The 55,669-nt window shown below is 64.2% G+C and carries 51 protein-coding genes, 1 tRNA gene and 1 pseudogene (1 of these 53 cut by a window edge); 23 read left to right on the forward strand and 30 right to left on the reverse strand.

Features of this window, described 5'->3' with window-relative positions; genetic code table 11:
- Positions 1–181: 181 nt before the first annotated feature.
- Positions 182–925 (reverse strand): IclR family transcriptional regulator, encoded by a 744-nt coding sequence (locus GGR17_RS16620; protein WP_037208426.1) that lies wholly within the window; start codon positions 923–925, stop codon positions 182–184.
- A gap of 191 nt (positions 926–1,116) precedes the next feature.
- Between GGR17_RS16620 and GGR17_RS16625 the strand changes: the two genes are divergently transcribed.
- The 5 genes from GGR17_RS16625 (at position 1,117) to GGR17_RS16645 (ending at position 6,217) form a co-directional block, all read left to right on the forward strand.
- Positions 1,117–2,088 carry an ABC transporter substrate-binding protein gene (locus GGR17_RS16625; RefSeq protein ID WP_054539138.1) on the forward strand — a complete coding sequence of 324 codons (972 nt, stop codon included), beginning with the start codon at positions 1,117–1,119 and terminating at the stop codon, positions 2,086–2,088.
- A gap of 73 nt (positions 2,089–2,161) precedes the next feature.
- Positions 2,162–3,238 (forward strand): CobW family GTP-binding protein, encoded by a 1,077-nt coding sequence (locus GGR17_RS16630; RefSeq protein ID WP_082386603.1) that lies wholly within the window; start codon positions 2,162–2,164, stop codon positions 3,236–3,238.
- Complete coding sequence (locus tag GGR17_RS16635; protein WP_207722679.1) at positions 3,235–4,641, forward strand: dihydroorotase; 1,407 nt, start codon at positions 3,235–3,237, stop codon at positions 4,639–4,641. Before GGR17_RS16630 ends, GGR17_RS16635 begins: the two co-directional genes overlap by 4 nt.
- Before the next feature lie 5 nt (positions 4,642–4,646).
- A complete protein-coding gene (locus GGR17_RS16640) occupies positions 4,647–5,432 on the forward strand; it encodes an ABC transporter permease (RefSeq protein WP_162231822.1) in 786 nt (261 codons plus the stop codon).
- Complete coding sequence (locus GGR17_RS16645; RefSeq protein ID WP_054539136.1) at positions 5,429–6,217, forward strand: ABC transporter ATP-binding protein; 789 nt, start codon at positions 5,429–5,431, stop codon at positions 6,215–6,217. Before GGR17_RS16640 ends, GGR17_RS16645 begins: the two co-directional genes overlap by 4 nt.
- A 1,080-nt stretch (positions 6,218–7,297) precedes the next feature.
- Here GGR17_RS16645 and gltA read toward each other — a convergent pair.
- Positions 7,298–8,593 (reverse strand): citrate synthase, encoded by a 1,296-nt coding sequence (gene gltA, locus GGR17_RS16650; RefSeq protein WP_037208420.1) that lies wholly within the window; start codon positions 8,591–8,593, stop codon positions 7,298–7,300.
- Positions 8,594–8,671: 78 nt separating this feature from the next.
- Entirely contained in the window at positions 8,672–10,075 is a 1,404-nt protein-coding gene (gene gltX, locus GGR17_RS16655) for a glutamate--tRNA ligase (protein ID WP_054539135.1), read from the reverse strand.
- Between the two features lie 79 nt (positions 10,076–10,154).
- On the opposite strand from gltX, the gene GGR17_RS16660 reads away from it, so the two are divergent.
- Positions 10,155–12,194, forward strand: coding sequence for a ComEC/Rec2 family competence protein (locus GGR17_RS16660; RefSeq protein ID WP_054539134.1), 2,040 nt, complete (start codon positions 10,155–10,157; stop codon positions 12,192–12,194).
- A 4-nt stretch (positions 12,195–12,198) separates the two neighbouring features.
- Here GGR17_RS16660 and lexA read toward each other — a convergent pair whose 3' ends face one another.
- The 5 genes from lexA to GGR17_RS16685 all read right to left on the reverse strand — a co-directional run bounded on the left by lexA (position 12,199) and on the right by GGR17_RS16685 (position 15,964).
- Positions 12,199–12,888 (reverse strand): transcriptional repressor LexA, encoded by a 690-nt coding sequence (lexA, locus tag GGR17_RS16665; protein ID WP_054539133.1) that lies wholly within the window; start codon positions 12,886–12,888, stop codon positions 12,199–12,201.
- Positions 12,889–12,981: 93 nt separating this feature from the next.
- Positions 12,982–14,154, reverse strand: coding sequence for a molybdopterin molybdotransferase MoeA (locus GGR17_RS16670; protein ID WP_054539132.1), 1,173 nt, complete (start codon positions 14,152–14,154; stop codon positions 12,982–12,984).
- Complete coding sequence (moaC, locus tag GGR17_RS16675) at positions 14,154–14,630, reverse strand: cyclic pyranopterin monophosphate synthase MoaC (protein WP_054539131.1); 477 nt, start codon at positions 14,628–14,630, stop codon at positions 14,154–14,156. Before moaC ends, GGR17_RS16670 begins: the two co-directional genes overlap by 1 nt.
- Positions 14,630–15,442 (reverse strand): indole-3-glycerol phosphate synthase TrpC, encoded by an 813-nt coding sequence (trpC, locus tag GGR17_RS16680; protein ID WP_054539130.1) that lies wholly within the window; start codon positions 15,440–15,442, stop codon positions 14,630–14,632. The genes moaC and trpC overlap by 1 nt, the downstream gene beginning before the upstream one ends.
- Positions 15,443–15,499: 57 nt before the next feature.
- A complete protein-coding gene (locus GGR17_RS16685) occupies positions 15,500–15,964 on the reverse strand; it encodes a MarR family winged helix-turn-helix transcriptional regulator (protein ID WP_235974525.1) in 465 nt (154 codons plus the stop codon).
- Between the two features lie 48 nt (positions 15,965–16,012).
- Between GGR17_RS16685 and GGR17_RS16690 the strand changes: the two genes are divergently transcribed.
- Positions 16,013–16,366 carry an antibiotic biosynthesis monooxygenase family protein gene (locus GGR17_RS16690; protein WP_037211457.1) on the forward strand — a complete coding sequence of 118 codons (354 nt, stop codon included), beginning with the start codon at positions 16,013–16,015 and terminating at the stop codon, positions 16,364–16,366.
- 11 nt (positions 16,367–16,377) lie between these two features.
- Here GGR17_RS16690 and trpD read toward each other — a convergent pair whose 3' ends face one another.
- Together trpD and GGR17_RS16700 are read right to left on the reverse strand one after the other, a co-directional pair.
- Positions 16,378–17,397 carry an anthranilate phosphoribosyltransferase gene (gene trpD, locus GGR17_RS16695; RefSeq protein ID WP_054539129.1) on the reverse strand — a complete coding sequence of 340 codons (1,020 nt, stop codon included), beginning with the start codon at positions 17,395–17,397 and terminating at the stop codon, positions 16,378–16,380.
- Complete coding sequence (locus tag GGR17_RS16700; RefSeq protein ID WP_054539128.1) at positions 17,394–17,975, reverse strand: anthranilate synthase component II; 582 nt, start codon at positions 17,973–17,975, stop codon at positions 17,394–17,396. The genes trpD and GGR17_RS16700 overlap by 4 nt, the downstream gene beginning before the upstream one ends.
- Positions 17,976–18,113: 138 nt before the next feature.
- On the opposite strand from GGR17_RS16700, the gene GGR17_RS16705 reads away from it, so the two are divergent.
- Complete coding sequence (locus GGR17_RS16705) at positions 18,114–19,697, forward strand: divergent polysaccharide deacetylase family protein (protein WP_054539127.1); 1,584 nt, start codon at positions 18,114–18,116, stop codon at positions 19,695–19,697.
- A gap of 6 nt (positions 19,698–19,703) precedes the next feature.
- On the opposite strand, the gene GGR17_RS16710 is transcribed toward GGR17_RS16705, so the two are convergent.
- The 8 genes from GGR17_RS16710 to fabI form a co-directional block, all read right to left on the reverse strand.
- Positions 19,704–20,744 (reverse strand): hypothetical protein, encoded by a 1,041-nt coding sequence (locus GGR17_RS16710; RefSeq protein WP_157445570.1) that lies wholly within the window; start codon positions 20,742–20,744, stop codon positions 19,704–19,706.
- Positions 20,719–22,038 carry an MBOAT family O-acyltransferase gene (locus GGR17_RS16715; protein ID WP_054539125.1) on the reverse strand — a complete coding sequence of 440 codons (1,320 nt, stop codon included), beginning with the start codon at positions 22,036–22,038 and terminating at the stop codon, positions 20,719–20,721. Before GGR17_RS16715 ends, GGR17_RS16710 begins: the two co-directional genes overlap by 26 nt.
- Before the next feature lie 241 nt (positions 22,039–22,279).
- A complete protein-coding gene (gene trpE / locus GGR17_RS16720; RefSeq protein ID WP_054539124.1) occupies positions 22,280–23,794 on the reverse strand; it encodes an anthranilate synthase component I in 1,515 nt (504 codons plus the stop codon).
- Between the two features lie 7 nt (positions 23,795–23,801).
- Complete coding sequence (locus tag GGR17_RS16725; RefSeq protein WP_054539123.1) at positions 23,802–25,640, reverse strand: peptidyl-prolyl cis-trans isomerase; 1,839 nt, start codon at positions 25,638–25,640, stop codon at positions 23,802–23,804.
- A gap of 69 nt (positions 25,641–25,709) precedes the next feature.
- Positions 25,710–26,888 (reverse strand): aminotransferase, encoded by a 1,179-nt coding sequence (locus tag GGR17_RS16730; protein ID WP_054539122.1) that lies wholly within the window; start codon positions 26,886–26,888, stop codon positions 25,710–25,712.
- A 52-nt stretch (positions 26,889–26,940) separates the two neighbouring features.
- Positions 26,941–27,441, reverse strand: a complete 501-nt coding sequence (locus GGR17_RS16735; protein WP_054539121.1) for a DUF2127 domain-containing protein — start codon at positions 27,439–27,441, stop codon at positions 26,941–26,943.
- 10 nt (positions 27,442–27,451) lie between these two features.
- Positions 27,452–27,955: a xanthine phosphoribosyltransferase gene (gene gpt, locus GGR17_RS16740; protein WP_037209496.1), complete on the reverse strand. Its 504-nt coding sequence runs from the start codon at positions 27,953–27,955 to the stop codon at positions 27,452–27,454.
- Between the two features lie 3 nt (positions 27,956–27,958).
- On the reverse strand, positions 27,959–28,789 hold the full coding sequence (gene fabI, locus GGR17_RS16745) for an enoyl-ACP reductase FabI (RefSeq protein WP_054539120.1): 831 nt from the start codon (positions 28,787–28,789) through the stop codon (positions 27,959–27,961).
- Positions 28,790–28,931: 142 nt separating this feature from the next.
- On the opposite strand from fabI, the gene pdxH reads away from it, so the two are divergent.
- From pdxH to GGR17_RS16780, 7 genes are all read left to right on the forward strand, one after another.
- Complete coding sequence (gene pdxH, locus GGR17_RS16750) at positions 28,932–29,537, forward strand: pyridoxamine 5'-phosphate oxidase (protein WP_054540402.1); 606 nt, start codon at positions 28,932–28,934, stop codon at positions 29,535–29,537.
- A 127-nt stretch (positions 29,538–29,664) separates the two neighbouring features.
- On the forward strand, positions 29,665–30,213 hold the full coding sequence (locus tag GGR17_RS16755) for a cold-shock protein (RefSeq protein WP_082386747.1): 549 nt from the start codon (positions 29,665–29,667) through the stop codon (positions 30,211–30,213).
- Complete coding sequence (locus GGR17_RS16760) at positions 30,162–30,674, forward strand: DUF192 domain-containing protein (RefSeq protein ID WP_054539118.1); 513 nt, start codon at positions 30,162–30,164, stop codon at positions 30,672–30,674. The genes GGR17_RS16755 and GGR17_RS16760 overlap by 52 nt, the downstream gene beginning before the upstream one ends.
- Positions 30,675–30,716: 42 nt before the next feature.
- Positions 30,717–30,793, forward strand: a tRNA-Pro gene (locus tag GGR17_RS16765).
- Positions 30,794–31,268: 475 nt separating this feature from the next.
- Complete coding sequence (locus GGR17_RS16770) at positions 31,269–34,943, forward strand: vitamin B12-dependent ribonucleotide reductase (protein WP_054539117.1); 3,675 nt, start codon at positions 31,269–31,271, stop codon at positions 34,941–34,943.
- Between the two features lie 218 nt (positions 34,944–35,161).
- A complete protein-coding gene (locus GGR17_RS16775) occupies positions 35,162–35,482 on the forward strand; it encodes a hypothetical protein (RefSeq protein ID WP_157445569.1) in 321 nt (106 codons plus the stop codon).
- Between the two features lie 234 nt (positions 35,483–35,716).
- Positions 35,717–35,962, forward strand: a complete 246-nt coding sequence (locus GGR17_RS16780; protein WP_054539116.1) for a hypothetical protein — start codon at positions 35,717–35,719, stop codon at positions 35,960–35,962.
- 62 nt (positions 35,963–36,024) lie between these two features.
- Here GGR17_RS16780 and GGR17_RS16785 read toward each other — a convergent pair whose 3' ends face one another.
- Positions 36,025–36,936 (reverse strand): pirin family protein, encoded by a 912-nt coding sequence (locus GGR17_RS16785; RefSeq protein WP_054539115.1) that lies wholly within the window; start codon positions 36,934–36,936, stop codon positions 36,025–36,027.
- Positions 36,937–37,032: 96 nt separating this feature from the next.
- A complete protein-coding gene (locus tag GGR17_RS16790; RefSeq protein ID WP_054539114.1) occupies positions 37,033–37,548 on the reverse strand; it encodes an RNA polymerase sigma factor in 516 nt (171 codons plus the stop codon).
- Between the two features lie 257 nt (positions 37,549–37,805).
- Between GGR17_RS16790 and GGR17_RS16795 the strand changes: the two genes are divergently transcribed.
- Entirely contained in the window at positions 37,806–38,057 is a 252-nt protein-coding gene (locus GGR17_RS16795) for an EF-hand domain-containing protein (RefSeq protein WP_037209504.1), read from the forward strand.
- A gap of 46 nt (positions 38,058–38,103) precedes the next feature.
- Here GGR17_RS16795 and ilvN read toward each other — a convergent pair whose 3' ends face one another.
- Together ilvN and GGR17_RS16805 are read right to left on the reverse strand one after the other, a co-directional pair.
- Complete coding sequence (ilvN, locus tag GGR17_RS16800; RefSeq protein WP_037209507.1) at positions 38,104–38,664, reverse strand: acetolactate synthase small subunit; 561 nt, start codon at positions 38,662–38,664, stop codon at positions 38,104–38,106.
- Between the two features lie 13 nt (positions 38,665–38,677).
- Positions 38,678–40,432, reverse strand: coding sequence for an acetolactate synthase 3 large subunit (locus tag GGR17_RS16805; RefSeq protein WP_054539113.1), 1,755 nt, complete (start codon positions 40,430–40,432; stop codon positions 38,678–38,680).
- A gap of 419 nt (positions 40,433–40,851) precedes the next feature.
- Here GGR17_RS16805 and GGR17_RS16810 point away from each other — a divergent pair, with 419 nt between their 5' ends.
- The 3 genes and pseudogenes from GGR17_RS16810 to GGR17_RS16820 all read left to right on the forward strand — a co-directional run bounded on the left by GGR17_RS16810 (position 40,852) and on the right by GGR17_RS16820 (position 45,214).
- On the forward strand, positions 40,852–41,934 hold the full coding sequence (locus GGR17_RS16810) for a TRAP transporter substrate-binding protein (protein WP_183314792.1): 1,083 nt from the start codon (positions 40,852–40,854) through the stop codon (positions 41,932–41,934).
- 104 nt (positions 41,935–42,038) lie between these two features.
- Positions 42,039–42,845, forward strand: a pseudogene (locus GGR17_RS16815) (TRAP transporter small permease subunit); the annotation flags it as partial.
- A gap of 14 nt (positions 42,846–42,859) precedes the next feature.
- Positions 42,860–45,214 (forward strand): TRAP transporter large permease, encoded by a 2,355-nt coding sequence (locus GGR17_RS16820; protein WP_054539111.1) that lies wholly within the window; start codon positions 42,860–42,862, stop codon positions 45,212–45,214.
- Between the two features lie 75 nt (positions 45,215–45,289).
- Here the strand turns inward: GGR17_RS16820 and GGR17_RS16825 are convergent, their stop codons facing one another.
- From GGR17_RS16825 to GGR17_RS16840, 4 genes are all read right to left on the reverse strand, one after another.
- Positions 45,290–46,123 carry an arginyltransferase gene (locus GGR17_RS16825; protein WP_054539110.1) on the reverse strand — a complete coding sequence of 278 codons (834 nt, stop codon included), beginning with the start codon at positions 46,121–46,123 and terminating at the stop codon, positions 45,290–45,292.
- A 69-nt stretch (positions 46,124–46,192) separates the two neighbouring features.
- The gene (locus GGR17_RS16830; protein ID WP_054539109.1) at positions 46,193–46,642 is read right to left on the reverse strand and encodes an RDD family protein; all 450 of its coding nucleotides are present in this window, start codon (positions 46,640–46,642) and stop codon (positions 46,193–46,195) included.
- A gap of 70 nt (positions 46,643–46,712) precedes the next feature.
- Entirely contained in the window at positions 46,713–47,111 is a 399-nt protein-coding gene (locus tag GGR17_RS16835; protein WP_037209521.1) for a DUF2852 domain-containing protein, read from the reverse strand.
- Between the two features lie 111 nt (positions 47,112–47,222).
- Positions 47,223–47,690, reverse strand: a complete 468-nt coding sequence (locus GGR17_RS16840; RefSeq protein ID WP_054540401.1) for a YbaK/EbsC family protein — start codon at positions 47,688–47,690, stop codon at positions 47,223–47,225.
- A 93-nt stretch (positions 47,691–47,783) separates the two neighbouring features.
- Between GGR17_RS16840 and GGR17_RS16845 the strand changes: the two genes are divergently transcribed.
- Both GGR17_RS16845 and GGR17_RS16850 read left to right on the forward strand, forming a co-directional pair.
- Positions 47,784–50,588, forward strand: a complete 2,805-nt coding sequence (locus GGR17_RS16845) for a [protein-PII] uridylyltransferase family protein (RefSeq protein ID WP_054539108.1) — start codon at positions 47,784–47,786, stop codon at positions 50,586–50,588.
- A complete protein-coding gene (locus GGR17_RS16850) occupies positions 50,585–50,848 on the forward strand; it encodes a hypothetical protein (protein ID WP_054539107.1) in 264 nt (87 codons plus the stop codon). Before GGR17_RS16845 ends, GGR17_RS16850 begins: the two co-directional genes overlap by 4 nt.
- A gap of 2 nt (positions 50,849–50,850) precedes the next feature.
- Here the strand turns inward: GGR17_RS16850 and eda are convergent, their stop codons facing one another.
- The 4 genes from eda to GGR17_RS16870 form a co-directional block, all read right to left on the reverse strand.
- Positions 50,851–51,495 carry a bifunctional 4-hydroxy-2-oxoglutarate aldolase/2-dehydro-3-deoxy-phosphogluconate aldolase gene (gene eda / locus GGR17_RS16855; RefSeq protein ID WP_054539106.1) on the reverse strand — a complete coding sequence of 215 codons (645 nt, stop codon included), beginning with the start codon at positions 51,493–51,495 and terminating at the stop codon, positions 50,851–50,853.
- A gap of 115 nt (positions 51,496–51,610) precedes the next feature.
- Positions 51,611–52,300, reverse strand: a complete 690-nt coding sequence (locus GGR17_RS16860) for a hypothetical protein (protein WP_054539105.1) — start codon at positions 52,298–52,300, stop codon at positions 51,611–51,613.
- Positions 52,300–53,592, reverse strand: coding sequence for a serine--tRNA ligase (serS, locus tag GGR17_RS16865; protein ID WP_054539104.1), 1,293 nt, complete (start codon positions 53,590–53,592; stop codon positions 52,300–52,302). The genes GGR17_RS16860 and serS overlap by 1 nt, the downstream gene beginning before the upstream one ends.
- A gap of 80 nt (positions 53,593–53,672) precedes the next feature.
- Positions 53,673–54,410: a trypsin-like serine peptidase gene (locus tag GGR17_RS16870; protein WP_082386600.1), complete on the reverse strand. Its 738-nt coding sequence runs from the start codon at positions 54,408–54,410 to the stop codon at positions 53,673–53,675.
- 179 nt (positions 54,411–54,589) lie between these two features.
- Here GGR17_RS16870 and yajC point away from each other — a divergent pair, with 179 nt between their 5' ends.
- Complete coding sequence (gene yajC, locus GGR17_RS16875) at positions 54,590–54,916, forward strand: preprotein translocase subunit YajC (protein WP_052071468.1); 327 nt, start codon at positions 54,590–54,592, stop codon at positions 54,914–54,916.
- Between the two features lie 11 nt (positions 54,917–54,927).
- Positions 54,928–55,669, forward strand: partial view of a protein translocase subunit SecD gene (gene secD / locus GGR17_RS16880; RefSeq protein WP_054539102.1) — the 5' end (the start) only. The gene runs 920 nt beyond the window's last position; 742 of the gene's 1,662 nt are visible here — the first part of the coding sequence; its start codon is at positions 54,928–54,930; its stop codon lies beyond the right edge, outside the window.

Genomic DNA, 55,669 nt, shown 5'->3' on the forward strand with positions numbered 1-55,669 from the left:
CACTCGGCGCTCGGATACCTGTCCCCATCGGAGTTTCTGATGCAAACCACCGCGCCAGCGCTTGAGACTCTTGCGGTCTCCACACTGTCGCTCAACACTCAAACCCAATCGGAAGATTCTGGATCAACCCGGCCCTAATCCCGGGGGAAGCATCCCAGCCAACAAAATTGTCAGTGCAACCTTAAATCGATGCCTCGATTTTGGCTGCGCAAGATTTCACCCTGGCGACGAGATCCATGTGCGCGCGCAAGTTCTCGAAACTTGCCTCCCCGGCAACGAAGCTTACTGATCCGACAACACTTTCGCCCCGGAAGATTGGGGCAGCCAGACCGGCTTGCCCTTTTGAGACTTCGGATACGGTCAGGCAGTATCCATCTCTACGTATTGTGCGCAGGTCTTGTTTGAAAGCCTTCCAGGTTTGCTCTTGGCTCCGCGCGCGGATCTCAGCCTCGTTGTCCAGATAGAGCCTCTTGAGGGTCCGATCCGGCAGATGTGCCAGAATTACGCGTGATGTGGCGCCGACGAAGAGTGGCATCGCGACACCACGCACGTATCTGGTAGGCTCATGAACTTCGGGCCCGTTCTCCTGGTGGATGCAGAGCACGCAATTGTTGAAGAGGCGCGACAACACAATATCCGAGCGCGGATCAGTGTCCTCGATCAGTTGTCGCATGTGCGGGGCGGCATGTTGGATCAGCGTATCGTTACGCCGCATCCTGTAGTCGTACTGGATGAAAGCAGGGCCCAAGGCAAACGATCCCGGCCTGACCGAATCCAGGAAGCCGCTTGCGCATAGCTCTTTTATGTAGCGATAAGAGGTGCTTATGGAAATTCCGATTTCGCATGCGACTTCATCCGCAGTCCAGACAGGCCGGTTCTCGGTAAAGAGTTCGATCACCGCAAGTGTCTTGTTTTCAGTCGCCATTGGTCAACTCCGTCCATCCTCTGCGTCGCCATAATGCAAAAAAATTCATCTTTGCAAATATCAAAAAATTACAAATTTCGCAAATTATAGGAATTTTGTTTGACTCGCGCTGAGCTGATTCCTAGGCTTCAGGTAATGAAAGGGCGGCATGAAAGCTGCCCCATCCTTTGATCCTGACACGGAGGTCTAGAATGAATATATTTCACGACATTGTTGTCCGAACCGTCCGAACTTTACTGCTTTCGGCAACGATCGCTGCCGCGACGATATCAAGCGTACATGCCGAGACTGTCAGAGTGGCGATGCTTGCCCCGAGTGCGCTGCTTTGGCTGCACGCCATCGCCGAGGAAGAGGGTTTCTACGCCTCCCGGGATCTGCAGGTCGAGGTATTGCGTGCCCAAAGTAGCCCAGCCTTGTTGCAGGCGGTCTCTTCCAACAGCGTAGAGGCGGGAATTTCGCTGGGCGATCTCGTTATCCGCGCAATCGACAAGGGGGCTCCGATCGTCATCACGGGTGCGGTGCTTGAGAAAACCATTCTGCGCATGGTAGCCGTAGAAGGCATCGACAGCCCGGCGGGGCTCGCTGGAAAGAACGTTACCGCCGGGGCGGTGACGGGTGGCACCGCGAACATGATGCTGTATCAACTGAAACGGGCTGGTGTCGACACGAGCGGCGTTAAGATGGTTGCGATTCCTAACTCGCGCGACCGGATCGTGGCGCTTGCCAACGGCCAGGTTGACGGGGCCTTGCTCATTGCGCCGTTCGATGCGCTTGCAACGCGTGAGGGCATGAACCTTTTGGCCGACTTTACAGAGCCTTATCTGCAGACACCGTTGATCATAAACAAGAACTGGGCTGCCGAGCAGCCCAAAGCCGCCGCCGATCTTACGCAGGCGATGCAGGAAGCGGCGAACTGGATTAATAATCCGGCCAACAAGGACGAAGCGATCCGAATTCTAACCGAATTCACCAAAGCAGAACCCGAAATTGCAGCGGCATCCTACGAATTTATCGTGGAGCAGCAGAAGGCGATCGGTGTCAACTTTGAAATGCCGGAAGCGTCTTTGCAGAACATCGAGAACATCAATGCAGAGCTCGAAGGACGGACGCCCCAGCAACTGAGAATTTCCGATTACTACGACAGCAGTTACCTGGCTGACTAGCCACGGCTCAAGCAGCGGCGGCTATACAGCGTCGCCGTTGCCCCCTTCACCACAGAAAAACCAGAGAGTGAACATGGCGATATTGGCAACGCCCACATACCTGCTGACCGGGTTCCTTGGCAGCGGCAAGACCACACTTCTCAACAATTGGCTGAAGCAACCTGAATTCAGCGATGTGGCGGTCATCGTGAATGAGTTCGGAGCGGTCGGCATAGATAATGACCTGATCTCCAAGAGCGACGAAGATACGATCGAACTGACGACCGGTTGTCTCTGCTGTACTGTACGCGGCTCTTTGGTCGAGACGCTGATGGCACTTTTTGTGAAACGTCAACAGGGCCAGGTTCGACATTTCAATGCGGTCGTCATCGAGACGACCGGCCTTGCCGATCCAGTGCCAGTCATTCAGGCCCTGATGACCACGCCGGTTAGCGGCAATTTCCATCTTGCCAAAATCATCACCACGGTCGAAGCCCCGCAGGGCCTCTCAACGATTGACCGCCATGCGGAAGCTGCAAAGCAGGTTGCCGTCGCCGACGACATCGTCATCACAAAGGGCGATCTGGTTGCGGAGGGTCATGTCAACGTCGCCAATGCACTCAAGACACTCAATCCGGGTGCTCCGATCCACAACACCGCGCCGAGCGCCCCGTTGGCGCTGTCGGCGATCCTCGGCTCTGGTTCTCTCGAAACATCGGCGCAGTTCAACGGTCCGAAATATTGGCAAAATGCAGACGTCGTGAAGCAAGACGACCGTCACCACCATCGCCATGACCTCAACCGGCACAATTCAGAAATCGGCTCGTTCGTTTTGACTTTCGATGAACCCCTTCGCTGGCAGGAGGTCGCTGCTTGGATGGACGCTCTGGTCATTGCACATGGCGAAGACATCCTGCGGGTCAAGGGAATTCTGGAGATAGAGAACACGGATCAACCGATTGTTGTGCAATCGGTTCAAAAACTTTTCCATCCGCCATTCGCACTAGAGCAATGGCCGGACGGCACGAGGCAAAGCCGGGTGGTCTTCATCACCAAAGCCATTTCGGAGTCCTTCGTGCGCGAAGTCTTCGACATCATCCGGTCGGCGCGCAAACCTTCGGCATCCCCTTCTATTCTTTCCGAACTCGAACTGACTGGAGCAACGTCATGAGCCGCATCGATACAATCATCCGCAACGGCCGCGTTGTGACTTCGGAGGCCATTTCGGAGCAGTCTGTCGGAATCAACAACGGGCTGATTGCGGGGCTCTACGCATGCGGGGAGGAACCGGACGCGGTTGAAGTCATCGATGCCTCGGGTCTTTGGGTAATACCCGGGGTGATCGACATGCATTCGCATCACCGGGAAGGGACAGAGCCGGGTTTTGAATACAAGGATACGATTTACACTTCGACACAGCAGTGCGCAGCAGGTGGTGTGACCACCAGCGTCGCGATGCCTAACGTAACACCTCCGCCCAACACGCTGGAATTGCTGAGAAAACAATTCGACCTTTATCGAAAGGATTCCGTTGTTGACTGGAACTTCAATGCGGCGCCAACCGTTGCCGAGGAAATTGCCGGCATGGCAGGCGAAGGTATCGGTGCTTTCAAGATCTTCATGGTCGTCGATACCGGGCGAAATTATCCGCACATGCCGGGGATCGGTGTGCACGATCACGGCAAGATCTTCGAGATTATGCAGGCTTGTGCCGCTGTTGACGTTCCGCTCATGGTGCATCCCCACGATCAGGCGCTGATGGATGTGATCGAGAAGAAGTTCTGGGATCGCGGCGAACGCGATGCACTGGCGTATGCAAAAGCATATGCGGCCCATGACGGGCTGATTTGGGAATCCGCAATCGGTACGCTTCTCCGCTTGCAGGAGGCCGCCGGATGCCATCTGCACATCCTCCATACCCAGACCGCAGGCAGTGTGGACATGATCCGCAAGGCCAAGGCCCGAGGACAGCGTGTGACATGTGAAATTAACCCTTGGGCGCTGTTCCTGGGGTACGACTGGTCGGCAATCCAGCGGCTCGGCTCCTATGCGCTCAGCTATTGGGTGCCAGACAAGAACCTGCCCGGCCTTTGGGAGGGATTGAACGACGGCACGATCGACATTGTCGCTACCGACCACGCCCCGCACCTCGCGGAAGAAAAGGAGGTTGGCTGGGAAGACGGCTGGCGCGCGCATACCGGTACGCCTTCAACCCAGTTCTATGTCTCGATGTTCCTTTCTGCGGCGCAGCAGGGAAAGATATCGTTGGAGCGCGCGGTCGAAGTCCTGTCGACGAAGCCTGCGGAATTGTTCAAGCTTGCGAATAAGGGGAGAATTGCAACGGGCTATCACGCCGACGTGGTACTGATCGATCCAGAGACTGAATATACCATCAGTAATGACGATGTACTTAGCCTGAGCGGCTGGAGCCCTTATGACGGGCGGGTGTTCAAGTGCAAACCCGTCCGGACGATCCTTCGCGGACAGACCATCTACAAAGACGGAAAGGTGGTAGGGTCGAAAGGGACCGGCCTGCAGGCCGTCGCTCGGGCTGAAACCCAATCGGCGGTATGAATATCATGAAGACTATACTGGACTACCTAAGCGGAGAGACGCGAACAGCGGCCTTGTCTCGCGCAGTGTTCTCGCTCGTTTCTGTGTTGATCATCTGGCAAATCCTCACTGCGACGATCGTGATGAACCGGATGCTGCTTGTGCCACCTGCTGAAGTCTTGGACGCATTTATTGGCGAAATCCGTAGCGGAGAGATGCGGCGGAACGCGTGGGCAACCTGCCTAGCGGTCGGCGTTTCTTTTCCTCTTTCGGTAATCGTCGGGGTGTTGATCGGGATGTTCCTGGCGTCCAGTCGCGCGCTTTCGCTGATCGGTGGCCCCATGCTGTCGGCTTTGAACTCGGTGCCGATCATTGCGCTGGCGCCGCTATTCATAGCGTGGCTGGGTCTTGGCTTTTCATCGAAATTTGTGTTGGTGATGCTGGTCGCGGTTTTCCCTGTCGTTGTCACGACGGAAGCCGGCCTGCGCGCCACGGACAAGAACCTGCTTGAAACGGCCCGGTCGTTCAACGCGACCCACATTCAGACCTTCACCACAGTCAGCCTGCCTTATGCTCTGCCATATATTGTCAGCGGAATCCGGGTGGCGTGGGCGCGGGCGCTTGTGGGCATCGTCGTTGCAGAGTTCTTCGGTTCGTTTGCCGGATTTGGCTATGCGGTGATGGCGGCCGGTCAGACCTTCGATACGGCAACGCTGCTGGCATATGTGATCGTGCTCGGCGCAATGGGGTTGATCGGGTCTATGATCTTTCAGTGGCTGGAAGAGCGCCTGGCGCCCTGGAGAAAAGAATGAACACACATCCCATCCTCGAGATTAATGGCGTTAGCAAGACCTTCGTGCGCCGCGACAAAACCGAAGTGGCGGCGCTACGTGACATCGACCTGTCGATCCCGAAAGGCGCGTTCGTTTCAATTGTGGGCGCAAGTGGCAGCGGAAAATCAACGCTGCTACGTATCATCGACGGGCTGCTCAGCGCAGACACAGGCAAAGTTCGGGTCAATGGGGCAGTTGTAACCAAACCCGGCAAGGACCGAGCCGTCGTTTTTCAGAACGATTCTCTGTTACCTTGGAAGACGGTCATCCAGAATGTCGCCTACGGGCTGACGTTAAGCGGCATGAAGTGGCGCGAAGCGTCCAAGATCGCCCAGGAATTCATCGATCTCGCTGGCCTCAAAGGCTTTGAAACCCATTTTCCGCACCAACTGTCTGGCGGAATGCGCCAGCGCGTCAACGTCGCTCGTGGTCTCGCAGTGGACCCGGAGATCATTCTTTTGGATGAGCCATTTGCTGCACTGGATTCTCAGACACGTGAGATCATGCAGACCGAGCTTTTGCGGATTTGGCAGCAAAGCGGCAAGACGGTCATCCTGATCACGCACCAGATTGACGAGGCCGTGTTTCTGTCGGACGAGGTTGTGGTATTCTCAGCGCGTCCCGGTACCGTCAGGCAGAAGATACCTATAGTACTTGCGCGGCCACGCAATCTTGATGTCAAGCGTTCGCCCGAATTCGTGCAATTTGTCGACAAGATATGGAAACTGATCGAAGAGGAAGTGCGGGCGGCGGCCGCGTCTTGAGGTTTTGCGTTTGCCTTGCCCGGACGGGCACTTTCAGATGCACTTCCGCGGCCAAGGCGGCAAGGCACACGGCTACGAAAAAGGTGACCAAATTCGGAAGCAGGTAGGAGGCAGTGATGCCTCTGAAAGATGAAACTTTCTTGATGCGGGAAAGTCGACCTCTTGCCCTGGCAGAGCGGAAAAACACTCCCGTTTTCACTACTTCAAAACAAGTTCTGGGAAAGAACTCAGTGCCTAAGGTTCAGCAACTGCGCCTTCCCTAAAAACACGATCGACACGTCTCTCAGCATGATTGAGATCGCTGCGATTGTCGGAGCCACCTAATCGCCCAAACCAGTGAACAGCCGCCGGGTCAGCGTCGATTGCGGCCAAGACGAGCAAGAGACCAATCTCGAGCTCTTCAAGCGATGTGATGAAGGAAAGTAGCCCTAGTCACCACGAAGCTGCGGATCTGTGGCAGAGCCACCGTCAGAAAAGCGGTCAGCCGCTTCTGCGCTCGTCAGATCGTCGACGTCTCGATCCCTGGTGCCCGGGTGACGCGCGTCCTTGACAACCTCGCGCCGCGGTTCGGGTTGCTCTGATCTCTCATCCTCGACAGTGGTCCTGAGGGGATCAGCCGGGCGCTGTGCGAGGTTCGAGCATTGGACGCCCGATTGCGGTTCATCGAACCGGGAAAACCGGTCCAGAACGCTTCCTGGGACCCTTCAATGGCAAGTTGCGGGACGAGGGCCTGACGTTGCACTGGTTCCGATTACGGTCCCATGCCGGGGAGGAGATCGGTCGGTGGCGCCTTCACTGCAACACCAAGCGCTCGCTCGGCGCTTGGCTGCCTGACCCAAAGAAGGCCCTGACCTTCCGTCGTCAGACACCTTGTGTTCTCCGCCCTGTCACTTGCCACTGAAAATAGCCCGGAATCTTCTGCTTCAACGCGGCCATGAGGCAGGGGGAAGGTCAAGTCGAGCAATGGCGCAGAAACAGTCCACATGGCCTCGACGCAGGCGCAAGACGCCTGCCACCTGTCGCGGCAAACAGAAACGGCCGCCGGGTTGGGCGGCCGTCTGAACTTCGTGCACCGGGGTCTTACCGGTTTTCGACATCCACGTAATCGCGCGCGGTGGCGCCGGTGTAAAGCTGACGCGGACGGCCGATTTTCATAGTCGGGTCCGAGATCATCTCTTTCCACTGGCTGACCCAGCCGACGGTGCGCGACACGGCGAAGATCGGCGTGAACATCGAGGTCGGAAAGCCCATCGCCTCGAGGATGATGCCGGAATAGAAATCCACGTTCGGGAACAGTTTCTTGTCCACGAAATACGGATCGTCCAGCGCCTGTTTTTCCAGCTCCTTGGCGACCTGCAGCGTGGGGTTGTTTTCCACACCCAGCAGATCAAGAACCTCATCGGCGGATTTCTTCATCACCTTGGCGCGCGGGTCGAAGTTCTTGTAGACGCGGTGGCCAAAGCCCATCAGGCGGAACGGGTCGTTCTTGTCCTTGGCGCGGGCGATGAATTCGGGGATCCGGTCAACGGTGCCGATCTCGCGCAGCATTTCCAGACAGGCCTGGTTGGCGCCGCCATGCGCAGGCCCCCACAGACAGGCGATGCCCGCCGCGATACAGGCAAACGGGTTGGCGCCCGAAGAAGACGCCAGGCGCACCGTCGAGGTCGAGGCGTTCTGCTCGTGATCGGCATGCAGGGTAAAGATCCGGTCCATCGCGCGGCTCAGGATCGGGTCCACCTGGTAATCCTCGGCCGGTACGGCAAAGCACATGCGCAGGAAGTTCGAGGCATAGTCCAGATCGTTGCGCGGATAGACCATGGGCTGGCCGACCGTGTACTTGTACGCCCAGGCGGCGATCGTCGGCATCTTGGCGATCAGGCGGATGGCGGCAACCTCGCGCTGCCAGGGATCGTTCACATCGGTGCTGTCGTGATAGAAGGCCGACATCGCGCCGACCACACCGACCATCACGGCCATCGGGTGGGCATCGCGGCGGAATCCGCGGAAGAAGTTGCCCATCTGTTCATGCACCATCGTGTGGCGCGTGACGCGGAACTCGAAATCCTCGAGCTGCGCGGCGGTCGGAAGCTCGCCGTAAAGCAGCAGATAACACACTTCGAGAAAATGGGATTTCTCGGCCAGCTGATCGATCGGGTAGCCCCGGTGCAGCAGCTCGCCCTTGTCGCCATCGATGAAGGTGATGGTGGATTCGCACGAAGAGGTCGAGGTGAAGCCGGGGTCGTGGGTAAAGACCCCGCCTTGGGCGTACAGCTTTGAAATATCGATAACATCAGGCCCGGCGGTGGGCGAATACATCGGCAGTTCAATGGTCTTGTCGCCGAAGCTCAGCGTTGCGGTCTTGGTGCTGTCAGGCATTCCTGTCCCTCTCTGAATAACCGGCACATCCCCTGTACCGGTCAGTGTGGCGTCGCGAAGAGCGGGAAATTCGCCCGCTCAGGGCTTGGTGTCAGCGATCCGGGCCAATGTCTCGTCCCGTCCGATGACAATCATCATATCGAATACGCTGGGAGAAACCGTACGTCCGGCAAGGGCCGCGCGCAATGGCTGAGCGAGCTTGCCGAGCTTCAGGTCATGGGCCTCGGCCACCTTGGCCACCGCCTCTTCCAGCGCGTCTCGCGTCCAGCTAGCATTTTGCAGATGCGGCGTCAATTCTGCCAGTATACCACGGGATACATTATCCAGAAGCTTCGCCGCTTTCTCATCCGGGATGAAGGGGCGCTCCGACAGTACAAAATGCGCCTTTTCAATAAGTTGCGGAAAGTTTCGGGTGCCGGATTTCAGGTGGGGCATGGCCCGCGCCAACCGATCTTTCTGGGCTGGCGTCAACGGTGCGGCGTCCGTGGCTTCCAGAAACTGCTCCAATTCGTGCAGCAGCGCGGCATCCTCGGCAACCGCGAAATGCTGGCCCGAAAGATTATCCAGCTTCTTGAAATCGAACCGGGCGGGAGACTTGCCGATTCCGTCGAATCCGAACCATTCCTTTGCCTGCTCGTCGGTGAAGAATTCATCGTCGCCATGGCTCCAGCCCAGCCGCGCCAGATAGTTGCGCATCGCCGCGGCCGGATAGCCCATGGCCTGATATTCCTCGACCCCCAGCGCCCCGTGGCGCTTCGACAGTTTCTTGCCGTCGGGGCCGTGGATCAGCGGAATATGGGCCCAGACCGGAACCGCCCAGCCCATCGCGTGATAGATCTGCATCTGACGCGCCGCGTTGGCCAGGTGGTCATCCCCCCGGATCACATGGGTCACGCCCATGTCATGGTCATCGACAACCACAGCCAGCATATAGGTGGGTGTGCCGTCCGAACGTAACAGAACCATGTCATCGAGCTGATCATTGCGCCATGTGACATCGCCCTGAACCTGATCGTGGATCACGGTCTCGCCATCGCGCGGCACCTTCAGCCGCACCACATGGGGCGCGTCCGGGTGGCTGTCGGGCGCTGCGTCACGCCAGGGCGAGCGGTAAAGGGTCGAGGTGCCGGCCGCTTTCGCCGCCTCGCGGAAGGCGGCGATTTCGTCCTGGGTGGCAAAGCACTTGTAGGCATGGCCCGCCGCCAGCATCGCCTGCGCCACCTCGGCATGGCGCCCGGCGCGTTCGAACTGGCTGATCGCGTCGCCGTCCCAGTCCAGCCCCAGCCAGGTCAGCCCTTTGAGGATCGCCGCCGTCGCCTCGGGGGTGGAGCGGGCGCGATCGGTATCTTCGATGCGCAGCAGGAACTTCCCGCCGCGCCCGCGCGCGTAAAGCCAGTTGAACAGCGCGGTGCGCGCGCCGCCGATATGCAGATAGCCCGTGGGCGACGGGGCAAAACGGGTGACGACCGGGGCCTCGGACATGGGGGCGTTAACCTTCTGGCAACCAAATGGGAGATAGTGTTGGCGCCTGATTAAGCAATCGGGCGGGGGAGAACAAGGCATGCGCGCCCTCGATGCCCTGGAGGCCCAGCGGGGCCATCTGTTCGGCTGGGTGCCGGTGATGCTGGCCGCCGGCATCGGCGGCTATTTCGCCCTGCCGCGGGAGCCTTCGGCGCTGCTCTGGGCGGCGCTTGGCGCGGGGGCCCTGCTGGCGGGGCTGGCCGTACGGCTCTCGGGGGAACGGCGGGCGCCGCTGTTTCTGGCGCTGGCGCTGACCTGCGCGGGCTCCCTGCTGGCCGGGGCGCGGGTGCATCTGGTGGCGGAGCCGGTGCTGACATACCGCTTTTACGGCGCGGTTCAGGGGCGCGTGGTCGGGATCGACCGGTCCGCCTCGGACGCGCCGCGCCTGACGCTGGACAGGGTGTGGATGGAACGGCACGCCCCGGATCGAACCCCGGCGCGCATCCGCGTTTCGCTGCATGGCGCGCAGGGGTTCATCGTGCCCGAGCCCGGGATGCTGGTGGCGCTGACGGCGCATCTTTCGCCCCCGCCCGCGCCGTCGGAACCCGGCGGGTTCAACTTTCAGCGCCGGGCGTGGTTCGAACGCCTCGGCGCGGTTGGCTATACAAGGACGCCGGTGCTGGCCATGGCCCCGGCGGAGGCGGGCCGGGGCGGGCTTTTGATCCACCGCGCGCGCATGGCGATTTCCGCCGCGATCCGCGCCCGGATGCCGGGGGATGAAGGCGCCTTTGCCGCCGCCATCCTGACCGGCGACCGCTCGGCGATGTCGGCGCCGATGCTGCAGGCGCTGCGCGACGCCAATCTGGCGCATCTTCTGGCGATTTCGGGGCTGCACATGGGGCTGTTGACCGGCTTCGTCTTCGCGGCGCTGCGCTACGGGTTGTCACTGATCCCGCCGCTGGCGCTGCGCCTGCCGGTCAAGAAGCTGGCGGCACTGATGGCGATCGTGGCGGCGGGCGTTTATCTGGCACTGTCGGGCGGCAATATCGCCACCCAGCGCGCCTTCATCATGGTGCTGGTGATGCTGCTGGCGGTGTTGTTCGACCGGCGGGCGCTGACCCTGCGCGCGGTGGCGATGGCGGCACTGATCGTGCTGGTGCTGCAACCCGAAAGCCTGACGGAGCCGGGGTTCCAGATGTCTTTCGCAGCCACCACGGCGCTGGTCGCGGTGTTCGGCGCGGCGCGCGACTGGCCCGAAACCCGGCCGCGCCCGCCAGGCTGGGCGCGTCCGGTGCTGGCGGTGTTCATCTCATCCGCCGTGGCCGGGGCGGCGACCGCGCCGATCGGGGCGGCGCATTTCAACCAGATCGCGCAATACGGGCTTCTGGCGAATGTCCTGACCGTGCCGCTGATGGGGGCGCTGGTGATTCCGGCGGCGGTTCTGGCGGCGGTGCTGGCGCCGTTCGGCCTGTCTTTCGTCGGGCTCGAGATCATGCGTCTGGGCATCATCTGGATCCTGGGGATGGCCGCGTTCGTGGCCGGGCTGGACGGGGCGACCTGGCCGGTCGTCACGCCGATGGCGCCGGTGCTGCCGCTGATGGCGGCGGGGATGCTGTGGCTGATCCTGTGGCAGGGGCGGGCGCGGCTGGCCGGGCTGCTGCCGGTTGTGGCGGCGCTGTTTCTGTGGGGCCAGACCGAACGGCCGGCGCTGCTGATTTCGGAAAGCGGGGCGCTGCTGGGGGTGATGGGCGAGGCCGGGCGCGCGCTGAACAAACCCACGGGCGAGGGGTTCGTGGCCCGAAGCTGGCTGGAAAACGATGGCGACGCCGCGTTGCAGGATGACGCCTTTGCCCGTTCCGGGTTCTCCGGGGAAAAGGGCATGATCCACGCCGAAATCTCCGGCCGCTCTTTCGTGCAACTGTCGGGACGAGGCTGGGCCGACAGGCTTGAACCGGCCTGCGCGCGGCGGGGCTGGGTCATCCTGGCCCGCAAGCTGGACGGCGCGCTGCCGAAGGGGTGTGTTTTCCTGGATCAGCGCGCCCTGGCCAGAACCGGCGCCATCGCGGTGTTCGAAGGGAAGGACGGGCCGATCCTGATCGGTGCGAAACATCGGGCGGGGCGCAGACCCTGGACCAGATGACGGCTCAGTAGCTGCGGATCAGACCGACCAGCCGCCCCTGCACCTCGACCTGATCTGAGGGCAGAACGCGGGTCTCATAGGCCGGGTTGGCTGCCTCCAGCGCGATCATGCTGCCCTTGCGGCGAAACCGCTTCAGCGTCGCCTCGTGCCCTTCGACAAGGGCCACCACGATCTCGCCATTCTCGGCGGTGGTCTGCTCCCGGATCACGACGACATCGCCGTCATTGATCCCTGCCTCGATCATCGAATCGCCCTTGACCTCCAGCGCATAGTGATGGCCGTGGCCCGACAGCATCGACCCCGGCACCGCGACGGTATGCGAGACTTCGCTGATCGCCTCGATCGGGGTGCCGGCGGCGATCCGGCCCATCACCGGCAGTTCCAGCGCATGGGCGGCTTCGACAGGCTGCGCAGCGGCCGGCGCGGGGGCGGGAGCGTCACCTTCGATCACGCGGGGGGTGAAACCTTTTTTCTCCATCGCCTCGGGCAGTTTGATGATCTCGATGGCGCGGGCGCGGTGCGCCAGCCGCCGGATGAAGCCACGCTCTTCCAGCGCGGTGATCAGACGGTGAATGCCGGATTTGGAGCGCAGGTCCAGCGCCTCTTTCATTTCGTCAAACGAAGGCGGAACGCCATCCCGTTGCAGGCGAGTGTTGATGAACTCCAGCAATTCCAATTGCTTGCGCGTCAGCATGGTCGGCTCCTCGGGCTGGTGCCCCCGGAACAAAACGGGGGCATCTTTGCCCGGTGTTCTACGCATGTTCCCGTTTTGTGTCAAGCCTTGCGCTTACAATGGCAGGTAGTCCACCGTTTCCCCGATCTCGCGCGCGCTGTCGCCGGGCGGCCGGATGATCAGCGCCCGCGCCTCGGACAGGATCGTCAGAAGCGCACTGTCCTGGCTGGCAAAAGGGGCAAGCGCGCCGTCGGTCAGCCGGGCGCGCATGTAATGCTCGCGCGGGCCGTTGGCGGCCAGCGGCGCGGCCAGCGGCGCGGACCGGCGCGGGGCAGGGGCCGCGCCCAGCCCCAGCAGCGCGCGGATCGCGGGCACCACGAAGACCGTGCCGCAGACCATCGCCGATACCGGATTACCCGGCAGGCCGATCATCGCCGCACCGCCCATCCGCCCGGCCATCAGCGGCTTGCCCGGCCGCATCGCCACTTTGTAGAACGCCTGCTCCATGCCCAGATCGGCGGCCACGGTGCCGACGATATCATGATCGCCCACCGAAGCGCCGCCGATGGTCAGGATCAGGTCGGCGCCCTCGGCCAGGCCGAACACGGTTTTCAGCGCGTCGGCATTGTCGCGCGCGATGGGCAGCATCCGCACCGCGGCGCCAGCCTCCTCTGCCATCGCCTTCAGGCCGAAGCCGTTCGAGGCGATGATCTGGTCGGGGCCCGGGTCTTCGCCGGGCATCACCAGCTCGTCGCCGGTGGCGATGATCGCCACCACCGGGCGCCGGCGCACCGGCACGCGCGCCACGTTCATCGCCGCCAGCAGCGCCAGATCGGCGGGGCGCAGGGGGCGGCGTGCGTCGAACGGGGCGCCTTCGGCGAAATCGGCGCCTTCCGGGCGGACATGAGAGCCCGAGCCCGCCTTGTGCCCGATGCTGATCAGATCGCCCTTGCGGGTCACATCTTCCTGCGGCACCACGCGGTCGGCCCCTTCGGGCACCGGCGCGCCGGTGAAGATGCGCACCGCCTGGCCCGGGCCGACCCGGCCGGCGAACCTGTGCCCGGCGGCGGCGGTTCCGATCACCTTGAACAGGGCGTCGGCCTCGACCTCGGTGGATTTCAGGGCATAGCCATCCATCGCCGAACAGGCGAAAGGCGGTTGGTTGCGGCGCGCCGCCACCGGGGCCGAGAGCACCCGGCCAGCGGCCTCGGCCAATGACACCTCTTCGCTGTCCAGCGGGGTCAGAAGGGCGAAAACCCGCGTCAGCGCCTCTTCGACCGAAATCATCACTGGGCCTCGTAGCGGCCTGATTTGCCGCCATCTTTCAGCTTCAGGCGGATGTCGGAAATGACCATGCTCTTCTCCACCGCCTTGACCATGTCATAAAGCGTCAGCGCGGCGGCGGACACGGCCGTCAGCGCCTCCATCTCGACCCCGGTCTGGCCGGTGGTTTTCACGGTCGCCTCGATCCGCACGCCGGGCAGGCTGTGGTCGGGCGTCAACTCCACCGCCACCTTGGTGATCGGCAGCGGGTGGCACAGCGGGATCAGCTCGGCTGCTTTCTTGGCGCCCATGATCCCGGCCAGCCGGGCAACGCCCAGAACATCGCCCTTCTTGGCGCGGCCTTGGGTAATCATGTCAAGCGTTTCGGGCATCATCTTCACGCAGCCTTCGGCCACGGCCACCCGCGATGTCACCGGCTTGTCGGAAACATCGACCATATGCGCGTCGCCCTTGGGGTCGAAATGCGTCAGCCCGGCCATCACAGTCCCCCCCTGGGATCGGGCGTGCCGCTCAGCAGCTGCCGCGTGGACTGGGCCACATCCGCCTGCCGCATCAGGCTTTCGCCGATCAGAAAACAGCGGGCGCCGTAGAGCGCCATCTCGGCCAGTTCCGCAGAGGTGTTGAGCCCGCTTTCGGCCACCACCATCCGCTCTTCGGGGATGCGCCGCGCCAGCGTGCGGGTTGTGTCAAGAGATGTCTCGAACGTATTGAGATTGCGGTTGTTTATGCCGATGAGGGGCGAGCGCAGCTTCAGCGCGCGTTCCAGCTCGGGCGCGTCATGCACCTCGATCAGCGCGTCCATGCCCCAGTCGCGCGCGGCGCTTTCCAGTTCGGCCGCCTGGCCGTCTTCGACGCTGGCCATGATGATCAGGATGCAATCGGCGCCAAGCGCGCGCGCCTCGGCCACCTGATAGGGATCGTACATGAAATCCTTGCGCAGACAGGGCAGGTGGCAGGCCGCCCGTGCCGCGGTCAGAAATTCCTTCGCCCCCTGGAACGACGGCGTGTCAGTCAGCACCGACAGGCAGGTCGCGCCGCTGGATTCATAGGCGCGGGCCAGCGCGGGCGGGTCGAAATCGGGGCGGATCAACCCCTTGGAGGGGCTCGCCTTCTTGATCTCGGCGATCAGGCCATAGCCGGTCAGAGACGCCTTGTGCAGCGCGTCGGCGAAGCCGCGCACCGGCGGGGCCTCCTTGGCGGCGGCCTCGACGTCGGCCAGCGGGCGCGCGGCCTTGTCGGCGGCGACCTCTTCCAGCTTGTAGGCCTTGATCTTGTCCAGAATGGTGCTCATTGGAATCGTTTATCCCTGTTCATCGGTATGGGCAATCCGCGACACGCAGATGGCGGCTCAATCTTCTTCGTCCCGCATCGCGGCGGTCACACGGGCCATCAGGGAAAGAAAGCGCGCGCGTTCCTCCGGCGTCAGCGGCGCCAGCGCGGCTTCGTTCTGGGCGCTCGCGGCCTCGGTCGCCGGCCCTTGCAGGGCGCGGGCCCTGTCTGTCAGCCAGATCTGCTGGGCGCGGCCGTCCTGCGGGTGGGGCCGGCGCAGGATCAGCCCGTCCCGCTCCATCCGGGTCAGGGTGTTGGCCATCGTCGCCTGCTCCACGTCCAGCCGCGCCACAAGCTCTTTCTGGGTCAGCCCGTCTTCGGCCCACAGTTCCAGCAGGGTCATGAACTGCGCGGGCGCCAGCCCCAGCGGGCCGACGCGCCGTTGCAGGCCCCGGGCAAAAAGCCGGGCCATGTGGTTGGCCAGATAGCCGGCAGAGGTGGATTTTTCGAAGCTCATGCCGTGGTCATAGCGTTTGAATAGCATGCTTTGCAATGTTATATAGTTGGCTATGTAGATTCGCAGGAGGATGCAATGACCCGTCTTACCAAACTGTTCACGGCGCTGTTTCTGGGCGCCCCGGCGCTGGCCAGTGCCGATGTCACGCTGATCAATGTTTTCGAGGTGCCGCAAGGCAGAGAGGAGGCCGCCATCACCGCCTGGGAGGCCGCGCGGGATTTTCTGCGGCAGGAGCCCGGCTATATCTCGACCGAACTGCACCGTTCATTGTCGCCCGATGCGCGGTTCCGCCTGATCAACGTGGCGAAATGGCAAAGCCCCGCGGCCTTCGAGGCGGCGATCGGCCGGATGCAGGCGGCGGAGGTTTTTCCCAGGATCGAGGGGCTTGTTTCGACCCCTGCGCTCTATTCCGTGATCCGCGCGGACTGAGGCGGCGCGGCTTACGCGGCCTCGGTGGTGATATGCGCAAGGCCCCTGACCTTGGCCAGCGCCGCGCCGCTGTCGATGCTTTCGGCCGCCATTTCAACACCTTCGGGCAGGGTGCTCACCCTGTCCGCGACCATCAGCGCGGCGGCGGCGTTCAGAAGAACCGCATCGCGATAGGCCGATTTCGCGCCGTCCAGAAGCGCGCGGAAGGCGTGGCCGTTTTCTTCGGGCGTGCCACCCAGAAGCGCCTCGAACGGATGCACCGGCAGGCCGGCCTGTTCGGGATGCAGCTCGCGCTCCGTCACCTCGCCATCCTCCAGCGCCGCGACCCAGGACAGGCCCGCGATCGAAAGCTCGTCCGTGCCGTCGCCGCCATGTACCAGCCAGGCTTTTTCCGACCCGAGCTCACGCAGGGTTTCGGCCATCGGGCGGATCAGCGCGCGGGAAAAGGCGCCGGTCAGCTGGCGTTTGACCCCGGCAGGGTTGGTCAGCGGGCCGAGGATGTTGAAGATCGTTCGCGTGCCCAGCTCGATCCGGGTCGGCATCACGTGTTTCATCGCCGGGTGGTGGATCGGCGCCATCATGAAGGCGATGCCGTTTTCGGCCAGCGCCCGTTCCACCACATCGGGCCCGACCATCACGTCGATGCCCATCTGCCCCAGCGCATCCGCGGCGCCGGATTTGGAGGACAGATTGCGGTTGCCATGCTTGGCCACGGGCACGCCCGCGCCCGCCACCACAAAGGCCGTGGCGGTGGAAATGTTCAGCGTGCCCTTGCCGTCGCCGCCGGTGCCGACGATATCGATCGCGCCCTCGGGCGCCTTCACCGGCGTGCATTTCGCGCGCATCACGGCGGCGGCGGCGGCGAATTCCTCGACCGTTTCGCCACGGGTGCGCAGCGCCATCAGCAGGCCGCCGATCTGGCTGGGCGTCGCTTCACCCTCGAACAGGATGGCAAAGGCGGCCTCGGCCTCGGCGCGGGTCAGGGCGCGGTCGGCGGCGGCGCCGATCAGGGGTTTCAGCGCGTCGCTCATGCGGGAACCTTCAGCATATCCAGGAAATTCTTCAACAGCTTGTGGCCATGTTCGGATGCGATGCTTTCGGGGTGGAACTGCACCCCGTGAATCGGCAGCTCGCGGTGGCGCAGCCCCATGATCATGCCATCCTCGAGCCAGGCGTTGATCCGCAGGCAATCGGGCAGGCTCTCGCGTTCCACGATCAGCGAGTGATAGCGCGTCGCCGCGAAGGGCGAGGGCAGGCCGGCGAACAGGCCGGTGCCGTCATGGTGCATCTGCCCCAACTTGCCATGCACGATCTCGCCCGCGCGCACCACCTTGCCGCCGAACGCCTCGCCGATCGCCTGATGGCCCAGACAGACACCCATGAGTGGCGTCCGGGTTTCCGCCGCGGCCTGCACCAGCGCCAGGCAGATGCCCGCCTGAGACGGGTCGCAGGGGCCGGGCGACAGCAGAATCGCCGTGGGGTTCAGCGCCATCGCCTGCTGCACATCCAGCGCGTCATTGCGCCGGACCATGACATCCGCGCCCAGCTCTCCCAGATAGTGGACGAGGTTGTAGGTGAAACTGTCATAGTTATCGATCAGCAGCAGCATGATCCCGCCTTCTTGAATTAGGGGTGAATACGGCGCAAGGTCGGGCTATACATGTTCAGAGCCGCAGGCTGGGGTCAAGGGCATGCGGTGCTGGGGAAGACCTGAAAATATCAGGCGGAATGGACGGAGGCGAGCGCGATGAAGGGCGTTTTGGGCGGGCTCATCTGGGGCGTGGTGGCCGTGGTGCTGGCGTTGATTGTGTTTTCCGCAGTCATGCCGCCGCCGCAAAAGGGGCCTGTGCGCGAACTGGCCGTGCCCGCGCCGCAGGTGGAAACGCCCGTGGCGCCGCAGCCCAGCCTGGGCGACGCGGCCCTGCCTGACGCCGCCCCCGCCGCGCCCGAGCCGCTGGCCGAACCTCTTGCCGAAGCGGCGCCGGCGCCGGGCGGTATCGATCTTCCGCCCGGATCGGAATTCAACCGCCCCGCGCCCGAAGGCGCGGCCATCCTGCCCGGCACCGATGATCCGTCGCTGCCCGAAGCGGCGCCCTCTGTCGCCTTTCCCGCGAATGGCGACATGACCGCGCCGCCCGTGCCCGATACCGAACCCGCCGGCGCGCCCGAAACCGGCGGCGAAACCCCCGAGACGCTTAATGCGCCCGAGATCGCCGAGGTCAACCCGGCGCTGCCCGTGACGGGCGAGCAGCCGGTGCTGCCCAGCCCCGGCGCGGCCAGCCCGGTCACGCCCAGTTCCGAGATGCAGCCGGTGGCGCCGGTCACGCCGCCCACGCCGGAACCCGCGCCCGAAGACGTCGCCGTGGCGCAAGAGCCCGCGCCCGCCACCGACCCCGCGCCGCAGCCGGCCCCCGAGCCTGAGGCCGCGGCCGAACCCGAACCGGCACCCGAACCTGCCGCGCCGCAGCCCGAGGCCGAAGCCGAAACCCCCGCCGCCGAAGCCGCGCCGGAGGCCTCGCCGCTCGTGCCCGGCACCGAACCGCCGGGCGCGCTGCGCGTGCCCGTGCCGGGGCGGCAGATCACCATGCCCGAGGTGCGCACCGGCCGTCTGCCCTCTGTGGGCGACGATGCCGCCGCCCCGTCAGAGGCCGCAAGGCTCGGCGCGCTTGCCCGCTATGCCGCGCCGTTCGAGGCGGCGGACGGCAACCCGTTGTTTTCGGTCATCCTGATCGACGCGGGCGAACGCGGGCTCGACCGCGCCACGCTGACCACTTTCACCTTCCCGGTGACCTTCGCCGTGGATGCCGCGCGCGCCGACGCGGCCGAGGCGATGCGCGCCTATCGCGCGGCCGGGTTCGAGGTTGTGCTGATCGCCTCGGGCCTGCCCGAGGGCGCCACGCCGCAGGATCTGGAAGTGACGCTGTCATCCTATCTGGCACGGGTGCCGGAAACGGTGGCGGTGATGGATGCCGAAACCGGCGGGTTTCAATCCAACCGCCCGCTGCTGCGCCAGTTGATGGCGATCCTGAAGGAAAGCGGCCACGGGCTCGTCACCTATGACCGGGGCCTGAACACCGCCGGGCAGATCGCCACGGCGGCCGGCATTCCTTCGACCCTGATCTTCCGGTCGCTGGATTCCGAGCGGGAGTCGGTGCCCACCATCCGCCGCTATCTTGACCGCGCCGCGTTCAAGGCCGGGCAGGACGGGCAGGTGGTGATGATCGGCCATACCTACCCCAACACCGTCACCGCGCTGTTTTCGTGGGCGCTGGAGGATAAGGACAACAGCGTGACGCTGGCCCCCGTGTCGGCCATCCTGCGGGGGCGGTAAGCCCGATCAGCGATCGAACACGCCGAAGCCTTCAAGCGCATCGGCAAAGGCGGCGGTGAAGGCCGGTTTGTCGGCGGCATCGATATGCGATCCGTCCGGCTGCGCGAAGCCGCGCAGCGCCGGGGCGTCCTCGTAATGCAGGCTGGGGCCGGGCAGGGCCCGCGCCAGACTGTCCCAATACTCGGCCCGGGGCGCGAAACCCTCTTCGACGTCGCGCAGCGCGCCGCTGCTGGGCAGGCGCATCAGCACCACCTCGCCGCCGCGCGCGCGGAATTTCCCGACAAGCGCCGCGAACTCGGCCACGATGCGTTCCCACTCGGCCGCGCCGGGCATGGCCTTGCCCGCGAAGTCCTCACGGGTTGACTCAACGCGCCGTTTCCGAAGCGCCGCGCGGTCGGCATGTTCGAACATCAGCGCCTGTTCGCGGTCCGGCGCGGTGGTCAGGTAGAGCGGGCGGCGGAAGGGAACCCCGTGCAGCACGAGGCTGCTCAGAACGGAGCGCAGGCCGTAATGCGGATGGCTGAACACGAAACGCGCGGCAACGGCGTTTTCCAGCCGCGTGTCCAGCGCGCGTGCCCAGTTCCAGTGATCGGCGTGGTAATCGACGAACCGTTCCTTCAACGCATCCCGGCCCAGACCGGGCACCAGCCAGGGCGAAACCATCGACAGCACGATGGTGCCGCGGAATTCGGTGTTCTCGACGATATCCTCGAACATCCGGAACGGCGCGCCGCCGGATACGGCCAGTTGATGCACCCGGCCACCGCTGCGCTGCCGCAGCTCGTCCAGCGCGATGTTGGTCTGCATCCGCGACGCCCCCATCAGCAGGATCGAATCCGTGGCCTTGTCAGCCGCGACCCCGTCGCGCGCAAGCGCCCAAAGTTCGCGCGTGTTCTGCAGGCTGGGCTGGGCGCCGCGGGCGCGCAGCCCGTGATCGACCACGATCAGCAGACAGCCCGTCAGAAGCGCCGCCAGCGTCACCATCGACAGCGCGTTCAGCTGGGCCCAGGCAAGGCTGCGCCTAGAACTGGAAATAGATGAACGCATCACTGTCCCCCTCGATCATGATGATGGCCGACATCATGCCGACCAGCAAAAACAGTTGCAAAGAGGCCGGAACCGCGGCGATGGCCTGTTCGAACCGGCGTTTGCGCAGGGCGGTGTGAAAGGCCAGCGTCGCCGCTGTAAGCGCCAGCACGATCAGGATATCGCCGGACCCGACGTGAAACGGCGTCTGGGTGGGCGCGAAGAAGCTGCGTGCCAGATCGGTGGCCTGGGCCAGATCGCGAGACCGGAACAGGATGCCGGAAAAGGCGAACAGTGCGAAGGTCAGCCCGCCCAGCAGCACCTGGATCGCGGTGACGCTCCAGACATGCCAGTGGCCGATCAGTTTCTTCAGCATGGTCTCGATGCTCAGCACCGCGCCGTTGAAGGCACCCCAGACCACAAAGGTCCAGGATGCGCCGTGCCACAGGCCGATCAGCGTCATGGTGATCATCTGGGTGCGGATCGTGTTCCACAGCGACCGGTCGGTCGTGCTGCGGACATTGGCGTAGAGGTAATCGCGAAACCAGCTCGACATGGAGATATGCCAGCGCTGCCACAGATCGGCATAGCCGATGGCGGCATAGGGCGCGCGAAAGTTTTGCGGCAGCTCGAACCCCAGGCAACGGGCGATGCCGATCGCCACCAGCGAATAGCCCGCGAAATCGCACAGGATCTGGATCACGAAGGCCAACAGGCCGATCACCACCGTGCCCGGCGGCAGGGTGCCGGATTGCGCGAAGATCCTGTCGGCGATCGGCGCGGTCAGGCCATCGGCGATGACCACCTTCTCGAACAGCCCGATGACGACGAGGATCAGGCCCCAGCCAAAGCTTTCGGCCGTTACCACCGGCGGGGCGATCAGTTGCGGCATGAACTTGCGCGCCCGCACGATGGGCCCGGCCACGAGCTGCGGGAAGAAGGTGACGAAGAGCGCGAAATCCAGGAAGGAGTCCGACGGTTTCAGCCGCCCCTTGTAGATATCGAGCGAATAGCTGAGCGTCTGAAAGGTGTAGAAGGAAATCCCGACCGGCAGCAGAATGCTCCAGGGCATCGGCTCATAGGCGATGCCGAAACGGGCGGCCAGGGCGATGCTGTTTTCCAGCAGGAAGTTGCCGTATTTGAAATAGGTCAGCACGCCCAGGTTCGCGACGAGGCTGAGCCCCAGGTAAAGCTTCTTGGCCATGTCCGAGCGGGCGCGGTAGATGCCCTTGGCCGCGAAGAAATCGACGATCGTCGAGAAGATGATCAGCAGAAGATAGGGCGCGTTCCAGGCGGCGTAGAAGATATAGCTCATCACCAGCAGGAACAGCTTGCGCCATTTCCAGCCCGCGCCGGTGAAATACAGCGCAAAGACGATCAGCGCGAACAGCGCGAAAATATGATTGTTGAAAAGAATAGTCCGACCCCCACGGAATTTTATGCAACAGGAATGAAACGCCAGAAGATATTGGCGTGGTTATGGCAATGAAAGGCGGTTTTTGTGCGGAAGGAGGAACAGCACGCGCGGGTGTGCTTCTTCCGGCGCGGTGCCCGCATCACTGCATCTTCAGCGCTCCGAAAAGCCCGGCGTCTTCGGCCGCGCGGCGGATCGCCTTGGATTTGTTGACGCTTTCCTGAAATTCGGCCTCCGGGTCGCTGTCATAGACAACGCCGCCGCCGGCCTGAATATAGAGCGTTTCGTCCTTCAGAACGGCGGTGCGCAGGGCGATGCACATGTCCATGTCGCCATTGGCCGCGAAATAGCCCACGCCGCCGCCATAGACGCCGCGCTTTTCCGGCTCCAGCTCATCGATGATCTGCATCGCGCGCACCTTGGGCGCGCCCGATACGGTGCCGGCGGGCAGCCCGGCCAGCAGGGCCGACAGCGCATCCTCGCCCTCGGCGATCTCGCCCACCACGTTGGATACGATGTGCATCACATGGCTGTAGCGTTCGATGATGAATTCCTCGGTCGGGCGCACGGTGCCGATCTTCGCCACCCGGCCCACATCGTTGCGCCCCAGATCCAGCAGCATCAGATGTTCGGCCAGCTCCTTCTTGTCGGCCAGCAGATCGGCCTCCAGCGCGCGATCCTCTTCCGGCGTGGCGCCACGGGGGCGGGTGCCGGCGATGGGACGGATCGTAACCTCATCCTCGCGCAGCCGCACAAGGATTTCCGGGCTGGCGCCGATCACCTGGAACCCGCCGAAATTGAAGAAGAACATGAAGGGAGAGGGGTTGGTGCGCCGCAGGCTGCGGTAAAGCGCGAAGGGCGGCAGCTTGAATTCCTGGCTCCAGCGCTGCGCCGGAACCACCTGAAAGATATCGCCGGCGCGGATGTAATCCCTGGCCTTCTCCACCGCGGCCATATAGCCCTCTTTGGTGAAGTTCGAGGTCAGCGCGCCCACCGGCGCGGCTTCGCCCAGATCGCGGGTGGCGGCGGGAACCGAGCGTTCCAGCTCTCGCACCGCGTCCATCACCCGTTCGGCGGCCTGCGCATAGGCGGCGCGCGCCGACAGGCCCGACCCGACCCAGACGGGCGAGACCACGGTCACCTCGCCCTTCACCCCGTCCAGCACTGCCACCACCGAAGGGCGCAGCAGCACCGCATCGGGCAGGCCGAGCGGATCGGGGTTCACGTCGGGCAGGTGTTCGACCAGCCGGATCATGTCATAGCCCAGATAGCCGTACAGCCCGGCCGCGATCGGCGGCAGATCCTCGGGCATGTCGATGCGGCTTTCGCCGATCAGGGCGCGCAGCGTGTCGAGCGGATGGCCCGGCAGCGGCGTGAAGGCATCCGCATCGAACCGGGCCTGCCGATTGATCCGGCTGATCTCTCCGTGGCACTGCCAGATCAGGTCGGGTTTCATGCCGACCACGGAATAGCGTCCGCGCACCTCTCCGCCGGTGACGGATTCCAGCATGAAGCTGTCCTTGCGCGCCTCGGCCAGCTTCAGCATCAGGCTGACGGGGGTATCCAGATCGGCTGCCAGCCGGGCATAGACCACCTGATTGCGGCCTGCGTCATATCCGGCCTCGAAGGCCTCGAATGCGGGGATCAAAGCTGCCATGCCGGCCTCACGGAAACTGAGCGTGAACGGCGTTGATCGCCGCCTGGTCGAGGGTCAGCCCCGCCGCATCCAGCAGGGACTGGGAGAAGTAGATGAACATATCTTCGCCGATGCCCTGCGCCGCCTGCGTTTCGAGCGCGGAGAGCAAGAGCCGGTCTGTCGCGTCATCCTCGGCGGGCGGCAGGATATCGTCAAGCCGCAGCAGATAGACGCCGCCGGCGCTTTCGACCACCTGGCTTTGCCCCTTTTCAAGGGCGAACACCGTCTCCGACAGATCCTGAGGGGTGACGCCGCCGCGGGTGACGGCATCGGCCGTCTCGACGGTCAGCCCGAAGCTCTCTGGCGCATCGCCCGCATCCAGAAGCGTCTTCAGCCCTTCGGCCTTTTCCACCAGCAGGCGCCGGGTTTCGCCTTGCTGCCAACCCTCGATGGCGGCGGCGCGCACCTCGTCCAGCGGGCGCAGGCGGGCCGGGGTTATCTCATCCAGCCGCAGCGCGAAAATGCCGCCATCCTCCAGCTGGATCACTTCGGGGAAATCGCCGCTCTGGACCGCGTCCGCCGCCGCGCGGAACGCGTCATAGCCCGCGATCGCCTCGTCATCCTGGCCGCCGGCATAGTCGATCCGGCCCAGCGTCATCTCCGTTTCGTCGGCCAGCTCTTCCAGCGTGGCGCCGGCGGCAAGCCTGTCGTCGATATCGGTGATGCTGTCAGAGATGATGCGCCGGGCGCGGTCCAGCGCCAGTTCGCTTTCCAGATCGTCGCGCGCGTCTTCGAACGGGGTTTCCTGCGCGGCGATGATCGCGTTCATCCGGATCAGCGCGGGGCCCAGATCGGTATCGACGGGGCCGATGACGCCGGGGGCCTCCAGCGCGAATACCGCATCGCCCGCCGCGCCCAGTGCGGCGCGGGTCACATCGCCCAGATCAATATCGCTCAGCTCCAGCCCGCGTTCGGCGACGAGGGTTTCGAAATCCGCCTCGCCGCTGTCGAGCCGCGCCTTTGCGGTCCGTGCCTCTTCCTCGGTGGGATAGATCAGCCGTTCCACCAGCCGCCGCTCGGGCTGCATGAATTCGTCGATCCGGGCCTGGTAGAGCGCGCGCAGCGCGTCTTCGTCCGGCGCGATGCTGTCGATCAGCATGTCGGGCGTGAGCCACGCATAGGTCAGCGCCTTGGTTTCGGGCGCGGTGAAAGCCTCGGCATTTGCGTCGTAATAGGTTTGCAGCGCGGCCTCGTCGGGCGTGCCAACCGGCACCTCCAGATCCTGCGGCGTCAGCTCGATCATCGTGTAGCTGCGGCGCGCGCCGATGAAATCGAGCAGAACCTTGCCATAGGTTTCGGGCAGGGTGTTGCCGCCCAGCACGGCGGCCTGCAGCAGCGAGCGCGCGGTCTCGCGCCGGATCTGCTCTTCGAAGGCGGCTTCGGTCAGGCCGTTCTGTTGCAGGGTGAAGCGATAGGCCTCACGGTCGAACGTGCCATCGAGCCCCTGAAACGCGGCATAGCCCAGCACCTGGTCGCGCACCTGCGCATCGCCGACGGAGAGGCCGAGCCGGCTGACCTCATTGTCCAGCGTGGCCGATGTGACGGCCCTGCCGCGCGCACGGGCCACAAGGCCGAACGCCTCTGCCTGGGCGACGCTTACCGGCGCGCCGGTCTGGGTTTCGGCGGTGCGCAGCTCGCGCTGCAATTCGCGGGCGTAATCGTCGATCGGGATCGGGGTATCGCCGACCTTGCCGATGCTTTGCACCGAGCCGCCGAAATTGCTGACGCCGAACCCGCCCAGCCCGACGATCAGCAGCAGCAGAATGATCCAGACCAGGATATTGCCGGTTTTCTTGCCCGCGCTCATGGCGATCCGCCCTTTATTGCCGAAATTCTGTCGTGGCTGTGTAAGCGGAAGGCAAAGGCGCCGCAAGCGTCATGGCGTGAAAGCGGCCAGCCTGTCGTAAAGGGCGGCGATGCCGGCCCTGTCGATATTGGCGAAGGCGACGCGCAACTGCCGCGCGCCGGCGGCATCGCCCGCGGGGGTGAACATGGTGCCGGGCAGCAGCAGCACACCGGCCCCCGCCACCAGCCGCTGCGCGAGCCGGTCGGAGGGCAGGGCGAAGGGATGCTCGAAATAGGCGAAATAGGCGCCGACGCCCAGCAGCCGCCAACCGGCCAGACGCGGCGCGCCCGCCTCGATCGCGGCGCGCCGGTCAAGGATCTCGGCACGCTCGCCCGCCAGCCACTGGCCCAGATTCTCCATTCCCCACAGCGCCGCGCGCTGGCCGATCTGGTTGGGGCAGATGGTGACGGTATCAATGAACTTCTCCACCTGCGCCAGCCGCGCGTCAGAGGCCACCATAGCCCCCACCCGATGCCCGGTCAGCCGGTAGGCCTTGGAGAAGGAGTAGAGATGGATCAGCGTATCGGCCCAGTCGGGATCGGTGAAAAGCGCATGTGGCGCGCCGCTGCGGCTGTCGAAATCGCGGTAGGTTTCATCCACGATCAGCGCCAGCCCGCGCGTCTTCGCCAGTTCGTAAAAGGCGGCGAGCGTTTCGGCGGGATACTCCACGCCGCCCGGATTGTTGGGCGTGACCAGCACGATGGCCTTGGTGCGCGGCGTGATCAGCGCGGCGGCGGCCTGCGGATCGGGGATCAGCCCGTCGCCGGTGGCCAGCGGCACGACGCCGATGCCGTTCATGTCGAGCCACATTTTATGGTTGAAATACCAGGGTGTTGGCAGGATCACCTCATCCCCGGCGGCGGCCAGCGTCGCCAGCGCCGCGCAAAAGGCCTGATTGCAGCCAGAGGTGATGGCGACCTGCCCGGATGCGATCTGCCCGCCATAGGCGCCCGACCAGTCGGCGGCGATCTTCTCGCGCAGGGCCGGCAGGCCCAGAACCGGGCCGTAGAGATGCGCCTCGGGTATGTTCAGCGCCACATCGGCGATGGCTTCGCGCAGCGCGCGCGGCGGCGGATCCACCGGGGCGGCTTGGCTGACGTTCAGCAGCGGCCGGTCGGCCCGAAAGGTGACCCCGTCAAGCCAGCGCCGCGCCTCCATCACCGGGGGCGGAAAGGTGGCGGCCATGTTCGGGTTCAGGGGCAGGGGCATCTGGCGCAATATCCTCGGGCTGTGGGCGGGGCGCGGGCCCCGCGCCGCCCATCTAGGACGGGATCTGCCCCCGCATCAACCGATACTCGCGCCAGATCAGCGTGATCACCACCATGTCGAACAGCGTCAGCACGATCATCATCGGCGATTGCGTGGCCACATAGCGGTGAATCTGGGTGGCGATGAACCCCGTCAGCACCACGATCGAGGCCGGATAGGCCCAACGCCACCGCGCCGCCAGCCCGCCGACCATGGCCAGTTTCAGCGCGCCATGGGCCGCCAGATAAAAGGCCAGAAACGCCCCCGCCGGATCGGTGACCCCCTGCGCCTGCGCCACGAGCCAGCCCGCGACCGCCCCCGACGGATCGCGCGCCAGCACCGTGCGGGTCAGCCAGTCGGCCAATGCGAGGATCCCGCCGGAAGGCACGAAATGCAGGCCGATCCCGGCCGTGATCTCTGCCAGCGCCATCAGCCCCTTGAGCAGCAGGCTGGCCTCGAAGGCCTCGTGCAGCAGCCATTGGCGAAGCCGTCCGGCGGGGGGATGCGGCAGCATTGGCGCGGCCTCAGTCTCTGGCCCGATATGGCTCTACATATTGCAGGGCCATGTCCCAGGGGAAAAAGATCCACGTGTCCTGGCTGACCTCGGTGATATAAGTATCGACAAGAGGGCGCCCCTGCGGCTTGGCATAGACCGTCGCGAAATGCGCCTTGGGGTAGAGCTTGCGGACCAGTTCCAGCGTCTTGCCGCTGTCCACCAGATCATCGATCACCAGAATGCCGGTGCCGTCGCCTACCGTGGCCGGGTCCGGCGCCTTGAGCACGACCGCGTCCATCTGCTCCTGATGGTTGTAGGATTTGACCGAGATCGTATCGATCACCCGCACATCCAGCTCGCGGGCGATGATCATCGCCGGGGCCATGCCACCCCGCGTGATGGCGACGATGGCGCGCCAGGCGCCGTTGTCCGGCCCGCGCCCGTCAAGCCGCCAGGCCAGCGCCCGGCTGTCACGGTGGATCTGATCCCAGCTTATGTGAAAGCCTTTTTCATGGGGCAGGCGGTCGCTCATCGTTCAACTGTCCTTGCCGTTGCGGCCGGTGACAGCGGCGATATCGGGCGCATCCACGGCCTTCATGCCGACAATGTGATAGCCCGCATCCACATGCAGGTTCTCGCCCGTCACCCCGGACCCGAGATCGGACAGCAGGTAGACGGCGGATTTGCCGACCTCATCCTGCGTGACATTCCGACGCAGGGGCGAATTCAACTCGTTCCATTTCAGGATATAGCGGAAATCGCCGATGCCGCTGGCGGCCAGGGTCTTGATCGGCCCGGCGGAGATCGCGTTCACGCGGATGTCCTTCTTGCCCAGATCCTCGGCCAGGTATTTCACCGATGCCTCCAACGCTGCCTTGGCAATACCCATTACATTATAATGCGGCATAACCTGTTCCGCACCATAATACGTCAGCGTCAGGCACGATCCGCCTTCGGTCATCAGTTTTTCGGCCCGGCGCACCACGGCGGTGAAGGAATAGACGGAAATATCCATCGTCATCATGAAGTTGTCGCGGCTGGTATCGACATACCGCCCGCGCAATTCATTCTTGTCGGAAAAGCCGATGGCGTGAACGATGAAATCCAGCTTGTCCCATTCCGCCTCGATCCCGGCGAACAGCCGGTCGACAGAGCCTTCGTCGCTGACGTCGCATTCCAGCACCAGCGAAGATCCGACCTGCTCGGCCAGCGGGACGACGCGCTTCTTGAGCTGTTCGCCCTGATAGGAAAACGCCAGTTCGGCGCCATGATCGGCACAGGCCCGCGCGATTCCCCAGGCAATGGACTTGTCGTTCGCAAGACCCATAATGAGCCCGCGTTTGCCTTCCAGGAGTTTTGATGACATTTGCCGCCCCTCGACATCCCTATTTTAAGTGCCCGACCTTTAGGGCAAACCGGGGGGGCCATCAAGGGTATCAGGACGCAGCGTCGCAGTTGACCGGATGGTCAAGAATGGTTATCTGCGCGCTTTCTCGAAGGAGAGGCCCATGACTGACCGTAGCGGTATATTCGCAGCCGACGATCCCTTCGCCCTGACCCGGTCATGGCTGGCCGAGGCGGAAAAGAGCGAAATCAACGACCCCAACGCGATCGCGCTGGCGACGGTCGATACGAATGGTATGCCGAATATACGAATGGTTCTGTTGAAAGACATCGAGGACGATGCTTTCGTCTTTTACACCAACTACGAAAGTACCAAAGCCGGTGAAATCGAGACCGCCGGAAAGGCAGCGTTTGTGCTACACTGGAAATCACTGCGTCGACAGATCCGGGTGCGCGGTCTTGCCGAAAGGGAAGACGGGCCCAAGGCCGATGCCTATTTCGCCTCTCGCTCGCCGAAAAGCCGGCTGGGGGCCTGGGCCTCGCGCCAATCTCAACCACTCAAGTCACGGGCCTCGCTGATGGCCGAGGTGGCCCGGGTTGCGGCGCAGCGGGGACTGGCCACGGAACGACCGCCTTTCTGGGGCGGCTACCGGGTGCGACCACTGGAAATCGAGTTCTGGGCCGACGGCGATTTCCGGTTGCACGACCGCTTTCGCTGGCGGCGTGAAACCGTGCTGGATGCATGGCAGATACAGAGGCTGAGCCCATGACATTCACGCATCGTGAATGACAAACCTATGGAAAGAATGTGAATTTTGATTGCAGTCTGCGACGGGTCTGTCACAACAGAACAAGTCGCGTACAGTGCCGTATATGTGAAAAAGAACGATGAACGATATGGATGAAAATGCTCTGCGGACGGTGACCGGCCGGGTGAAGTGGTTCGACCCTACCAAGGGCTTCGGTTTTGTTGTTGCCGACGAGGGCGGCCCCGACATCCTTTTGCATGCCAATGTGCTGCGCAATTTCGGACAAAGTTCTGTTGCGGATTCCGCGGGGGTCGAGATCCGCGTTCAGGAAACCGAGCGCGGGATGCAGGCGGTCCAGGTGTTGCGGATCGACCCGCCCGAGGCCACGGAACACGCGCCGCTCGAAGATCTCGCCGAAGCTGATTCCGACGCGCTCTCCTCCGCGCCGTTGGAGCCGGCGCGGGTGAAATGGTTCGACAAGGGCAAGGGATTCGGTTTCGCCAATGTTTTCGGAAAAAGCGACGATGTCTTCGTTCACATCGAAGTGTTGCGCAGATCGGGACTGGCGGATCTGCAACCCGGAGAGGCGGTCTGCCTGCGTGTCGTCGAAGGCAAGCGCGGCAGAATGGCAACGATGGTGGGCTCATGGGAAAGCGCGATCAGCAACGGCAACACACCGGATGGCGACGACGCCTGAGCGCGCTTCTGGCGCTGCTCGCGGTCATCGCCGCGACGCCGCTGGCGGCGGCCTGCACCGATGGGGCTGTCGACCTGAGGGGCGGCTGGGGGCAGGCGCGCTTCACGGTCGAGCTTGCCGATGATCCGGCAGAACGCAGCCGGGGCCTGATGTTCCGCGAGACGCTGCCGGCGAGCCACGGCATGCTGTTCGTCTATGACCATCCCCAGCACGCCGTCTTCTGGATGAAGAACACGCTGATCCCGCTGGACATGCTTTTTGTCGACACGCAGGGGCGGGTGCGCCGGATCCACGAAAACGCCATCCCGCATGACACCACCCAGATCGACGGCGGGCCCGGCGTTCTGGCGGTGCTGGAGATCAATGGTGGCCTGTCGCGGCGGCTCGGGATCACTGAAGGCAGCGTTCTGCGCCATCCCGCCTTCGGCCCGGGCGCGGCCTGGCCCTGCGACGCGCCTTAGCTCTTTTCATTCCCGCGACACGCGGCTATTGAAGCGCCTGATCGGGGCGTAGCGCAGCCTGGTAGCGCGACGGTTTTGGGTACCGTAGGTCGCAAGTTCGAATCTTGCCGTCCCGACCACCTCCCAACAGATTGAACGCACGCACCGCGCAGGGCCCTGTACCGGCCTGAAGCGATCTGTCAGCTTTTCCCGCTAAGCCTGCATGTGGTGGCCGATTTTCTTTTGCTTACAAAATATGCGTGCCGTGCCTGTCACACGAATGAATCATTCCGGTGCCACGCAGGTGCATGGCGCCGCCGCCCGGTCAATGAAAAAATCTGGCATTTAGTTCAAACTTTTCCGTTGACCCGGCCCTCCAATCTACGCCACCTTGTGTTGGCCGGTGGACGCAACACAACATTTTGTGTCCGACGCGGGAACGGGACAAAACCACATGATACTCCCCGGATTGGGCGGGGGCCGACGCGGCGAGACGATGCGCCGCGCCGGGCGGGATTTGTCTGCGCGACCGCCGTGGCGATGGATTGGCTTGGGCGCAACGGTTCGCCTGACGCCTGCGGGACGACAAAAAAATGCGACGGGGCAGACCATAAAATGAAAATCGAACGCAATTTCACCAAAACGGATACCGGGGCCTACGGCGAACTGGAGTTTACCAGCACGGTTTCCGAAATCCGCAACCCGGACGGAACCGTCGTGTTCTGCCTGGACAATGTAGAAGTGCCCGCGGGCTGGAGCCAGGTGGCCTCCGACGTGATCGCGCAGAAGTACTTCCGCAAGGCCGGCGTGCCCGCGCGGCTGAAGAAGGTGCGGGAAAAGGACGTGCCGGAATTCCTGTGGCGCTCCGTTCCGGATGAGGCCGCGCTGGCCGACCTGCCCGAAGACGAACGCTTCGGCGGCGAAACCTCGGCCAAGCAGGTGTTCGACCGTCTGGCCGGGGCCTGGGCCTATTGGGGTTGGAAGGGCGGCTATTTCACCACCGAGGCCGACGCCAGTGCCTATTACGACGAGATGCGCTATATGCTGGCCACCCAGCGCGCCGCGCCCAACAGCCCGCAATGGTTCAACACCGGCCTGCACTGGGCCTATGGCATCGACGGGCCGGGGCAGGGCCACTATTACGTGGATTACAAGACCGGCAAGCTGACGCGCTCCAAATCCGCTTATGAGCATCCGCAGCCGCATGCCTGCTTCATCCAGTCGGTCAAGGACGATCTGGTCAGCGATGGCGGCATCATGGATCTGTGGGTGCGCGAGGCGCGGCTGTTCAAATACGGCTCGGGCACCGGCACCAACTTCTCCAGCCTGCGGGCCGAGGGCGAAAAGCTTTCGGGCGGCGGCAAGTCCAGCGGCCTGATGGGGTTCCTGCGGATCGGCGACCGGGCGGCGGGCGCGATCAAGTCGGGCGGCACCACGCGGCGCGCGGCCAAGATGGTGATCTGCGACGCCGACCACCCCGATATCGAGGAATTCATCAACTGGAAGGTCAAGGAAGAGCAGAAGGTCGCCTCTCTCGTGGCCGGCTCCAAGATGCACGAAGAGCATCTGAACAAGATTTTCGCGGCGATCGGCACCTGGGATGGCAAGGCGGAAGATGCCTATGATCCCAAGGTCAACCCGGCGCTGAAGGCGGCCATCCGCTCTGCCAAAAAGATCGCGATCCCCGAGGCTTACGTGAAGCGGGTGCTGGATTACGCGAAGCAGGGCTATGCCAGCATCGAGTTTCCGACCTACGATACCGATTGGGATTCCGAGGCCTACAGCTCCGTCTCCGGCCAGAACTCCAACAACTCCGTCCGGGTGACCGACGCCTTCCTGAAGGCTGTCGAGAACGACGACGACTGGGAACTGATCCGCCGTACCGACGGCAAGGTCTCCAAGACCATCAAGGCCCGCGATCTGTGGGAACAGATCGGCCACGCCGCCTGGTCCTGCGCCGATCCGGGCATCCAGTATCACGACACGGTCAACGCCTGGCACACCTGCCCCGAAGACGGTGCGATCCGCGGCTCCAACCCGTGCTCGGAATACATGTTTCTGGATGATACCGCCTGCAACCTGGCCTCGATGAACCTGCTGACCTTCTACAAGGATGGCGCGTTCCAGGCCGAGGATTACATGCACGCCTCGCGGCTGTGGACCCTGACGCTGGAAATCAGCGTGATGATGGCGCAGTTCCCGTCGAAGGAAATCGCGCAGCTTTCCTATGATTTCCGCACGCTGGGGCTGGGCTATGCCAATATCGGCGGGCTGCTGATGAATATGGGCTATGGCTATGACAGCCCCGAGGGGCGCGCGCTTGGCGGTGCCCTCACCGCGATCATGACCGGCGTCGCCTATGCCACCTCGGCCGAGATCGCCAGCGAGCTGGGCGCATTCCCGGGCCATGCCCGCAACGCCGAGCATATGCTGCGGGTGATCCGCAACCACCGCACCGCAGCCTATGGCAAGACCTCGGGCTACGAGGGGCTGGCGGTAAAGCCGGTGGCGCTGGATCACGCCAACTGCCCCGACGCGCGGCTGGTCGAGTTGGCCAAGAGCGCCTGGGACGAGGCGCTGGCGCTGGGGGAAAAGCACGGCTACCGCAATGCGCAGACCAGCGTCATCGCGCCGACCGGCACCATCGGCCTGGTGATGGATTGCGACACCACCGGCATCGAGCCCGACTTCGCGCTGGTGAAGTTCAAGAAGCTGGCCGGAGGCGGCTATTTCAAGATCATCAACCATTCGGTGCCCGCGGCGCTTGAAAAGCTCGGCTACGGATCGGCCCAGATCGAAGAGATCGTCGGCTATGCCGTCGGCCACGGCTCGCTCGGCAACTGCCCGGCGATCAACACCACCTCGCTGATCGGGCATGGCTTCGGCGCCAATGAACTGGAGAAGATCGAGGCGGCGCTGCCCTCGGCCTTCGACATCCGGTTCGTGTTCAACCAGTGGACCTTGGGCGAGGCGTTCTGCACCGGCACGCTGGGCATTCCCGCCGAAAAGCTCAACGATCCCACCTTCGATCTGCTGCGCCACCTGGGCTTCACCAGGGCCGATATCGAGGCCGCGAATGATCATGTCTGCGGAACCATGACGCTGGAAGGCGCGCCGCATCTGGACCCGGCGCATTACCACATCTTCGATTGCGCCAACCCCTGCGGCAAGAAGGGCAAGCGTTTCCTCTCGGTCGACAGCCACATCCACATGATGGCGGCGGCGCAGAGCTTCATCTCGGGGGCGATCTCCAAGACGATCAACATGCCCAATGACGCCACGATCGAGGATTGTCAGAAAGCCTATGAGCTTTCGTGGTCGCTGGGGGTGAAGGCCAACGCGCTCTATCGCGACGGTTCGAAACTGTCGCAGCCGCTGGCCTCGGCGCTGGTCGAGGATGACGAAGAGGCCGAAGAGGTACTCGCCAACGGTACCGCGCATGAAAAGGCCCAGGTGCTGGCCGAGAAGATCATCGAGAAAGTGGTGATCAAGGAGGTTGCGCGCGGCCGCGAAAAGCTGCCCGAGCGGCGCAAGGGCTATACCCAGAAGGCCATCGTCGGCGGGCACAAGGTTTACCTGCGCACCGGCGAATACAAGGACGGCGCGCTGGGGGAAATCTTCATCGACATGCACAAGGAAGGTGCCGGCTTCCGCGCGATGATGAACAACTTCGCCATCGCCGTGTCGGTCGGTCTGCAATACGGCGTGCCGCTGGAAGAGTTCGTCGATGCCTTCACCTTCACCAAGTTCGAACCGGCGGGCATGGTGCAGGGCAATGACAGCATCAAGAACGCGACCTCGATCCTGGATTACATCTTCCGCGAACTGGCGGTGTCCTACCTCGACCGCACCGATCTGGCCCATGTCAAGCCGGAGGGCGCCAGCTTTGACGATATCGGCCGGGGCGAGGAAGAGGGCGTGTCCAACATCAAGGAGATGTCGGAAAGCGCCGCGTCGAAATCGCTCGAGGTGCTGAAGCAGATCAGTTCCACCGGCTATCTGCGCAAGCGGATGCCGCAGGAACTGGTGGTGCTGCAGGGCGGCGGCATGGGGGCCACCGCGCTGGACAGTTCGGCCGATCCGGTGGCCACGCTGCAGACGCTGGTGCCCGCCGTCGGGCAGACCGCGACGGGGCTGGCCTCCGGCACGGTCAGCATGGACGCGCGGGCCAAGGCAAAGATGCAGGGCTATGAGGGCGACCCCTGCGGCGATTGCGGCAACTACACGCTGGTGCGCAACGGCACCTGCATGAAATGCAACACCTGCGGCGGAACGTCGGGGTGTAGCTGAGGAATTGAGGGTTGGGGATCAGCGTTGGCGCGCTGATCCCCGGCTCTTCCCGCACTAGCCTAGCACGCTGCGGGAGAAACCAGTTTGGCCCTTTTTGGGGCCATGACAAAAGGAAAGACATGGACGGAACTTGGGATCAATAGCGTGCTGACTTACGCACAGGTTTGCCACCAACTAATGCTCGCGACCTGTGGATAACAACAGAAAGCTAAAAATAAATGGTTCACGAATATGAATTAACTCGCCCTGTCCTTGAGGCCTTAAATGAGAGCTTGCTCGGTGAGCTTTCAACCACCGATCTGCGCAGAGAAATTAAGGCGCGGATTGCATTGGATGCATCGGATTATGAGCCTTTGAAAAACCGCCCAGATTGTCGAATTGATCAGGTGGTAAGGAATATCAAAAGCCACAAAAAAGCCCTGGAAACCCTTTTGCCGAGGGTCTCTTGGAGGAGATCCCTCGCGGATTTCGGATCACCAAGTATGGGCGGGCGTTTTTACATAGAAGTTGAGTTCCGGGGCGGGTGCGCTCGCCCCTGACGCAGATCGGGCCGCAGGCAGAAACCGGGCGGTACATAGAATGAGCCTGATCAGCGAAACTGGGGTGCCTTCGGGCGCCCCTTTCTTTTTGTGCGGTGCGGCACTGTACGCGGCCATCCCGCGAATAAGGAATTTTTCCCTGTTGCCGGCGGGCTGCAAGCGCCCGTGCGCGAGCACATATGGCGAGGGACGGCGCCGTGCCGTTTGAAAATCTGAATTCTGGAGTCTTCAGATATGAAACTGAAAATCACGATCCTTACCGCCACGCTGGCGCTTTCCGGGGCGGCCCTCGCGGCCGGCGACTTCGCCGCGTTCGATAGCGATGGCGACGGCAAGCTTTCGATGGAGGAAATGCTGGTCGCTTACCCCGACCTGACCGAAGAGGAGTTTGCCGGGATCGACACGGATGGCGACGGCTTTCTGAACGAGGGCGAGGTTGCCGCCGCCGAAGAGGGTGGCGAGCTGCCGATGTCGGAATGACCGCCCGCCCGTGATCGCGAAACGCCCCGGTCGCAGGATCGGGGCGTCTTGTTTTCAGCCTGTCATTTCTGTGCGCGGATGAAGGTGCCGTTGTTCAGGTCTTCCATTGCCTGGATCAGTTCGGCGCGGGTGTTCATCACGATCGGGCCGTGCCAGGCCACCGGCTCCTGCAGCGGGCGGCCGCTGACCAGCAGAAAGCGGATCCCCTCGGGCCCGGCCTGCACCGTCACCTCATCGCCGCTGTCGAACCGGACGAGCGTGCGGTTGCCGGTTCTGTCGTGGATATTCAGCTCCTCGCCCATGAATTCCTTCTCGACCCGCACGCCCTCGGGGGCCGAGGCATCCCGGAACGAACCCTCGCCGGCGAAGACATAGGCAAAGGTGTTGGCGTAGGTATCGACGGGCAGGCTCTTGCGGGTGTTGGGTGGCACCGACACATCCAGATACATCGGCTCCGCCGCGATTCCGTCGACCGGGCCGGATTTGCCCCAGAACCTGCCGGTGATGATCTTCACCCGCGTTCCGTCATCGTCGATGATCTCGGGGATGTCGCTGCCCTGAATGTCCTGATAGCGCGGCGCGGTCATTTTCAGCCGCGACGGCAGGTTGGCCCAAAGCTGAAAGCCGTGCATCTGCCCGGCCTTGTTTCCCTTGGGCATCTCCTGATGCAGGATGCCCGACCCGGCGGTCATCCATTGCACCGAGCCGGGGCCGAGCAGCCCCCTGTTGCCCAGCGAGTCGCCATGCTCGACCGTGCCTTCCAGAACATAGGTGATGGTTTCGATCCCACGGTGCGGATGCCAGGGGAAACCCTTGGAATAGAGCCGGGGGTCATCGTTGCGGAAATCGTCCAGCAGCAGGAACGGATCACTGTCGGACGGATCGCCGAAGCCGAAGACCCGGTGCAGATGCACGCCCGCGCCTTCGGTCGCCGGGATGGCCCTGGTCTGGGATTTGATCGGGCGGAATGTCATCGTCTTTCTCCTGTCTCTTTGCAGGGAATATGGCGTTTTGCATCCGTCAGCGCGACTGGAGCCGGCAAACACGGTCTGTGCGCGGTTGCAGGGTCGTCAGGCGGCGCGGTCGTCGAACAGGGTGGTGACGGGGGCATTCTCGGGCAGGTCCACCGCCGCGCGCAGCCGGGCGCGGGCGCGCGACAGGCGCGAGGTGACAGTGCCCAGCGGCAGCCCTGTCTGCCGGGCCAGATCGGCATAGTCCGCGCCTGTCGTCGCCAGCAGGCGCAGTAGTTCGGCCTGGGCCGGGGGCAGGGCGGCGATGGCCTGCATCACCTCGCGCAGGGCCAGCCGGCCGGGCGCCTCGGCCGGCTGGGCGGGCAGGGCGGTATCGTCATCCCCCAGGGTCACGTCGCTGTCGCGGTGGCGGGTGCGGCGATGGGCGTTGCGCAGCGTCGTCATCAGATAGGGGCGCAGCGTCTGGATATCCTCGCCCGCCGCGATGCGCGCCCAGACACATAGCAGCGCCTCTTGCGCCAGATCGTCGGCAGTGTCGCGATTGCGTGTCAGAACCCGTGCCAGATGCCGCAGCTCGGGGATCAGCGCGGTAAGGTCATCTCCGGAATCGGTCATCCTTGCCCTCCATTCGCGGATGCCCGCTATTGGGCGCGCAGTGAAACGCATAGGCAAGGCCGGGGGTTTCCGCCGATCGGCCGCACCCGGCCGTTTGGGCGGCTTTCAGCGCGCCGCGCGGGCGGGTTTCGGCGAACCGTCGCGGATGCTGGGGCGCCGCGGCGGGGCAGGGGATGGAAACCGCCGGCACGCGCTCTTGTCTGGTGAGGGCGGCAATCTTGCCGTCGCTCACAACCGAAACTCAGGAGAGTTATGACATGAAACCGATGATCTTGACCGTTGCGGCAACCCTTGGCCTTGCCGGGGCCGCCTTTGCGCAGGCCGATTTCACCAGCATGGACGCAGACAACGACGGGATGCTGTCGATGACCGAAATGCTGGTGGCCCTTCCGACGCTGACGGAAGACGGGTTCGTGGCCATGGATACGGACGAAGACGGAATGATCAGCCAGGAAGAGCTGAGCGCGGCCGAGCAGGCCGGCCTGCTGCCGATGTCGAGCGAAGGCTGACACGGGCAGAATGCGGCGCCCCGGTTCACACCGGGGCGTCGTCGTTTCAGGTGCCGCGCGCCAGCGCCGCGACGCCGGTGCGGGCCACCTCGATCAGGCCCAGCGGCCGCATCAGATCGGCAAAGGCATCGATTTTCTGCGGCATGCCGGTCATTTCGAAGACAAAGCTTTCCAACGTGCTGTCGACCACATTGGCGCGGAAGATCTCGGCCAGACGCAACGCCTCGATCCGTTTGTCGCCTTGACCAGCCACCTTGAACAGCGCCAGTTCGCGTTCCACCGAAGGGCCTTCGACCGTCAGATCATGCACCTCATGCACGGGCACGATGCGGCCAAGCTGTGCCTTGATCTGTTCGATCACCTGCGGCGTGCCCTTGGTGACGATGGTGATGCGCGACAGGTGGCCCAGATGATCGACCTCGGCCACGGTCAGGCTCTCGATGTTATAGCCACGGCCCGAGAACAAGCCGATGACACGGGCCAGCACCCCGGCCTCGTTATCCACGATCACCGCGAGCGTGTGGCTTTCGATCACCTCGGCATTGGGATCGCGCAGATCATATGCGGAGTGTTTCGAAAGACCTTTTTTCAGACGTAGAGCAGACATTTGAAGACCTTTCCTAAACCATCACCGCGCCCTTGGCGCCGATTGCATCCTGCGTGTCGGCACCGCCCAGCAGCATTTCGTTATGGGGCGCGCCCGAGGGGATCATCGGGAAGCAGTTTTCGTGTTTTTCCACCAGACAGTCGAAAATCACCGGCCCGTCATGGTTGATCATCTCCATGATCGCGTCATCCAGATCGGCCGGATCATGGCACTGAATGCCCTTGGCGCCGAAGGCCTCTGCCAGTTTCACGAAATCGGGCAGCGATTCCGACCAGGAATGCGAATAGCGCTCGCCATGCAGCAGCTCTTGCCACTGGCGCACCATGCCCAGCCGTTCGTTGTTCAGGATGAACTGCTTGACCGGCAGGTTGAACTGCATCGCGGTGCCCATTTCCTGCATGTTCATCAGCCACGAGGCTTCGCCCGCCACGTTGATCACCAGCGCGTCGCGATGCGCCATCTGCACCCCGATGGAGGCCGGAAAGCCATAGCCCATCGTGCCCAGCCCGCCCGAGGTCATCCAGCGCTTGGGCGCGTCGAAATGCAGGAACTGCGCCGCCCACATCTGATGCTGGCCGACCTCGGTGGTGATATAGCGGTCGTGATCCTTGGTCAGCGCCTGCAGCCGCTGCAGCGCGTATTGCGGCTTGATGGTCTTGGAAGAGGGGGCATAGGCCAGGCAATCCACCTTCTTCCAATCCTCGATCTTCGCCCACCATTTCGCCAGCCCGTCCCTGTTCACCTTGCGGCCGCGCGATTTCCAGATGCGCAGCAGGTCTTCCAGAACATGGGCAATGTCGCCGAGGATCGGCAGATCCACATGGATCACCTTGTTGATCGACGACGGGTCGATATCGACATGGGCTTTCATCGAGTTGGGGCTGAAATCGGCCAGCCGCCCGGTGATCCGGTCGTCGAACCGGGCGCCCAGGTTGATCATCAGGTCGCAGCCATGCATCGCCAGGTTGGCCTCATAGAGGCCATGCATCCCCAGCATCCCCAGCCATTTGTCGCCCGAGGCCGGATAGGCGCCCAGCCCCATCAGGGTGGAAGTGATGGGAAAGCCCGTCGCCTCGACCAGCTCATGCAGCAACTGGGTGGCCGCGTCGCCCGAATTGATGACGCCGCCGCCAGTATAGAAGATCGGGCGCCTGGCCTGTTCCATCGCTTCGACGAGGCGGGTGATCATCTCGATATCGCCCTTCACCTGCGGCTTGTAATGCCCCATCTCGGAGCGGCGCGGATCGGTATAGCTGCCCGAGGCGAATTGAACATCCTTGGGAATGTCGATCAGAACCGGGCCGGGGCGGCCGGTGGTGGCAACGTGAAACGCCTTGTGGATGGTTTCCGACAGGCGATCAGTGTCTTTCACCAGCCAGTTATGCTTGGTGCAGGGGCGGGTGATGCCCACGGTATCGGCTTCCTGAAAGGCATCGGTGCCGATCATGAAGGTCGGTACCTGGCCGGTCAGAACCACGATCGGGATGGAATCCATCAGTGCGTCGGTCAACCCGGTGACGGCATTGGTGGCGCCCGGGCCCGAGGTCACCAGCACAACGCCGGGCTTGCCGGTCGAGCGTGCGTATCCTTCGGCGGCGTGAACCGCGGCCTGTTCGTGGCGCACCAGAATGTGCCGGATCTCGTTTTGCTGGAAGATCTCGTCATAAATCGGAAGCACGGCGCCGCCGGGGTAGCCAAACACCACCTCGACCCCCTGATCCCTCAGGGCTTCAACCACCATCCTCGCGCCGGTCATCGACTTGGTCATCTCTCTCTCCGTGCTTCGCGTCTGCGCCAACAAAAAAGCCCCCGGTGTGAACGGGGGCGCATGGGGTAACCTTCTGGTGTCCGTTACCGGCCCATGCGCCTTTCTTCTACGAGTACAAGAATGTCAGCCATTCCCGGGGATCCTTCGTTTGCGTGCGCGGGGACATTAGGAGCGGGGCGCAGGGCCGTCAACCGCCAAAATCATGAGTTTTGTGTCGTGTGGCCAGAAAAAACTTTCCAATTATTGCGCACCTGACCGAAAATGCGACATATGCGGATTTTCCAACGGTGAAATGAAAATTTTCCGGGGCGGCATCTAGGTTATGGTTTTTTTTCCCGGAAACTGCAGATAGTTTCGCCGCACCATAAAGTGATCTGCCCGCCATAGGGTGGGCGAAATTTTTCGGGAGGAGAGACCAAATGGATCGTCGTTCTTTTTTGCGCACGTCCGCACTTGGCGGCAGCGCGGCCGCCGCATCGACACTGGCCGCACCGGCCTATGCCCAGGGCAAGCGCACGCTGACCATGGTCACGACCTGGGGCCGCGGCCTGGCCGGCGTGCATGACGCCGCACAGCGCTGCGCCGACACCGTCACCGCGATGAGCGATGGCGCGCTGACGGTCGAAGTCAAGGCGGCGGGTGAGCTTGTGGGCGCCTTCGAGGTGTTCGACGCCGTATCGTCGGGCCAGGCCGACATGTACCACGGGGTGGATTACTATTTCCTTGGCCAGCATCCGGCCTTTTCGTTCTTCTCGGCCATTCCCTTCGGGATGACGGCGCAGGAGCTGAACAACTGGTACTACCATCAGGGCGGCCAGCAGTTGCAGGATCAGCTGACCGAGATCTTCGGCCTCAAGACCTTCCTCGCCGGCAACACCGGCCCGCAATCGGGTGGCTGGTTCCGCAAGGAGATCAACGGCCCCGAGGATTTCCAGGGCCTCAAGTTCCGGATGCCGGGCCAGGGCGGCGAGGTGCTGGCCAAGCTGGGCGCGAGTGTGCAGAACCTGCCGGGCGGCGAAGTGTATCAGGCGCTGGCCTCCGGCGCGATCGACGGCACCGAGTGGATCGGCCCCTGGGCGGATGAAAAGGCCGGCTTCCAGGAGATCACCAAGTTCTATTACACCGCCGGTTTCCACGAGCCGGGGCTGGGTCTTTCGCTGGCCACCAACCGCGAGGTCTACGACTCACTGAGCCCGGCGCTTCAGTCGGTCATCGAAAACGCGGCCATGTCGACCAACGCCTGGAGCCTGTCGCAGTTCATGGCGAACAACGCCTCGGCGCTTCAGCGTCTGCAGGCGGGCGGCGTCAAGGTGCTCGAGTTCCCCGATAGCGTCTGGGATGCCTTCGGAAGCGCCGCGATGGAAGTTGTCGCTGCGAACCTGAACGACGATCTGTACAAGGAAATCCACGACAGCTACATGGCGTCGATGAGGAATTCCTCGCAGTGGATCAGCCGTTCGGAAGGCGCCTATTCCACGCAGCGCAACCGCATTCTGGGTTAAGCCCTGCAGCTTTGAAACGAATGCGCTCTCCGGTCCGGGTCCGGGCCGGGGGGCGCCCTGTGTAACACGCGCCGAAATGCACGGACGGGCAGACGGGGGGCCGCTTGGAGCTATCTGAAAAACAGGCAATCATGCGCATCGTCTACTACGGTGGCTCGGTTGAATTCTTCACGGTCGTCTTCGTGCTGTTTCTGGCGCTGACGGCGCTGGGGCTGTGGCGCCGCACCATCATGTGGGGCACCGTGCGGGTGCTCGAGGGGTTTGCCAACGGGATTGGCCGGTTCTTTGCCTGGGCGGGCCTGCTGATGGTGCTTCAGCAGATCGTCATCGTCTTTCTGCAGCGCATCTTTCGTGTTTCCGAAATCTCTTTCGGCCCGATGGGCATGGCTTTCACCAAGGATCTGTCCTGGTGGTCGGAGGAGCTGAAGCTTTACAACGCTATGATCGTGGCGCTCTGCGTCACCTACACATTCGTGCAGGGCGGGCATGTGCGGGTGGATCTGGTCTATTCCGCCGTCTCCCACCGCACCAAGCGGATCATCGACATGGCCGGCTCGCTGATCTTCATGATGCCGGTGGCGGTGCTGACTTGGATGTATGCCTGGTATTTCCTGTGGCGCCACCTGATCACGCCCAAGCCTTCGGCCTCCGACACGCTGGACAAGCTGATGCTGAAGGCCCGCGCGGTGCGCTGGAACGTCGAGACCATCGGCTTTTCGCCGAGCGGGTTCAACGCCTATTTCGTGTTCAAAATCCTGCTTCTGGCCTATTGCGGGCTGGTGTTCCTGCAGGCCATCGCCTTCTTCTACCGCTCCTATCTGGAACTGGTGGAGGGAGAGCCGAGCGAGGGGAAATACCTCGATAAAGACACCCTCGGCGCGGGTGAAGAAGCCTATGAAGGCACACACTGATAGGGGCGGGATAAATGCTATTCGGACTTGACGGCGTCGAGATCGGCCTGATCATCGTCTTTCTTTGCCTCTTCGGGGCCATTCTTTCGGGCTTTCCGGTGGCCTTCGCCATCGCCGGGGCCGGGGTCATCTCTTTCGCGATCATCGCCGGGCTGGACAGTGCCGGGCTGCTGATCCATCAGGCGGTCGATACCGGATCGGCGGCGTATAACGCGCTGATCGCCAAAGGTTTGCATCCCGATGCCATATCGGTGTTCCGATACCCCGATCTGCCGCGCTATGACACGCCGCTGTTCCCGCAGGGCTGGGAAGTGGCGATGGACCGCAACATCAGCTTTGTCGTCAACCGGATGAACGAACGGGTGCTGGCCGGGCAGGGCATCGAGACGCTGCTGGCGGTGCTGATGTTCGTGATGATGGGCATCACGCTGGAACGCTCAAAGATCGCCAACGAACTGCTGACGACCATGGCGCGCGTGTTTGGCCCGCTGCCGGGCGGGCTGGCGGTTTCGGTGGTGGTGGTGGGCGCGTTCCTCGCGGCCTCTACCGGCATTGTCGGCGCTACCGTGGTGACGATGGGTCTTCTCAGCCTGCCCACCATGCTGCGCAACAAATATTCGCCCGAGCTTGCCACCGGCGTCATCGCCGCGTCGGGCACGCTGGGGCAGATCATTCCGCCCTCGATCGTGATCGTTCTGCTGGGCACGCTGGCGGGCGATCTTTATTCCGCCGCGCAGGAAAACCGGGCGCAGCTTGCCGGCTGTTCCGACGCGCTGACCTATCTGGGCGAAGCGGCGGTGGTCTCTGTGGGCACGCTGTTTCAGGCGGCGATCCTGCCCGGCATCATGCTGGCCTTCCTCTATGGCGCTTTTGCCTTCGTCTATGCGCTCGTGAAGCCCCACAAGGCGCCGCCCGTGGCGTTCGGGGCCCGTTCCGGCGAAGCGGTGACCCGCCGCGAGACACTGACATGGTTCCTGTTCGTTCCGCTTGCGATGATCGGCGGCGCGGTTCTGGCGGGGTATCTGAACATCGCCGGCAGCCAGAGCATCACCGTCGACAGCTATTCCGACAGTTCCCCGGCGGCGGTTCTGCGCACCAACGTGTCGGATCAGTGCCGCGAGTCGATGATCGAACTCCACGGGCAGGAGAAATGGGATCTCGCCGTTGCCCAGCAACAGGCGATCGAGGCCGCGGGCGGCGCCGTCGCCAGCAAGAAGCTGACCGAACAGGAAATCGCCGGCGCGCGCGCCGACAAGATTGCCGCCGCCCCGGTGATTTCAAGCGGCATCCTGACGGCCTTCGTGCTTCTGGCGCTGGTGCTGAGTGCCGCGCGGGGCGTTTCGCCCTCTTCCGATCCGCGGCCGCTGTTGATCGGCGCGGCCGGCGTTGCCCTGGCGCTGGTGGTGGATGCGCTGTTCATCACCCCGCTGAGCTCGCCGGGCCAGACCTATATGCGGCTGGCGATTCCGCTGGCGATGACGCTTTACGGCTGCCGCTATGCCATGGGGCTTTTGGGCCGGAACGAATTGCTGCGGGTGGTGTTTCCGCCGCTGCTTCTGATCGTGGCGGTGCTCGGCTCCATTCTGGGCGGCATCACCAACCCGACCCCGGCCGCCGCGCTCGGCGCGGGCGGCGCGATCATGCTGGCCGCCTTCCGCAAGTTGCAGGAAGAGAACAAGAGCGGCCGGCTCATCCTGTGGGCGGCGCTGGCGATCGTGATCATGATCCTGGCGGGAACGGATTTCGACCTGCGGATCAACCGCGCCGATGTGCCGTTCGAAGACTGGGTGGCCTTCATCATCGCCCAGGGCGCCTATCACTTCGCGATGTTCGGCATTCTCTACGGATGCTGGGTGCTGTGGCGCTCTGCGGTGCTGCCGCCGATCGTGCGCGAGACGGCAAAGGTGACCTCGATGGTCTTCACCATCCTGATCGGCTCGCAGCTGCTGAACCTCGTGGTGATCTCCTTTGGCGGCGAGCATTATATCCAGCAATTCCTGCGCAGCTTCGACAATGAACTGACGGTGTTCCTGATCGTGATGCTGGTGCTGTTCCTGCTGGGCTTCGTGCTCGATTTCCTGGAGATCATCTATATCGTGATCCCGATCGTGGGGCCGGTGATCTATGGCGGCACGTTCGATCCGAAGTGGGTGACGATCATGATCGCGGTCAACCTGCAGACCTCGTTCCTGACGCCGCCCTTCGGTTTCGCGCTGTTCTATCTGCGCGGGGTCGCCCCGGCCGAGGTGTCGACCGGCCAGATCTATCGCGGCATCATACCCTTCGTGCTGATCCAGATGGCGGGGCTGGCGATCCTGTGGTTCTTCCCGGCCATCGTCACCATCGTGCCGAACCTGCTGCCGAACTGACCCAAAGAAAAGCCCGCCCTTTTGGGGCGGGTTTGCATCTTTGCTGTCACGGCTCCGCCATCGCGGGCCCGCTGCTCAGCGGCGGGTCGGGCGACCGTCGGGCAGGGTGATACGCGCCACCTGTTCGGCGATCGGCGCCACCGAAAGCGGATGGGTCTCAGAGCTGTGATCAGCCGGGTCGCCTATATCCTGCCACACCCCGTTCTTGTAGATTTCCAGCGCCGAGAAATTGGCCTTGTAGCCCATCTTCGGGCTGCCCGGCACCCAGTAGCCCAGATAGACATAAGGCAGCCCCGCGGCGCGCGCGATCTCCAGATGGTCGAGGATGACATAGGTGCCAAGGCTGCGCGCCGCCATCTCCGGATCGTAGAAGGAATAGACCATCGACAGCCCGTCTTCCAGCACATCGGTCAGGCAGACGGCCGCCAGCGTGGTGGTTCCGTCCTCCGGGTCGGGGCGGCTGTATTCGACGACGCGGGAGCGGACCGAGGTTTCCTCGACCATCGCGGCGAATTCGAAGATATCCATGTCGGCCATGCCGCCATCGGCATGGCGGTTCTCCAGATAGCGGCGGAACAGGGCGTATTGCGCCTCGGTGGCCCAGGGCGACGTGCGCGCCCGCGTCAGTTCGGCATTGCGCCGCAGCGTCTTGCGCTGGCTGCGGGTCGGGGTGAAATCCTTCACCCGGATGCGGGCCGACAGGCAGGCGTTGCAATCGGCGCAGGAAGGGCGGTAAAGCACGTTCTGCGAGCGGCGGAACCCCTGCTTGCTGAGCGTGTTGTTCAGCTTTTCGGCATGTTCGCCCTGCAGCGCCGTGAACAGCTTACGCTCCATCCGCCCCGCCAGATAAGGGCAGGGTTGCGGAGCCGTCACATAGAACTGGGGCGCGATGGGCAGCGTGTGGCGCATGGGGTCAGCGTTGTTTTCTCGTTACATTCAACGCTAGCAAAGCTATCCGGGCGCGCCAAGGGGTTTAGCTCAGCTCGCGGCGGCGCGGTTGATGGCGGCGGTGCCCAGCAGCAGGTCATGCAACGCCTGCCGGCGCGGGCCGGTCAGCATCAGGATGATCGAGGCCGCCTGCGGCAGCAGGAACGAGAAGAAGACCGAGAACAGCAGCGTGTGCATCGCCGCGGTCACCACATCGAATCGCTGACCATTGGCACGGCGAAATTCGATGGCCACAAGGCGCATGCCCAGGGTGGCCGATCCGCCGGCCAGTGTCACGGTCCGATAGACAAACCCGATGACCGTGGCCAGAAGCGGGAAATAGAACAGCCCGGTAAAGGCGGTGAAGGGCAGCACCAGCACCGTCAGAAGCAGGATCAGCAGGGTGTCGATGACCCATGCGATCAGCCGTTTGACGGGCACATCGGCATAGAAGTCTTCGTGAAGGTCCGGGTCGGGGAGACCCCAGAATATATCGCTCATGGGTCCTAACTAGGGATGCGAAGGGCAAAGGGGAAGGGCGCCCCGGCTCTCGGGGCGCCCTTTCTGGGCGTCAGGCCTCGACCGGATCGCCGCTGCCTGTCTCGCGCGCCTTGCGGGCACGCTCGTCCATGAACTGGTCGAATTCGGACTTGTCCTTGGCTTCGCGCAGGCGCTTGAGGAAAGCCTCGAAATTCTCCTGTTCTTCCTCGAGCCGGCGCAGGGTTTCGGATTTATAGGCGTCGAACGCCGTGTTGCCCGAGGATTGAAACCCATGGGCGCGGGCGTGGAAATGTTTGCGTTTGTTGCAGCCTTTGAACATGCGTTTGCTCCAGATCATATAGGCAAGAAGGGCAAGGCCCACGGGCCAGAAGAAAATGAAACCGAGGACCATAGCCGCGATCCAGGCGCCTTTACCGCGCTGATCGAGCCAGTTCTCGGCTTGTGAGGGCCAGGTGGCGACGGAACTCATGTGTAACTCCTTGGGTCAGAGGTGAATGTGAATGCCTTTCACATCCTCAAGATTGGGTCTTCACCCCCGCTGGTCAAGACTTGATGTGAATGATTTTTACATTAATCTGTTTTATGTAGTAAAATCATGTTGTTGCGCGGCGCTTATGCGCCGAAGATCGGCCGGAGAGACGGGGAAGATATGGCGCGGCGTGCCCGCTGCGGCCCAGATGACGTCGAATTCCGTCAGGCGCGGGTCCAGAAAGGCGCGGATCGGATTGAGGTGCCCCACGGGCGCGACGCCGCCGATGGCAAAGCCCGTCTGCGCCCGGATCAGCGCGGCATCGGCCTTGCCCAGCGGCTCACCCGCCAGCGCGGTGGCCTTGTCGGCGCAGACGGTATTGCCGCCCGCCGTCAGAAACAGGATCGCGCTGCCGCTCTGCACGCCGCGAAAGATGATGGATTTGGCGATCTGGTCGATGTGGCACCCGGCCGCTGCCGCCGCTTCGGCGGCGGTGCGGGCCTGACCGACCTCCAGCACCTTGGCGTCGATTCCCGCGGCCTCCAGCGCGGCCGTCACCCGTTTCAGGCTCTTGCTCATCGTCGCCTCCATCGTCCGGCCCGAGTATCGGCATGGTGCCCAGGGCCCGCAACCCCCGTTGACCTGCCCGGCGCGGCGCGGCATCAGTTGGTGATGAGTTTCGCGCGCCGTATCACCCGTCAGCCCATCGCCTTCGACCCCGATCGCGGCGCCGAGGTGCTTGGCCGTTTCGCCGGCCAGCCCCCCGAGATTCGCGCGCTTCTGGCGGGCACGGCCGGCTGCAGCCCCTATCTGAAAGGCCTGATGGAGTGCGAGGCCGACTGGCTCGAGTCCGCGCTTGCCGGTGCGCCGGAAGTGGCCATCGACGGCCTCCTTTCGGATGTGCGGGCGCTGGCGCTGGCCGATCTGAAACCGGGGATGCGGGTGGCCAAGCGCCGCGCCGCGCTGCTGATCGCGCTGGCCGATCTGGGGGGCGTCTGGCCGCTGGAAAGCGTCACCGGGCGGCTGACGGACCTTGCCGATATCTGCGTCGATACCGCGCTCAACCGGCTTGTGGGCGCAGAGATCGCCCGCGGCAAATTGCCCGGTGCTACAGAGGCGGATGTGGAAACCGCGGGCGGCATGGTCGCGCTGGCCATGGGCAAACAGGGCGCGCATGAGCTGAATTATTCATCGGACATCGACCTGATCTGCCTGTTCGATCAGGACCGATTCGCGCCGGATGATTATCACGACGCCCGTGCCTGTTTCATCCGCGTCACGCGGCGGCTGACGGGCCTTCTGTCGGACCAGACCGGCGATGGCTATGTGTTCCGCACGGATCTGCGGCTGCGCCCGGATGCCAGCGTCACGCCGGTCTGCCTGGCGATGGAGGCGGCGGAACGGTACTACGAAAGCCTCGGCCGCACGTGGGAGCGGGCGGCGCATATCAAGGCGCGGCCCTGCGCCGGTGATCTTCGCGCGGGCTGGGCCTATCTGGAACGGCTGCGGCCCTTTGTCTGGCGTCGGCATCTGGATTTCGCCGCCATACAGGATGCGCATGACATGCGCCTGCGCATCCGCGCGCACAAGGGGCTGCACGGGGGGCCGGATGGCGCGATCTGCCTGGAAGGCCACGACATGAAGCTGGGGCAGGGCGGCATCCGCGAGATCGAATTCTTCACCCAGACCCGCCAGATCATCGCCGGCGGGCGCGATCCCGATCTGCGTGTACGCGGCACGGTCGAAGGGCTGGCGCGGCTGACCGCGAAGGGCTGGGTGCCCGAGGATGTGGCCGGGGTGCTGACCGACAATTACCGCCATCACCGCGAGGTCGAGCATCGCTTGCAGATGGTCGGCGACGCGCAGACCCACGCGCTGCCCAACAACCCCGAGGGCTTCGACCGTATCGCGCGCTTCATGGGGCAGGGCGATACCGCCGCCTTTCGCGCCGGGCTGACCGCAAGGCTGACCCGCGTGGCCGAACTGACGGAGGGGTTCTTTGCCCCGGCCCCGGCCGAAGAGGCGCCCGTTGCGCTGAGCGACAAGTCCGCCGCGATCATGGAACGCTGGCCGACCTATCCCGCGCTGCGATCGCAGCGCGCGGTCGAGATTTTCGCGCGGCTGAAGCCCGATATCCTGAAGCGGCTGCAAAAGGCCGGCCGCCCGGACGAGGCATTGGCCGCCTTCGACGGGTTCCTGTCGGGCCTGCCTGCCGGGGTGCAGCTTTTCTCGCTGTTCAAGTCGAACCCGCAACTGATCGACCTGATCGTCGATATCGCCGCCACCGCGCCGGAACTGGCCCGCTACCTGTCGCATAATGCCGATGTGCTGGATGCGGTGATCGGCGGTGATTTCTTCGCCGACTGGCCGGGCAGGGCGGCGCTGCAGGCCCAGCTGGGCGCGCGTCTGGCGGAGGCCGATGATTATGAAACCCAGCTCGACGCCGCCCGCCGCTGGGCGCGCGAATGGCATTTCCGCATCGGCGTGCATCTGCTGCGCGGGCTGACCGAGCCCGACGAGGCCAGCGCCCAATATGCCGATCTGGGCGGGGCGGTCGTGGCCGCGCTCTGGGCGCCCGTGGTGGCCGCGTTTTCGCAAAAGCATGGCGCACCGCCGGGCAAGGGCGCGGCGGTGCTGGGCATGGGCTCGCTGGGGGCCGAGCGGCTCAACGCGCGCTCGGATCTGGATCTGATCGTGATCTATGACGCGGACGGGGTGGAAACGTCCGACGGGCGCAGGCCGCTGGCGGCGCGGGCCTATTACGCCCGGCTGACCCAGGCGCTGGTCACCGCGCTGAGCGCGCCGATGGCGGGCGGCAAGCTTTATGATGTCGATATGCGGCTGCGCCCGTCGGGGCGGCAGGGGCCGGTGGCGACCTCGTTTCAGGCCTTTTGCGACTATCAGCGCAACGAGGCCTGGACATGGGAGCATCTGGCCCTGACCCGCGCCCGGCCGGTGGCCGGCGCCCCCGCGCTCGGCGAGCGGGTCGAGGTGTTCCGGCGCGCCTTGCTGAAGGAAAAGGCCGACCCCGCGAAGATCGCCAAAGCGGTGCAGGACATGCGCGCCCGTCTGGCCGATGCCAAGCCCGCCAAGGGGATCTGGGATGGCCGTCTGGGGCCGGGGCGCGGGCAGGACATAGAAATGCTGGCCTCGGCCGCGGCGCTTGTCGCCGGCAGCCCCGAAACCCAGGTGCCGCTGCAGATGCGGGCGGGGGTCGAGGCCGGCTGGCTGCGCGAGGCCGAGGCCGGCGCGCTGATCGCGGCCTACGACCTCTTTCGCCGGGTTCAGGTCGCCGCGAAGCTGTTGAGCGACAGGCCGGTGGTGCCCGAAGACCTGGGCGCGGGGGGCTGTGATTTCTTCCTTCGCGCGACCGGGGCCGACAGCGCCGGGGCGCTGGCGCTGCGGCTGGAACAGGTGCAAGCCGAGACAGAGAAAACCATCGAAGCGGTGCTGAGCCGCGGAAAGGCGGGAACATGACCGGGGATGAGGCGGACCCGACGGGGCTGATCCGCGAAGCCTATCGGATCGAGGGGATCACACCGGCCGATTGCCGGACGATCTTTCTGGACTGGGCGCTCGGCGCGCCGGCGGACATGCGCGCGCCGCTCGAGACATTGTTGATGCTTTACGGGGCCGACGCGCCCGAGCATCCGATGACAGACGTGCTGCGCGCCGCGCTGGCCAGCCCGCCGGCGCCGCGGCGCCGGGGCGGCTATGCGGGGCGACGCAAGGCGTGATCTCAGGCGGTGACGAGTGCCGCCGCCTGCGCCGCCAGCGCGGTGATCGCATCCCAGTCGCCACGCTCCATCAGCTCTTTCGGCGCGACCCAGGAACCGCCGACGCAGACCGTGTTGGGCAGTGACAGATAGCTCGGCGCATTGGCGAGGCTGATCCCGCCGGTGGGGCAGAACCGCACCTGCGGCAGCGGCGCGGCCAGCGCCCTGAGCAATTTCGCCCCGCCTGCGGCCTCGGCCGGAAAGAATTTCTGCACCCTGTAGCCGCGTTCGAGCAGCCGCATCGCCTCTGTCGCGGTGGCGGCGCCGGGCAGTATCGGCAGCGCCGCTGCTTCGCAGGCGCCGAGCAACCGGTCGGTGGCGCCCGGCGACACGCCGAACAGCGCCCCGGCCGCGACGGCCGCGTCGACATCGGCCGGGGTCAGCAGCGTTCCGGCGCCGACGATGCCGCCCGGCACCTGCGCCATCTCGCGGATCGCATCCAGCGCGGCGGGGGTGCGCAGCGTGACCTCGAGCACCGGCAGGCCGCCGGCCACCAGCGCCTCGGCCAGCGGGCGGGCGTGGGCGGCGTTCTCGATCACCAGCACCGGGATGACCGGTGCGAGCTGGCAGAGTTCCATCGTCTTTTCACTGGCCGCGGCGGGGGTCATGGGGCTGTCCTCGGGTTGGGGTACTGAGGCTATAGGTAGCCTGCCGTCGCGCCTGTCGGAAGGGGGTCTGGATTTTATGCCTCCGGCGGGGATATTTTCGGAAAGATGAAGGGGATCAGCGGCGACACCAGGTGAGTGCGCCGGCCGCGAGGGCGCAGGCCCCGGCCAGCAGGGCCACCGGGGTGTTCTGCCCGGCATTGGCCACCGCCACGCCGACCAGCGCCCAGAGCAGCGCCAGACCGTATTCCGGGGCGCGGGTGCGCATCAGCGCGCCGGTGCCCGACGCGCCCAGCAGTGCGATGACGGCCCAGCCGGTTTCTCCCGGCCCGATGCCGTATCCCGCCCCGACCAGGGCCACCGATACCCAGGTGGCCGCCGTCAGCCAACCCGCGTAGAGCGCCACCGGCGCCTGCAGCAGCCAGCGGTCACGCTGAGGGGTACGGCTGAGCGCCACCAGCGCGGTGACCAGCATCCAGATGATCAGGGCGGTGGCCCAGACCGGGCTGAGCTTTGCCACTCCGATCCATGCCGCGCCGGGTGCGAGCGACAGGATCAGCGGCAGGCGGGTTTCCTCCCACGCCGCGTCCTTGGCGCGCAGAAAGAGGCCGGCGCCGGCCGAGACGAGCAGCCACAGGTAGATCACCCCCCAGATCGCGAAGGCGTATCCGGCGGGCTGGGCCGGCGGGCCATCCTGCGGCACCGGGAACTGCGCCGGATCGAACCCGCCGAACCCGCCCTGCAGCAATGGCGAGAGCACGAAGAACAGCGTTGCGCAGAAGGTGAGGACGGCCTTGATCGGATCCATCAGGCCAGCTCTCCCTGCGGGGTGATGCGCGTCTTGCCCCGCAGCCAGGGGTGCAGCGCGTCGGGCAGGGTGACCGAGCCGTCTTCCTGCTGCCCGTTCTCGAGCACCGCGATCAGGCAGCGCCCGACCGCAAGGCCCGAGCCGTTGAGCGTGTGCAGGAATTCCGGCTTGCCGCCGCCCGCGGGTTTGAACCGCGCGTTCATCCGGCGGGCCTGAAAATCGCCGCAGGTGGAAACCGAGCTGATCTCGCGGTAGCAGTTCTGGCCCGGCAGCCAGACCTCGATGTCATGGGTGCGGCGCGCGCCGAAGCCGATGTCGCCGGTGCACAGCACCACGGTGCGGTAGGGAAGGTTCAGTTTTTCAAGGATCATTTCGGCGCAGCGCGTCATCCGGGCGTGCTCGGCATCACTCTCGCCGGGTTTTGTCACGCTGACCATCTCGACCTTTTCGAACTGGTGCTGGCGCAGCATCCCGGCGGTATCGCGGCCGGCGCTGCCAGCTTCGGAGCGGAAGCACTGGGTGTGGGCCACGTAGCGGCGCGGCAGGTAGCTTTCCTCGATCGTCATGCCGTTGACGATGTTGGTCAGCGTCACCTCGGCGGTGGGGATCAGCCACCAGCCGTTCGTTGTCTGATAACTGTCTTCGCCGAATTTCGGCAGTTGCCCGGTGCCATACATCATCTCTTCGCGCACCAGCACCGGGGTGATGGTTTCGGTCAGGGCGTTTTCCTCGGTATGAGTGTCCAGCATGAACTGCGCCAGCGCGCGGTGCACCCGCGCCACCGCGCCCGACAGCAGCACGAAACGCGCGCCCGAAAGCTTGGCGGCGGTTTCGAAATCCATGCCGTCCTGCACGGCGGGCAGGTCGTAATGCTCTTTCGGGGTGAAGGCGAAGTTGCGCGGGTTGCCCCAGCGGCGGATCTCGACATTGCCGCTTTCGTCGGCGCCGTCGGGGATATCGTCGGCGGGCAGGTTGGGGATGGTCATCAGCAGATCGGTGAGGGCGGCGTCATCCAGGCTTGCGGCCTGTTTCAGCTCTGCGATCTCGGCCTTCTTGCTGGCCACCAGCGCGCGCAGCCGTTCAAACCCGGCCTCGTCGCCGCTGGCCTTGGCCTTGCCGACCTCCTTGGAGGCCTTGTTCTGTTCGGCCTGCGCGGTTTCGGCGGCCAGGATCTTGGCCCGGCGGGCTTCGTCGAGCGCCAGGATTGCCGAAGACACCGGTGCGGCCCCGCGGCGGGAGAGGGCCGCGTCGAAGGCGGCGGGGTTCTCGCGGATGGTTTTGATGTCGTGCATTTCGGTGTCCTCGGTTGGCGCGGTCCTGGCGCCTCATATGCCCGATGACCAGAGCGTTTTAAACCATGAAATCGCCGCACCTATCCGCCGCGCCTGATGCGTGCCGCGATCGCCCCGGCCGGCAGCACCGCGACCGCGCGCAGCATCGGGTGGCTGCCCGCGCTGGCCGAGACCACCGCGACCACGTACCAGCCGTCGGGCAGCCGGGTCAGCACCGGCGCGCCGGAATTGCCGGTGACCACCGCGCAGCTCAGCCCGATGACATCGGGGCGCCGCGCGGTCAGGGTGCAATCGTCATGGCCCGACAGCAGGCCGGGGGTATCGCCGCGATAGCCGACGATGGCGAAAGGAGGCGCGGCGAAGGCCAGCGGCACCAGCGGCAGGGGCGTGGCGATCTCTGGCGGGAAGGGGGCGGCGAGGCGCAGCAGCGCGATGTCGTCGGGGGCGCCGGCGCGGGCCGGGCCGGAAAAGCCTTCGGGCAGGATCACCTCGGCGCCGATGCGGTGGGGCAGATAGCGCTCGGCATGGCCGCTGGCGATGAAGTGCAGCCGGTAGGCCGGGACCGGCGCGCCGCTGCCGGGCGCGGTCACGCAATGGGCCGCCGTCAGCACCAGGTCGGGCGCGACCAGCGTGGCGGTGCAGGTGTTGGGGTTGTCGGGGCTGTAGCGGGTCAGCCGGCCGATGGCGTGCCAGGCGGTCTGCTCGGCCTCGGGCAGCGGCGCGGGCGGCAGCGCGGGATCGGCCAGCGCCGAACCGGCCAGCGACAGGCAGAACGCCGTGGCAAGGCGCCGCGCGCGTGGTTTCGGCACTTGTGGCATTTCGGCGATCCCCCGAATTGACGGGCCGGGCGTAGCTTCCCATATGCCTCAGGCGGGGGCCGGTTTGAACCGTGAAAACGACGCGTCCGCATCGCCTTGCCAAGCCACCGGGGCACGGCTAGGGTGCGCGCCATTCCGACAGGGCGGGAAACCGCCGCACATCACACGGGGACATACACATGTTTGCAACGCCTGCTTTCGCTCAGGCCGCCGGGGGCGCCGGGAGCGCGTTCACCAGCTTCGTTCCGCTTATCCTGATCTTCGCGATCATGTATTTCCTGTTGATCCGTCCGCAGCAGAAGAAGGTCAAAGAGCATCGCGCCATGGTCGAGGGCCTGCGCCGGGGCGACCAGATCGTCACCCAGGGCGGGCTGATCGGCAAGGTTCTGAAGGTCAAGGAAAATGACGAGGTCGAGGTTGAACTGGGCGAAGGCGTGAAGGTGCGTGTCGTGCGGTCGACCATCGCCACCGTACTGTCCAAGACCGAACCCGCAGAAAAAGCCTGAGTTGACGCTCCATGCTGAACATCCCTCTCTGGAAACGGATCGTTATCGCAACGGTCTGTGCGCTGGGTCTGCTCTATGCCATGCCCAACCTGTTTTATGAGCGCGTCGAGGGCCATAACGACGCGGTGAAGGCCATCGAGGCCGCCGGCGCCACGCCGGAGAGGGAGGCCGCCGCCGGGGCGTGGCCGGGCTGGCTGCCTTCGGGGCTTGTCAACCTCGGCCTTGATCTGCGCGGCGGCGCGCATCTGCTGGCAGAGGTGAAGGTGGCCGATGTCTATGCCACCCGGCTGGATGGTATGTGGCCCGAGGTGCGCGACGCGCTGCGCGATGAACGCGCGACGGTGGGCACGATCCGCCGGCAGCCCTCGCCGCCCGATCAGCTGCGGGTGCGGATTTCCCAGCCCGAGGGGATGCAGGCCGCGCTGTCGGCCGTGCGCGCACTGGCCCGGCCCATCGTCTCTCTGACGGGGGTGGGCTCGAACGATATCGAGGTGCAGGGCGAGGGCGACGTGATCGTCGTGACCCTGTCGGAGGCCGAAAAGCAGGCCACCGACGATCGCACCATCCAGCAAACCCTGGAAATCATACGCCGCCGCGTGGATGAGGTCGGCACCCGAGAGCCGACGATTCAGCGCCAGGGCGATGACCGTGTGCTGATCCAGGTGCCCGGCATCGGATCGGCCGATGAGCTGAAGGCGCTGATCGGCACCACCGCGCGCCTGACCTTTCACCCGGTGGTGGGGCGCACCGCCA

It is taken from the genome of Actibacterium naphthalenivorans, assembly GCF_014196965.1.
Classification (GTDB): Bacteria; Pseudomonadota; Alphaproteobacteria; order Rhodobacterales; family Rhodobacteraceae; genus Actibacterium_A; species Actibacterium_A naphthalenivorans.

Excerpts from the sequence above, each read along its gene's own strand:
- GGR17_RS16705 (WP_054539127.1), top strand. The coding sequence starts at position 18,114 with ATGAAGGGCGTTTTGGGCGGGCTCATCTGGGGCGTGGTGGCCGTGGTG.
- GGR17_RS16830 (WP_054539109.1), bottom strand. The coding sequence starts at position 46,642 with ATGAGCGATATATTCTGGGGTCTCCCCGACCCGGACCTTCACGAAGAC.
- GGR17_RS16810 (WP_183314792.1), top strand. The coding sequence starts at position 40,852 with ATGGATCGTCGTTCTTTTTTGCGCACGTCCGCACTTGGCGGCAGCGCG.
- GGR17_RS16775 (WP_157445569.1), top strand. The coding sequence starts at position 35,162 with ATGGTTCACGAATATGAATTAACTCGCCCTGTCCTTGAGGCCTTAAAT.
- trpE (WP_054539124.1), bottom strand. The coding sequence starts at position 23,794 with ATGGCAGCTTTGATCCCCGCATTCGAGGCCTTCGAGGCCGGATATGAC.
- GGR17_RS16670 (WP_054539132.1), bottom strand. The coding sequence starts at position 14,154 with ATGATTTCGGTCGAAGAGGCGCTGACGCGGGTTTTCGCCCTTCTGACC.
- GGR17_RS16735 (WP_054539121.1), bottom strand. The coding sequence starts at position 27,441 with ATGCTGCCGCATCCCCCCGCCGGACGGCTTCGCCAATGGCTGCTGCAC.
- GGR17_RS16760 (WP_054539118.1), top strand. The coding sequence starts at position 30,162 with ATGGGAAAGCGCGATCAGCAACGGCAACACACCGGATGGCGACGACGC.
- GGR17_RS16645 (WP_054539136.1), top strand. The coding sequence starts at position 5,429 with ATGAACACACATCCCATCCTCGAGATTAATGGCGTTAGCAAGACCTTC.
- GGR17_RS16625 (WP_054539138.1), top strand. The coding sequence starts at position 1,117 with ATGAATATATTTCACGACATTGTTGTCCGAACCGTCCGAACTTTACTG.
- GGR17_RS16640 (WP_162231822.1), top strand. The coding sequence starts at position 4,647 with ATGAAGACTATACTGGACTACCTAAGCGGAGAGACGCGAACAGCGGCC.
- GGR17_RS16860 (WP_054539105.1), bottom strand. The coding sequence starts at position 52,300 with ATGGATCCGATCAAGGCCGTCCTCACCTTCTGCGCAACGCTGTTCTTC.
- GGR17_RS16725 (WP_054539123.1), bottom strand. The coding sequence starts at position 25,640 with ATGAGCGCGGGCAAGAAAACCGGCAATATCCTGGTCTGGATCATTCTG.
- gltX (WP_054539135.1), bottom strand. The coding sequence starts at position 10,075 with ATGTCCGAGGCCCCGGTCGTCACCCGTTTTGCCCCGTCGCCCACGGGC.
- yajC (WP_052071468.1), top strand. The coding sequence starts at position 54,590 with ATGTTTGCAACGCCTGCTTTCGCTCAGGCCGCCGGGGGCGCCGGGAGC.
- gpt (WP_037209496.1), bottom strand. The coding sequence starts at position 27,955 with ATGAGCGACCGCCTGCCCCATGAAAAAGGCTTTCACATAAGCTGGGAT.
- pdxH (WP_054540402.1), top strand. The coding sequence starts at position 28,932 with ATGACTGACCGTAGCGGTATATTCGCAGCCGACGATCCCTTCGCCCTG.
- fabI (WP_054539120.1), bottom strand. The coding sequence starts at position 28,789 with ATGTCATCAAAACTCCTGGAAGGCAAACGCGGGCTCATTATGGGTCTT.
- GGR17_RS16845 (WP_054539108.1), top strand. The coding sequence starts at position 47,784 with ATGAGTTTCGCGCGCCGTATCACCCGTCAGCCCATCGCCTTCGACCCC.
- GGR17_RS16870 (WP_082386600.1), bottom strand. The coding sequence starts at position 54,410 with ATGCCACAAGTGCCGAAACCACGCGCGCGGCGCCTTGCCACGGCGTTC.
- gltA (WP_037208420.1), bottom strand. The coding sequence starts at position 8,593 with ATGCCTGACAGCACCAAGACCGCAACGCTGAGCTTCGGCGACAAGACC.
- GGR17_RS16685 (WP_235974525.1), bottom strand. The coding sequence starts at position 15,964 with ATGCTATTCAAACGCTATGACCACGGCATGAGCTTCGAAAAATCCACC.
- serS (WP_054539104.1), bottom strand. The coding sequence starts at position 53,592 with ATGCACGACATCAAAACCATCCGCGAGAACCCCGCCGCCTTCGACGCG.
- GGR17_RS16835 (WP_037209521.1), bottom strand. The coding sequence starts at position 47,111 with ATGAGTTCCGTCGCCACCTGGCCCTCACAAGCCGAGAACTGGCTCGAT.
- GGR17_RS16715 (WP_054539125.1), bottom strand. The coding sequence starts at position 22,038 with ATGAGCTATATCTTCTACGCCGCCTGGAACGCGCCCTATCTTCTGCTG.
- GGR17_RS16820 (WP_054539111.1), top strand. The coding sequence starts at position 42,860 with ATGCTATTCGGACTTGACGGCGTCGAGATCGGCCTGATCATCGTCTTT.
- moaC (WP_054539131.1), bottom strand. The coding sequence starts at position 14,630 with ATGGCCGGGCTGACGCATTTCGACCCCAAGGGCGACGCGCATATGGTC.
- GGR17_RS16690 (WP_037211457.1), top strand. The coding sequence starts at position 16,013 with ATGACCCGTCTTACCAAACTGTTCACGGCGCTGTTTCTGGGCGCCCCG.
- lexA (WP_054539133.1), bottom strand. The coding sequence starts at position 12,888 with ATGCTGACGCGCAAGCAATTGGAATTGCTGGAGTTCATCAACACTCGC.
- GGR17_RS16840 (WP_054540401.1), bottom strand. The coding sequence starts at position 47,690 with ATGAGCAAGAGCCTGAAACGGGTGACGGCCGCGCTGGAGGCCGCGGGA.
- GGR17_RS16805 (WP_054539113.1), bottom strand. The coding sequence starts at position 40,432 with ATGACCAAGTCGATGACCGGCGCGAGGATGGTGGTTGAAGCCCTGAGG.
- GGR17_RS16770 (WP_054539117.1), top strand. The coding sequence starts at position 31,269 with ATGAAAATCGAACGCAATTTCACCAAAACGGATACCGGGGCCTACGGC.
- eda (WP_054539106.1), bottom strand. The coding sequence starts at position 51,495 with ATGACCCCCGCCGCGGCCAGTGAAAAGACGATGGAACTCTGCCAGCTC.
- GGR17_RS16850 (WP_054539107.1), top strand. The coding sequence starts at position 50,585 with ATGACCGGGGATGAGGCGGACCCGACGGGGCTGATCCGCGAAGCCTAT.
- GGR17_RS16825 (WP_054539110.1), bottom strand. The coding sequence starts at position 46,123 with ATGCGCCACACGCTGCCCATCGCGCCCCAGTTCTATGTGACGGCTCCG.
- trpD (WP_054539129.1), bottom strand. The coding sequence starts at position 17,397 with ATGAGCGACGCGCTGAAACCCCTGATCGGCGCCGCCGCCGACCGCGCC.
- GGR17_RS16780 (WP_054539116.1), top strand. The coding sequence starts at position 35,717 with ATGAAACTGAAAATCACGATCCTTACCGCCACGCTGGCGCTTTCCGGG.
- GGR17_RS16795 (WP_037209504.1), top strand. The coding sequence starts at position 37,806 with ATGAAACCGATGATCTTGACCGTTGCGGCAACCCTTGGCCTTGCCGGG.
- GGR17_RS16635 (WP_207722679.1), top strand. The coding sequence starts at position 3,235 with ATGAGCCGCATCGATACAATCATCCGCAACGGCCGCGTTGTGACTTCG.
- GGR17_RS16630 (WP_082386603.1), top strand. The coding sequence starts at position 2,162 with ATGGCGATATTGGCAACGCCCACATACCTGCTGACCGGGTTCCTTGGC.
- GGR17_RS16700 (WP_054539128.1), bottom strand. The coding sequence starts at position 17,975 with ATGCTGCTGCTGATCGATAACTATGACAGTTTCACCTACAACCTCGTC.
- GGR17_RS16660 (WP_054539134.1), top strand. The coding sequence starts at position 10,155 with ATGCGCGCCCTCGATGCCCTGGAGGCCCAGCGGGGCCATCTGTTCGGC.
- trpC (WP_054539130.1), bottom strand. The coding sequence starts at position 15,442 with ATGAGCACCATTCTGGACAAGATCAAGGCCTACAAGCTGGAAGAGGTC.
- GGR17_RS16620 (WP_037208426.1), bottom strand. The coding sequence starts at position 925 with ATGGCGACTGAAAACAAGACACTTGCGGTGATCGAACTCTTTACCGAG.
- GGR17_RS16710 (WP_157445570.1), bottom strand. The coding sequence starts at position 20,744 with ATGCGTTCATCTATTTCCAGTTCTAGGCGCAGCCTTGCCTGGGCCCAG.
- GGR17_RS16785 (WP_054539115.1), bottom strand. The coding sequence starts at position 36,936 with ATGACATTCCGCCCGATCAAATCCCAGACCAGGGCCATCCCGGCGACC.
- GGR17_RS16755 (WP_082386747.1), top strand. The coding sequence starts at position 29,665 with ATGGATGAAAATGCTCTGCGGACGGTGACCGGCCGGGTGAAGTGGTTC.
- GGR17_RS16730 (WP_054539122.1), bottom strand. The coding sequence starts at position 26,888 with ATGCCCCTGCCCCTGAACCCGAACATGGCCGCCACCTTTCCGCCCCCG.
- ilvN (WP_037209507.1), bottom strand. The coding sequence starts at position 38,664 with ATGTCTGCTCTACGTCTGAAAAAAGGTCTTTCGAAACACTCCGCATAT.
- GGR17_RS16790 (WP_054539114.1), bottom strand. The coding sequence starts at position 37,548 with ATGACCGATTCCGGAGATGACCTTACCGCGCTGATCCCCGAGCTGCGG.